Annotated in this window: 47 protein-coding genes, 1 pseudogene and 1 riboswitch (1 of these 49 running past the window's edge); of the genes and pseudogenes, 32 read left to right on the top strand and 16 right to left on the bottom strand. The window is 42.4% G+C overall.

The genetic code is table 11. From position 1 onward, the window contains the following. From GBI16_RS00245 to GBI16_RS00230, 4 genes are all read right to left on the bottom strand, one after another. Nucleotides 1–97 carry the 5' portion of a methylated-DNA--[protein]-cysteine S-methyltransferase gene (locus GBI16_RS00245; RefSeq protein ID WP_151706301.1) on the bottom strand. It extends 764 nt beyond the left edge of the window, so the window shows 97 of its 861 coding nt (coding positions 1–97); it begins with the start codon at nt 95–97; its stop codon lies off the left edge, out of view. A gap of 188 nt (nt 98–285) precedes the next feature. Further along, the gene (locus GBI16_RS00240; RefSeq protein WP_151706300.1) at nt 286–2,532 is read right to left on the bottom strand and encodes a TonB-dependent siderophore receptor; all 2,247 of its coding nucleotides are present in this window, start codon (nt 2,530–2,532) and stop codon (nt 286–288) included. Between the two features lie 198 nt (nt 2,533–2,730). Then, nucleotides 2,731–2,928: a DUF3565 domain-containing protein gene (locus GBI16_RS00235; RefSeq protein WP_110974618.1), complete on the bottom strand. Its 198-nt coding sequence runs from the start codon at nt 2,926–2,928 to the stop codon at nt 2,731–2,733. Then, entirely contained in the window at nt 2,928–3,380 is a 453-nt protein-coding gene (locus GBI16_RS00230) for a MarR family winged helix-turn-helix transcriptional regulator (protein ID WP_086210270.1), read from the bottom strand. The genes GBI16_RS00235 and GBI16_RS00230 overlap by 1 nt, the downstream gene beginning before the upstream one ends. A gap of 176 nt (nt 3,381–3,556) precedes the next feature. Between GBI16_RS00230 and GBI16_RS00225 the strand changes: the two genes are divergently transcribed. The 9 genes from GBI16_RS00225 to lpxC all read left to right on the top strand — a co-directional run bounded on the left by GBI16_RS00225 (nt 3,557) and on the right by lpxC (nt 13,796). Next, nucleotides 3,557–4,039 (top strand): glutathione peroxidase, encoded by a 483-nt coding sequence (locus GBI16_RS00225; protein ID WP_151706299.1) that lies wholly within the window; start codon nt 3,557–3,559, stop codon nt 4,037–4,039. A 216-nt stretch (nt 4,040–4,255) separates the two neighbouring features. Beyond that, nucleotides 4,256–5,200, top strand: a complete 945-nt coding sequence (gshB, locus tag GBI16_RS00220) for a glutathione synthase (protein WP_086210268.1) — start codon at nt 4,256–4,258, stop codon at nt 5,198–5,200. A 481-nt stretch (nt 5,201–5,681) separates the two neighbouring features. Continuing rightward, nucleotides 5,682–6,779, top strand: a complete 1,098-nt coding sequence (gene murG / locus GBI16_RS00215; RefSeq protein WP_086210267.1) for an undecaprenyldiphospho-muramoylpentapeptide beta-N-acetylglucosaminyltransferase — start codon at nt 5,682–5,684, stop codon at nt 6,777–6,779. Nucleotides 6,780–6,791: 12 nt separating this feature from the next. Next, the gene (gene murC, locus GBI16_RS00210; RefSeq protein WP_086210266.1) at nt 6,792–8,240 is read left to right on the top strand and encodes a UDP-N-acetylmuramate--L-alanine ligase; all 1,449 of its coding nucleotides are present in this window, start codon (nt 6,792–6,794) and stop codon (nt 8,238–8,240) included. A gap of 56 nt (nt 8,241–8,296) precedes the next feature. Then, nucleotides 8,297–9,226 (top strand): D-alanine--D-alanine ligase, encoded by a 930-nt coding sequence (locus tag GBI16_RS00205; protein WP_086210265.1) that lies wholly within the window; start codon nt 8,297–8,299, stop codon nt 9,224–9,226. After that, nucleotides 9,227–10,081, top strand: a complete 855-nt coding sequence (locus GBI16_RS00200; RefSeq protein WP_151706298.1) for a cell division protein FtsQ/DivIB — start codon at nt 9,227–9,229, stop codon at nt 10,079–10,081. It begins immediately after the preceding gene. Between the two features lie 66 nt (nt 10,082–10,147). After that, a complete protein-coding gene (gene ftsA, locus GBI16_RS00195) occupies nt 10,148–11,410 on the top strand; it encodes a cell division protein FtsA (RefSeq protein WP_086210263.1) in 1,263 nt (420 codons plus the stop codon). A gap of 163 nt (nt 11,411–11,573) precedes the next feature. Continuing rightward, nucleotides 11,574–12,770, top strand: a complete 1,197-nt coding sequence (ftsZ, locus tag GBI16_RS00190; RefSeq protein WP_086210262.1) for a cell division protein FtsZ — start codon at nt 11,574–11,576, stop codon at nt 12,768–12,770. A gap of 123 nt (nt 12,771–12,893) precedes the next feature. Next, nucleotides 12,894–13,796 carry a UDP-3-O-acyl-N-acetylglucosamine deacetylase gene (gene lpxC, locus GBI16_RS00185; protein ID WP_086210261.1) on the top strand — a complete coding sequence of 301 codons (903 nt, stop codon included), beginning with the start codon at nt 12,894–12,896 and terminating at the stop codon, nt 13,794–13,796. Between the two features lie 97 nt (nt 13,797–13,893). Here the strand turns inward: lpxC and GBI16_RS00180 are convergent, their stop codons facing one another. Beyond that, entirely contained in the window at nt 13,894–14,334 is a 441-nt protein-coding gene (locus tag GBI16_RS00180; RefSeq protein ID WP_086210260.1) for a DUF721 domain-containing protein, read from the bottom strand. 109 nt (nt 14,335–14,443) lie between these two features. On the opposite strand from GBI16_RS00180, the gene GBI16_RS00175 reads away from it, so the two are divergent. The 11 genes from GBI16_RS00175 to recJ all read left to right on the top strand — a co-directional run bounded on the left by GBI16_RS00175 (nt 14,444) and on the right by recJ (nt 28,299). Further along, nucleotides 14,444–15,124 (top strand): M23 family metallopeptidase, encoded by a 681-nt coding sequence (locus tag GBI16_RS00175; RefSeq protein WP_086210259.1) that lies wholly within the window; start codon nt 14,444–14,446, stop codon nt 15,122–15,124. Nucleotides 15,125–15,399: 275 nt separating this feature from the next. Continuing rightward, nucleotides 15,400–18,102, top strand: a complete 2,703-nt coding sequence (gene aceE, locus GBI16_RS00170) for a pyruvate dehydrogenase (acetyl-transferring), homodimeric type (RefSeq protein WP_110974621.1) — start codon at nt 15,400–15,402, stop codon at nt 18,100–18,102. Nucleotides 18,103–18,104: 2 nt separating this feature from the next. Continuing rightward, nucleotides 18,105–20,072 (top strand): 2-oxo acid dehydrogenase subunit E2, encoded by a 1,968-nt coding sequence (locus tag GBI16_RS00165; protein WP_151706297.1) that lies wholly within the window; start codon nt 18,105–18,107, stop codon nt 20,070–20,072. A gap of 139 nt (nt 20,073–20,211) precedes the next feature. Further along, nucleotides 20,212–20,499: a hypothetical protein gene (locus GBI16_RS00160; protein ID WP_086210256.1), complete on the top strand. Its 288-nt coding sequence runs from the start codon at nt 20,212–20,214 to the stop codon at nt 20,497–20,499. 34 nt (nt 20,500–20,533) lie between these two features. After that, a riboswitch (yybP-ykoY riboswitch) is annotated at nt 20,534–20,674 on the top strand. Nucleotides 20,675–20,758: 84 nt separating this feature from the next. Beyond that, nucleotides 20,759–21,334 (top strand): TMEM165/GDT1 family protein, encoded by a 576-nt coding sequence (locus GBI16_RS00150; RefSeq protein ID WP_086210255.1) that lies wholly within the window; start codon nt 20,759–20,761, stop codon nt 21,332–21,334. Between the two features lie 182 nt (nt 21,335–21,516). Then, the gene (locus tag GBI16_RS00145; protein WP_110974623.1) at nt 21,517–22,314 is read left to right on the top strand and encodes an MBL fold metallo-hydrolase; all 798 of its coding nucleotides are present in this window, start codon (nt 21,517–21,519) and stop codon (nt 22,312–22,314) included. A gap of 94 nt (nt 22,315–22,408) precedes the next feature. Next, complete coding sequence (locus GBI16_RS00140; protein ID WP_086210253.1) at nt 22,409–22,774, top strand: YkgJ family cysteine cluster protein; 366 nt, start codon at nt 22,409–22,411, stop codon at nt 22,772–22,774. A 225-nt stretch (nt 22,775–22,999) separates the two neighbouring features. Next, a complete protein-coding gene (gene guaB / locus GBI16_RS00135) occupies nt 23,000–24,466 on the top strand; it encodes an IMP dehydrogenase (RefSeq protein ID WP_151706296.1) in 1,467 nt (488 codons plus the stop codon). Nucleotides 24,467–24,589: 123 nt separating this feature from the next. Beyond that, complete coding sequence (gene glmM / locus GBI16_RS00130; RefSeq protein ID WP_086210252.1) at nt 24,590–25,921, top strand: phosphoglucosamine mutase; 1,332 nt, start codon at nt 24,590–24,592, stop codon at nt 25,919–25,921. Between the two features lie 14 nt (nt 25,922–25,935). Beyond that, complete coding sequence (gene pdxH / locus GBI16_RS00125; protein WP_119063302.1) at nt 25,936–26,592, top strand: pyridoxamine 5'-phosphate oxidase; 657 nt, start codon at nt 25,936–25,938, stop codon at nt 26,590–26,592. Beyond that, the gene (recJ, locus tag GBI16_RS00120) at nt 26,593–28,299 is read left to right on the top strand and encodes a single-stranded-DNA-specific exonuclease RecJ (protein ID WP_151706295.1); all 1,707 of its coding nucleotides are present in this window, start codon (nt 26,593–26,595) and stop codon (nt 28,297–28,299) included. It abuts the gene before it with no gap. Nucleotides 28,300–28,344: 45 nt separating this feature from the next. Here the strand turns inward: recJ and GBI16_RS00115 are convergent, their stop codons facing one another. Beyond that, complete coding sequence (locus GBI16_RS00115; RefSeq protein WP_086210249.1) at nt 28,345–29,100, bottom strand: putative porin; 756 nt, start codon at nt 29,098–29,100, stop codon at nt 28,345–28,347. Between the two features lie 169 nt (nt 29,101–29,269). Next, nucleotides 29,270–30,046, bottom strand: coding sequence for a putative porin (locus tag GBI16_RS00110; protein WP_086209161.1), 777 nt, complete (start codon nt 30,044–30,046; stop codon nt 29,270–29,272). A 478-nt stretch (nt 30,047–30,524) separates the two neighbouring features. Between GBI16_RS00110 and prfB the strand changes: the two genes are divergently transcribed. The 5 genes from prfB to GBI16_RS00085 all read left to right on the top strand — a co-directional run bounded on the left by prfB (nt 30,525) and on the right by GBI16_RS00085 (nt 35,473). Beyond that, a protein-coding gene (prfB, locus tag GBI16_RS00105; RefSeq protein WP_110974628.1) for a peptide chain release factor 2 occupies nt 30,525–31,620 on the top strand; the annotation gives its coding sequence in 2 pieces (ribosomal slippage) (nt 30,525–30,596 and nt 30,598–31,620; 1,095 coding nt in all). A 141-nt stretch (nt 31,621–31,761) separates the two neighbouring features. Beyond that, nucleotides 31,762–32,061, top strand: coding sequence for a helix-turn-helix transcriptional regulator (locus GBI16_RS00100; RefSeq protein ID WP_086209159.1), 300 nt, complete (start codon nt 31,762–31,764; stop codon nt 32,059–32,061). A gap of 27 nt (nt 32,062–32,088) precedes the next feature. Further along, a complete protein-coding gene (locus GBI16_RS00095) occupies nt 32,089–33,168 on the top strand; it encodes an alkene reductase (protein WP_151706294.1) in 1,080 nt (359 codons plus the stop codon). Nucleotides 33,169–33,267: 99 nt separating this feature from the next. Continuing rightward, a complete protein-coding gene (locus GBI16_RS00090) occupies nt 33,268–34,548 on the top strand; it encodes a 3-deoxy-D-manno-octulosonic acid transferase (RefSeq protein WP_119063298.1) in 1,281 nt (426 codons plus the stop codon). Between the two features lie 214 nt (nt 34,549–34,762). Continuing rightward, nucleotides 34,763–35,473 (top strand): 16S rRNA (uracil(1498)-N(3))-methyltransferase, encoded by a 711-nt coding sequence (locus tag GBI16_RS00085; RefSeq protein WP_151706293.1) that lies wholly within the window; start codon nt 34,763–34,765, stop codon nt 35,471–35,473. Here GBI16_RS00085 and GBI16_RS00080 read toward each other — a convergent pair. Further along, a complete protein-coding gene (locus tag GBI16_RS00080; protein WP_086209156.1) occupies nt 35,459–36,430 on the bottom strand; it encodes a mechanosensitive ion channel family protein in 972 nt (323 codons plus the stop codon). The genes GBI16_RS00085 and GBI16_RS00080 overlap by 15 nt on opposite strands. Before the next feature lie 446 nt (nt 36,431–36,876). On the opposite strand from GBI16_RS00080, the gene acs reads away from it, so the two are divergent. Beyond that, complete coding sequence (gene acs, locus GBI16_RS00075) at nt 36,877–38,820, top strand: acetate--CoA ligase (RefSeq protein ID WP_151706292.1); 1,944 nt, start codon at nt 36,877–36,879, stop codon at nt 38,818–38,820. A 123-nt stretch (nt 38,821–38,943) separates the two neighbouring features. Here the strand turns inward: acs and GBI16_RS00070 are convergent, their stop codons facing one another. From GBI16_RS00070 to msuE, 5 genes and pseudogenes are all read right to left on the bottom strand, one after another. Further along, a complete protein-coding gene (locus GBI16_RS00070) occupies nt 38,944–39,558 on the bottom strand; it encodes a riboflavin synthase subunit alpha (RefSeq protein ID WP_151706291.1) in 615 nt (204 codons plus the stop codon). 61 nt (nt 39,559–39,619) lie between these two features. Continuing rightward, nucleotides 39,620–40,453, bottom strand: coding sequence for an SDR family oxidoreductase (locus tag GBI16_RS00065; RefSeq protein ID WP_151706290.1), 834 nt, complete (start codon nt 40,451–40,453; stop codon nt 39,620–39,622). Beyond that, nucleotides 40,450–40,859, bottom strand: a pseudogene (locus tag GBI16_RS00060) (DoxX-like family protein). Before GBI16_RS00060 ends, GBI16_RS00065 begins: the two are co-directional and overlap by 4 nt. A 128-nt stretch (nt 40,860–40,987) precedes the next feature. Beyond that, nucleotides 40,988–42,094: a dimethylsulfone monooxygenase SfnG gene (gene sfnG, locus GBI16_RS00055; RefSeq protein WP_151706289.1), complete on the bottom strand. Its 1,107-nt coding sequence runs from the start codon at nt 42,092–42,094 to the stop codon at nt 40,988–40,990. Between the two features lie 27 nt (nt 42,095–42,121). Then, the gene (gene msuE, locus GBI16_RS00050) at nt 42,122–42,850 is read right to left on the bottom strand and encodes an FMN reductase (RefSeq protein ID WP_086209150.1); all 729 of its coding nucleotides are present in this window, start codon (nt 42,848–42,850) and stop codon (nt 42,122–42,124) included. 377 nt (nt 42,851–43,227) lie between these two features. Between msuE and GBI16_RS00045 the strand changes: the two genes are divergently transcribed. After that, nucleotides 43,228–43,878 (top strand): response regulator transcription factor, encoded by a 651-nt coding sequence (locus GBI16_RS00045; protein WP_086209149.1) that lies wholly within the window; start codon nt 43,228–43,230, stop codon nt 43,876–43,878. Nucleotides 43,879–43,933: 55 nt separating this feature from the next. Here the strand turns inward: GBI16_RS00045 and GBI16_RS00040 are convergent, their stop codons facing one another. Beyond that, nucleotides 43,934–44,701 carry a hypothetical protein gene (locus GBI16_RS00040; protein ID WP_086209148.1) on the bottom strand — a complete coding sequence of 256 codons (768 nt, stop codon included), beginning with the start codon at nt 44,699–44,701 and terminating at the stop codon, nt 43,934–43,936. Between the two features lie 410 nt (nt 44,702–45,111). Beyond that, nucleotides 45,112–48,609, bottom strand: coding sequence for a PAS domain-containing hybrid sensor histidine kinase/response regulator (locus tag GBI16_RS00035; RefSeq protein ID WP_151706288.1), 3,498 nt, complete (start codon nt 48,607–48,609; stop codon nt 45,112–45,114). A gap of 185 nt (nt 48,610–48,794) precedes the next feature. On the opposite strand from GBI16_RS00035, the gene GBI16_RS00030 reads away from it, so the two are divergent. From GBI16_RS00030 to betT, 4 genes are all read left to right on the top strand, one after another. Next, nucleotides 48,795–49,127, top strand: a complete 333-nt coding sequence (locus GBI16_RS00030; protein WP_086209146.1) for a DUF485 domain-containing protein — start codon at nt 48,795–48,797, stop codon at nt 49,125–49,127. Then, nucleotides 49,127–50,842, top strand: a complete 1,716-nt coding sequence (locus tag GBI16_RS00025) for a cation acetate symporter (protein WP_086209145.1) — start codon at nt 49,127–49,129, stop codon at nt 50,840–50,842. Before GBI16_RS00030 ends, GBI16_RS00025 begins: the two co-directional genes overlap by 1 nt. 255 nt (nt 50,843–51,097) lie before the next feature. Then, the gene (locus tag GBI16_RS00020; protein WP_086209144.1) at nt 51,098–51,787 is read left to right on the top strand and encodes an ion channel; all 690 of its coding nucleotides are present in this window, start codon (nt 51,098–51,100) and stop codon (nt 51,785–51,787) included. A 157-nt stretch (nt 51,788–51,944) separates the two neighbouring features. Continuing rightward, nucleotides 51,945–53,912, top strand: coding sequence for a choline BCCT transporter BetT (gene betT, locus GBI16_RS00015; protein WP_151706287.1), 1,968 nt, complete (start codon nt 51,945–51,947; stop codon nt 53,910–53,912). A 49-nt stretch (nt 53,913–53,961) separates the two neighbouring features. On the opposite strand, the gene omp33-36 is transcribed toward betT, so the two are convergent. Further along, a complete protein-coding gene (omp33-36, locus tag GBI16_RS00010) occupies nt 53,962–54,846 on the bottom strand; it encodes a porin Omp33-36 (RefSeq protein ID WP_265733399.1) in 885 nt (294 codons plus the stop codon). A gap of 1,090 nt (nt 54,847–55,936) precedes the next feature. Here omp33-36 and GBI16_RS00005 point away from each other — a divergent pair. Next, nucleotides 55,937–57,646, top strand: a complete 1,710-nt coding sequence (locus tag GBI16_RS00005) for a GGDEF domain-containing protein (RefSeq protein ID WP_151706286.1) — start codon at nt 55,937–55,939, stop codon at nt 57,644–57,646. Nucleotides 57,647–57,671: the final 25 nt, after the last annotated feature.

Here is a 57,671-nt window from a genome sequence, read left to right as displayed (position 1 = left end):
GTTCTGCAATTTCGGTCAAACTGGGTTGCTGTTTGAAGTTTTGTTCAATGTATTCAATCGCCCTTGCCACACGTTTGTAGTTGGTATGTTCTGTCATGATTACTCACGGAAATCATTTAACTTAAGAAAACAGTAACAAATCGAGTGAGGCCTGAAAATCCGTTTCTTGCGCTTTATAACAAAAGGCTCAAAGTGTGTATGGATTGGCTCAGTCGTCCTTCGGCAAGCATAAAAAAACGGAACAGTGACCTGTTCCGCTTGAGTTAAAACTTTATTGAAGGCAGTTTAGAACTGGTAGTTTAAACGCATCAAGAAGCTACGTGGTGTACCTGGCATAGAGTCTGAACGCCAGTATTCTTTATTGGTCAGGTTGCTGACAGCTAAGGTTAGGTTCCATGGATCAGCACTATAACCAATCGCGGCATCGACACGATTGAAACCATCCATCTTGGTCAAGTTATTGATGTTCGGATAGTAAGAGCCAACATACGTTACACCAACTTCACCATAGAGCTTTTCGGTAGGTAAGTAGCGCACAAACAGGTTGCCTGTATTTTTAGAGGTATTAGAAAGAGTATTTCCTACATTTTCAGGCTTTTCTTTGTCCTTTTTGACTTGAGCATCGGTGTAACCATAACCACCACGGACAAAAAGATTATCCAATACGCGACCAATAAAGCTAAATTCTAAGCCTTTGGATTGATGTTCGCCACCCACAGCCCATACGTCTGGAACATCTGGGTCTGGACGGTAACGGATATTCTTTTTACGAATGTCATAAACAGAGAACTGGGTATTGAGGCGTTCATCGAACCAATCACTTTTGACTCCCATTTCGTATTGTTCGTTATATTGTGGCTCAGCATTAAAGATGTTCATATCTTGGCTTGCTGATGAAATTGGATTGACACCCATAGAGCCGCCAAAGGGCGCAAAACTTTTGCTGTATGATGCATACAGACTTTGATGTTCATTCGGTTGCCAGACTACGCCGACATTTGGGCTAAATGAATCATCATTAATAGATCGTTTACGTTTATCTGCAGCGACATTTGGTAGTTTATTGGTGGTAGAAAAATCATAGCTGTCGTAGCGCATACCAAGCATGATTTTGACTTGTTCATTCAAGCTGATTAGGTCTTGGGCAAAGAAGCCTAAACTTGTGCCTTGATTATAATTGTGTTGACTGATTTTAAGTGGGCCTGTACCACGACTAGATTGGCGCTCACCTGTGATTGGGTCTACATAACCATAAATTGCAGAACCGTTTTGGTTGGTATTGGCTAAGCGTGGTTCTCGTTGTTCATAGCTCCAGTCACTGCCGAATACAAGATTGTGTTTAATTGATCCTGTATTGAATTCACCTTTAATATCAAAGGTGTTGCTGGTAGTTTTATTGTCTGTTTGTTGCCAATAATAAATTTGAGAGATGTCACCTACATGACCTTGGCATGTACCTGCATTACGGATTACAGTAGTCGCTGTTGCACAGTATCCACCTAAATAAAAATGATCAAAATTTTGTTCTGCTTGTCTATAGCTTGCAGCCCAATGGAAAATCCAATTTGGCGCAAATTCATAGCTTAAATCTGAGCGAATGACTTGTAATACATCGTCGACATAATCGCCATTTTGTGCAAAGCCGGTTTTAATGGATGTTCCACTAGGCAAGATACTATAACTTGGACCACGGTCAGGTACTCGCGCTAATTTGTCATAGGTATATTGTGTGGTCCACGTGAGGGTTTCTTCATCATTTTTATACGTGAAACTTGGCGAGATCATCTCAATTTTACTGTCGATGCCTGAACGGAAACTATCTGCTTCACCGTATTCACCTGTTAAACGGACAGCCCAATTGTCATTTAATACTTGGTTAATATCTGCTGTTGCGCCATAAGTGTCATATGAACCGACATAGGTACCGACTGAGCTTTTCGAGTCAAAATTGGCGTATTTACTGACCATGTTGACTACACCACCGCCCGCGCTACGACCATATAACACCGAGGCAGGGCCTTTTAAAATTTCGATCCGTTCAATATTGGCTGTGCTACGGCGGACTTGACCACTTTCACGAATCCCATCACGGTAAATATCACCCGAGTCGGCAGAGAAACCTCGAAGGGTAATGCCATCACCGCGCATATCATAGCTGGTGGATACCCCTGGTGTGCCTTGTAGCATCACACTGAGGTCATTAGAGCCGTAGATTTTATATTTCTGTACATCAATGGTGTCAATGGTTTGAGGGATGTCTTTTTTCTTTAGACCATTACGGGTGACATTGGCCTGATCATAATCGACATAGCTTTTAATTGGATCAAGTTCACTCATTGCCTCAATTTTTAAGGTGGGTAGAACTGCTGCTGTGCCCGATTTGTTTGTCATCGCTTGAGAGGGTGGGTTCTCATTATTTTGTAGTGTTGCTTCATCTGCATAGGCTGCATGTGCACTTAAAATCATAAAGCTGAGTAAGCTATATTTGAATAGAGCGGAGCCACGGAGTGGGTAGGCTTGAAGTTTGGTCATGGGGAAGGCTCAGAGAGATTAAATGGGTAATAAAAGTGAGAATTATAATCATTTACTAAAAATGAACAAGACTTCGTGGAAAATTCATTTTTCCTACATAATTGGATTGGGTTTAAAAGAATGGCTAAAGGTGCTGTTTAATTATTTTAATTAGTTGATAAGTAATAAATTTAAAATCAGAAGGACATTGGAAAAGCGTTATTGAACAGGGTTTTCCAGACATTTCTTACAGTTTAAAAGAACGCCGATTTTTTCTTGGCGTCCGTGCTCAGTTAGTACCCACGGGCGGTTTTGCCATGGTGGCGTATGGCGGACATGCTGTGTGTGACCGCAGGCAAGCTCAGCTACCCAATGATGTTCTTCATCGAGATGAAAACCAATAATCGCTTGTTGCATTAAGCATCTCGACCAGCGTGTTGGGTCTGTTCCAAACCATTTAAAAAACGCTGACACAGTTGATGGATAGTCGCCAAATCATGAGGATCTAGACCTAAAGAACATGCCAGTTCAAATGGAATCGCCATAATTTTGTCTTTAGCTAGGAGTGCTTTTTCCAGAAGCACGACTTTTTTCATACGTTCATCTTCCTTGACTGCGACACGCTTTAAAAATTGTTTTTCTTCTAGCTTCTTAATAATGGGGGTTAAGGTGCCTGAGTCAAAAAAAGTTTTTTGTCCAATTTCAGTCAACGTCACATTGTCCTGCTCATATAGAGCCAATAAAACAATAAACTGCGGATAGGTCAGATCATAGGCTTGTAGGCGTGGGCGGTATTGACGGACCATGGCATTGGTTGCGGAATACATGGCAAAACACACGCGGTTTTCTAAAAGTGGGGTGTCAGCCATGTTGCATGTCCTTGAGGATTAGTAGTTAGAAAACAGTATAAATGAAATGGAAGTGGAAGTATATTGCGTGTAATAAACTTGCACACAAGTTAATTGTGTGCAATATTGTTTGCCGCTATAGGTCAACCCTTGAAGCGACTTTAACGAATGATATTTTGATGAATGGAAGAGATGTAATGATGACAATTTATGATTTTCAGGCCGAGCTGTTGGAAGGCGAGCAAAAAAATCTAGCCGACTATCAGGGCAAAGTTTTATTGGTGGTGAATACCGCGAGCCAATGTGGTTTAACCCCACAATTTGAAGGTTTGGAACAGTTATATCAGGACTACCAACAACAAGGTCTTTTAGTTTTAGGTTTTCCATGTAACCAATTTGCGCAGCAAGACCCTGCGAGTAATGAAGAGATCGGCAGTTTTTGTCAGCGTAATTATGGGGTTTCTTTCCCGATGTTTGCTAAGGTTGATGTGAATGGTCCTACTGCGCATCCGCTGTATCAGTATTTAACGTCTGAGGCGAAAGGCATTTTAGGCAGCCAAAGGATCAAATGGAATTTCACCAAGTTTCTGATTAATCAAAAAGGGCAGGTGGTGAAACGTTATGCGCCGATCGTTAAACCTGAAAAAATTGCTCAGGATATTCAACGCCTTTTGGCTTAAGTTGAAGCCATTTGCGAGGAAGGTGGAAATAGCAGTAGATTTACTGTTTCTTTCCACCAAGTAAGCACTTTGAATTTATTTAATAATGCTAATGTATTGTAGCTAATTGAATAAAATAGATTTTTTAATATTTAATTAATACACAACTTGTTGTGCCCAAAGCTGAAAACTTCGCTATACTTTTTGCCAAGTTTTAAAAATATGAGCGTGAGACTTATGCGTGTACTGGTAGTGATGGACCCGATTGAAACGGTGAATCTGAAAAAAGATTCTACGATGGCAATGTTATGGGCAGCAAGCCGTCGCGGGCACGAGCTGGGTTATGCATTACAACACGATTTATATATCGACCAAGGCAAAGCCTTTGGTCTGATTTCTCCCTTAAAAGTGTTTGAAGATTACGATCATTATTATGATTTGGGCGAACCACAAAAAGAGTCCTTGGCGGATTACGATGTGATCTTGATGCGTAAAGATCCACCGTTCGACATGAACTTTGTGTATACCACTTATATTTTGGAACAAGCGGAACGTGAAGGCGCGTGGATTATCAATAAGCCACAGTCTTTACGCGATTGTAATGAAAAATTGTTTGCCACGCAGTTCCCAGAACTCCAAGTCCCTACACTGGTGACTTCACAACAAAGCCTGATCCGTGAATTTATCAAAGAACATGGTGATGTGATTGTGAAGCCCCTCGATGGGATGGGTGGCATGGGAATTTTCCGCTTATATCAAGATGGTGTGAACATCGGCTCAACTCTAGAAATGCTGACTGAAATGGGTACACGTCCGATTATGGCGCAGCGGTATATTCCTGAAATTGTTGAAGGAGATAAACGCATCTTGCTGATCAATGGTGAACCGATTCCCTACTGTTTGGCGCGTATTCCGCAAAACGGTGAAGTGCGTGGGAACTTGGCTGCAGGTGGTTTGGGTCAAGCCCGTCCCTTGACTGAAAATGATAAGGCGATTGCCGCGAAAGTGGGACCCTTCTTACGTGAAAAAGGTTTGGTTTTTGTTGGACTCGATGTGATTGGCAACTATGTGACCGAAATTAATGTGACTAGCCCAACCTGTATTCGTGAGATTGATGCACAATTTGGTACTTCGATTGCCGATACTTTATTTGATGTCTTGGAAGCAGGTAAAGCCAGCTAAATCCACAGAAAGAGGAACCTGAAAAGGTTCCTTTTTTATTTCAATGAATAGGCAAGTTTTGAAATAAGGACATGGCTTACCGCAAAGTGTATAAATTGGGTTGAAGATAAATCACACAGTGCTACATGGCATTACAAATTTTCATTCTGTTCAAATGTTTCAGCTCAGAGGGTATTTCTATTTGCTAAAAATGAGGTTCCCATTCTTTTAGAGTTATATTAAATAATTGATTAAAATCATCTTCAATGTTTTATTTTTAGATATAAAACATGGTGCTGTCGAGCTTAAATGTGTGTGGTAGTTTGAGTAAAAATGTATATCTGATAACAAATCTAGTTTAAACTCGAAAATCAGTAGAAAAAAACAATCAAATGCCTGTTGAAAAAAAGTAAATAATCTTTCGCGGTTATGCGTTTGTGATTACAATTGATCGCTTAAAATTGAATTTTGTTTCCATATTTTAGAATTGAAGAATTAGACTGTGACCGAAGCAACACAAACAAAGCCGAAACATGTAATGATGATGGCTGCCGGAACGGGTGGGCATGTTTTTCCAGCACTTGCTGTGGCTAAGGAATTACAGCAACAAGGCTGCCAAGTCTCATGGCTTGCTACGCCTACAGGTATGGAAAATCGCCTACTTAAAAATCACGATATCCCGATTTATCAAATTGACATTCAAGGTGTGCGTGGCAATGGCTTAGTCCGCAAAGTATTGGCACCCTTTAAAATTTTAAAAGCCACGCTAAGCGCAATGCGCTATATGAAGCAGCTCAAAGTCGATGCGGTTGCAGGCTTTGGGGGCTATGTTGCTGGACCGGGTGGATTGGCTGCGCGTGCACTGGGTATTCCAGTGATTATTCATGAGCAAAATGCGATTGCGGGTTTTACCAATACGCAGCTATCACGTATTGCAAAAACAGTATGTCAAGCTTTTCCAAATACCTTTGCTGTACAAGATAAAATTGTGACCACGGGTAATCCAGTCCGCAAAGAAATTACGGAAATTTTAAATCCGTCTTGGCGCTATCAAGAGCGTCAAAAAGCTGGCGTGCCACTGCGTATCTTAATTGTTGGCGGTTCGTTGGGCGCACAAGCATTAAATGAACGCATTCCTGAAGCCTTGAAGCAACTCAATGTGCCTTTAAGCGTTTATCATCAGTGTGGTCAAAACCATGCAGAGGCGACACAAGCGCGCTATGCCGATGCACCTGAACAGCTTCAAGTTGAGGTTCAACCTTTTATTGAAGATATGGCTCAAGCCTATAGCGATGCTGACTTAATTATTTGCCGTGCTGGGGCGTTAACCGTGACTGAGATTGCCACTGCTGGTGTGGCTGCAGTGTTTGTTCCGCTGCCGAGTGCAGTGGATGATCACCAAACGGCCAATGCAAAGTTTTTAGCCAATATCGGTGCAGCCAAAATTTGCCCACAAGCAAGTATGACGTCCGAAAGTTTAAAAGAATTATTATTACCCTTGATGAACCGTCAGTTATTGTCTGAAATGGCAGTTAAAGCACGTCAGCAAGCACAACCCGATGCAACCCAACAAGTGGTTCGTTTAATTCAAGCATTGTAAACCGAGTATTTTATGTCACCATCTACACCTGCTGATCAAGCAAAAAAACTTATTAAAGTGCCAGAAATGCGTCGTATTAAGCACATCCATTTTATTGGAATTGGTGGTGCGGGCATGTGTGGTATTGCAGAAGTGCTCAAGAACCAAGGCTATAAAGTCTCAGGTTCGGATATCAAGGCGTCAAAGACAACAGCACAGCTTGAAGAAAATGGCATCAAAGTTTATATCGGTCATACGGCTGAAAATATTCAAGGTGCCAACGTGATTGTGGTGTCAACTGCGATTGATGCTGAAAACCCTGAAATCAAAGCAGCACTTGAAACCCGTACACCAGTGGTCCGCCGTGCAGAAATGCTGGGTGAGCTGATGCGTTACCGTCATGGGATTGCTGTTGCGGGAACGCATGGTAAAACCACGACCACAAGCCTAGTCACTTGTATGTTGGCAGAAGAAAACCTTGATCCAACCTATGTGATTGGTGGTTTATTGAACCGTACTGGTGTGAATGCTGCGCTCGGTGCGAGTCGTTTTATCGTGGCTGAAGCGGATGAATCAGATGCTTCATTCCTGCATTTGCAACCGATGGCCACCATCGTGACCAACATTGATGCAGACCACATGGACACTTACGGCGGTAGCTTCGATGTTTTAAAAGATACTTTTGTACAGTTCTTACAAAAACTTCCATTTTACGGCTTGGCTGTGGTGTGTGGCGATGATGCCAACATTCGTGAAATCATGCCACGTATTGGTCGTCCATTGATCACCTATGGTTTTAATGAAGACAATGACATTCGTGCCGTTGATATTGAACAAGAAGGTATGCAGTCGCACTTTACCGTCTTGCGTAAAGATCGTGAGCCTTTGCGTTTAACCATCAATTTGCCAGGTTTGCATAATATTTTAAATGCACTAGCAGCGATTGGGATTGCGACCGATGAAGGTGTATCTGATGCTGCGATTGCTCGTGCGTTGGAAAGTTTCAGCGGTGTGGGTCGTCGTTTCCAAGTACAGGGCGAATTTGACATTGAAGGTGGCAATGTGAAATTGGTGGATGACTATGGTCACCATCCAAAAGAAGTCGAAGCGACCATTAAAGCTGCACGTGCAAGCCATCCAGACCGTCGTTTAGTGATGATGTTCCAACCGCACCGTTTTAGCCGTACTCGTGACTGTTTCGATGACTTTGTGGATGTACTGTCACATGTCGATCAGTTGTTGCTGCTTGAGGTCTATCCTGCGGGTGAAAAACCGATTGTCGGCGCAGATAGTCGTTCACTGGCACGTAGTATTCGGTTACGTGGCGATGTAGAGCCGATCTTGATTGATCCCGTTGAAGGTAATCTGCAACATGCCTTGAAAAAAGTGTTACAAGCAGATGACTTGTTATTGACGCAAGGCGCAGGTAATGTGGGTGCTATCTCGATTGAGCTGGCAAACAATCATTTGTATTTAAAATAATCACGCTTTGTGATTACTCAATCAATAAAACAGTTATAAAGTTTAAGGATATCAACGTGTCAAATGCTTCAAAATTCGGCAAAGTTGCTGTGTTGCTTGGTGGTAAATCTGCTGAGCGTGAGGTTTCTCTAGATAGTGGTACTGCTGTACTTGACGCATTGGTTCGTTCGGGCGTGAATGCTGAAGCTTTTGACCCGCAAGAACGTAGTGTGACCGAATTGGTGGGGTATGATCGTGCGTTTATTGTGTTGCATGGTCGCGGTGGAGAAGATGGTCAAATTCAAGGCGTCTTGGAGTGGTTGAATATTCCATATACGGGAACTGGTGTGCAAGGTTCTGCAATCGGAATGGACAAAGTGAAAACCAAGCAAGTTTGGCAGGGTTCAGACTTACCTACAGCACCTTATCGCATTATTAGCCAAGAGTCAGATTTGGCTGAAGTGGTGGCGAGCTTGGGGCTTCCGTTGATTATCAAGCCAGTACATGAAGGCTCAAGTGTTGGCATGAGTAAGGTTGAAAAAGCAGAAGATTTGGCGGCTGCAATTGCCAAAGCGACGCAACACGATGCTGTGGTGATGGCTGAAAAATGGATTACGGGACGTGAGTTCACCATTTCATTCTTAAACGGTCAACCGTTGCCTGTGATTCGCCTGCAACCGCCTGCGGATGTGGCGTTTTATGACTATGAAGCAAAATATCAACGTAATGATGTGGAATACGGAATTCCGTGCGGTTTAAGCATTGAAGAAGAGCAAAAGTTGCAAGCGCTTTGCCTTCGTGCATTCCAAGCGGTAGGTGCAAGTGGTTGGGGCCGTATTGATGCGATGCAAGATGAGCAAGGCAACTTTTGGCTCCTTGAAGTGAACACGGTACCGGGTATGACCAGTCACTCTTTGGTACCGAAAGCGGCAAATGCAGTGGGTTACAGCTTCGATGCGCTTTGTGTGCAAATTTTAGAGCAAACACTGACAGGTGCGACTCACTAAATGGCGCAATTACCAGCTTCTATGCGCCGCAAACGCGCAGCGATTACGTCGATACACGATAAACCACCAACGCGTAAGGAAAAGCTTGCGAATTTTGGTGGTTGGGTGATGTTGGTCGTTGCAATAGCGGTCTTGTTGGTTGGTATTTATGGCTTATATCAAGTCATGACAGATGCACGTGTGGCTGAACTCGATGTGGTTGGTGTGCGTTCTGATGCGGAAAAGAGTCAGGTTATGGGGCATGTGTCACCGACCATCACCCATAACTATTTCACCTCAGATTTAGAAGACATTCGCGATCGAACTTTAGAGTTGGCTTGGATTGATCGTGTAGTGGTTTCGCGTGCGTGGCCGAATGCGATTCGCGTTCGTGTCATGCCAAAGCATGCTATTGCACGTTGGGGGACAGGGCGTCTCTTAAGTGATAGTGGTGATGTGTTTAGCGAAGTGACACTGAAAAATAATCAAAATTTACCGTTATTGCACGGCCCAATCAGTCAATCAAAAATGATGATGCGCCGTTATAATGAAATTAATCAGTTATTCCAACCAGTCAACCTCCGTTTAAAAGAATTATATTTAACGGAGCGGATGACTTGGTTTATGCAGTTCGATTCGGGTTTACGTGTTATCGTAGATCAGGATCAAACCATGAGTAAACTGCAACGCTTGAGTTATTTGGCTCAAAGTGATTTGAAGCCAGTTTGGGACAAAGTATCCGCTATTGATTTGCGTTATCGGAATGGCTTAGCCATTCAATGGAAGAATACTGCTGCACCAAAGATAGCAAATGGTCATTTTGTTGTAACGATTGATGACACAAGCATTGCAGGTGGAGTGGCAGCAAAGCCATAATACTTGGCTTTAAAACAGAGGCATAAAGCCATAAATTAAACAAACATGTGATGGTAGTAGTAAATAATGAATGAAGCGGTTCCCTCAGTTGTTGCGATTGACATTGGGACGCACAAAGTTTCAGTTTTGATTGGTAAGGTACATGCGCCAGATAATATCCAAGTGATAGGAATGGCAACTGCTCGTAACCGAGGCATGAATAAAGGAAAAATTGTAAGTCTTGATAAAGTCATTACAGCAATAAAAAATGCCGTGCAAGAAGCAGAAGATATGGCCGAATGCCGTGTCCATTCCGCATGGGTATCTATTCCCAGTGCAGAGTTAAAGAGCTTTTATGCGTCGGGACGAACACCAGTTGAAAATACTGACCATACAATTACAACAAGTGAAGTGGTTCGTGCATTAGAGTTGGCCAAAGCTAGCCACATGACCTCGGATCATTATCTGGTCAGTGCGGTTCCGTTGGGCTTTGAGCTAGATGACTCACCAGAATGGGTACAGAACCCAATACGTATGTCTGCACATAGTATGATTGGTCATTATCAACTGATGATGTTACCAATTAGTACTATGCAAAACCTTGATCGCGCACTTAAAGGTGCCAATATCGGGGTGGAAAAGTTGGTCGTATCTTGTTTGGCAACGGCAGAAGCAAGTCTGCTCAAAGATGAAAAAGAGTATGGCGTCTGTTTAGTGGATATTGGTGCAGGTACCACCAACATTGCGGTGTATTTAGATGGGCGTTTAGCACTGACGCATACTTTACAGCGTGGTGGTGAGCATGTCACCCGAGATATTGCTGCTGTGTTACAAACAACCACTGAAGAAGCGGAACGAATTAAACTACTCTATGGTTGTGTTGATATTAAATCGGTTAAACCAGACCATATGATTCAGATTCAAGGGATTGATGGTCCGCAAACGATTAGCCGTATTGAGTTGACTGAGATTGTGGTTGCACGTTATGAGGAAATCTTAGGTCAAGTACGCCAAGAACTTGAGCGGAATGGTGCAATCCATGGTTTGTATCATGGTGTGGTCCTAACCGGTGATGCCAACCAAATTGAAGGCATGGTGACGTTGGCACGTCGTATGTTGGGCGTATCAGCACATTTGGGTAATCCGCCTGTGCATGTGACAGCAGACGAGCAAAATATTGCAGCATTACGTCGTTCGCAGTATGCCACAGCAGCGGGTTTGTTGATGTTTAGTCAAAGTGAAACACAAGAAACGATTGTTGAGCCTGAAGATACAGAAAAACTATCGCTATTCAAACGCGTTGGGCGTGCTTGGTCTGGACTCAATGACAAGCTGAAATCTGTTTTTTAAGTTGAATTTTTTTGGAATATTGTTAAGAAGTTGTACAACGCATCGCTTAAACTTGACAAGCTATGGCTTGCACAGCATGCTTAAAAGCAATTTTGTTTATTAAGATCAAGGCAGTATACGGGCTTAAGTGACTGCCAATAACGAATTAGGAAATCTATAGGTCATGGCCTCATTTGAATTTTTAGAAGATGATCAAACCGATAGCAACGGTCAAGCCCGTTTTACTGTGTTTGGTGTTGGTGGTGCAGGTGGTAATGCCGTACAACACATGCTTGAGTCAGACATTCAAGGTGTAAAATTTGTATGTGCCAATACGGACAAGCAAGCGCTAGACCGTATGAATGCACAATTCAAAATCCAGTTGGGTGAACAAAGTACTCGTGGCTTAGGTGCTGGTGCCAATCCGAATGTGGGTCAAGCAGCGGCTGAAGAAAGCCGTGACTTGATTCGTCAGCACCTTGAAGGCACTGATATGGTGTTTGTGACTGCGGGTATGGGCGGTGGTACAGGTACAGGTGCAGCACCAGTGGTTGCTGAAATTGCCAAAGAAATGGGTATCTTAACCGTAGGCGTGGTAACGACACCATTTAACTTTGAAGGTAAGCGTCGCCTTCAATCTGCTGAGCAAGGGATTGAAGCATTAGAAGCGCATGTAGATTCTTTAATCATCATTCCAAACCAACGCTTGTTGAAAGTTTTCCGTGACATCTCAATGAAAGATGCCTACAAAAAAGCCGATGATGTTCTTCTTAATGCGGTACGTAGTATTTTTGATTTGGTGGTACGCCCAGGTCATATTAACCTTGACTTCGCTGACTTAAAAACTGCAATGAGCACACGTGGTTATGCCATGATGGGTGCTGGTTTAGGTCGTGGTGAGAACCGCGCACGTCAAGCGGCTGAACAAGCGATCCGTAGCCCATTGCTAGATAATGTGACCATCATGAATGCCAAAGGTATTCTGATCAATGTAACGGGTGGCGATGATGTCACCTTTGGTGAAATCGAAGAAATTACTGATGTTGTGAACCAAATTGTCGATCTAGACGAAGGCCAAGTGTTCTACGGCACAGTATTTGATCCAGATGCGCGTGATGAAATCAGTGTCACTGTGATTGCAACTGGCTTGACTCGAAATTCAGCAGATTCTGCTGAGCCCGTGAAACGTCCAAATGCACATGTGCAAGTAGCACAACATGGGCATACAACGCAAGCGGTAGTTGAAGATGATGATGTGCCAGCAATCCAGCGTCAGAACCAAGATGCGGCTGCGACAGCAAATTCTGCATCTGCTGTGAGTGCGGCGCGCCCAACACCAATGAGTATTCAAGATTATTTGAAAAATCAACAACGTAAGTAGTGCTTGCCCGTGTGGTAATTCCGCATTATTTGAAGAAAAGGTAGTCTCTGACTACCTTTTTGTTTTTTATCAATGGCTAAATATGCTAACGTATAGCGGTTTAGTGGTGAGATGATATGAAACATGTTGAAACAAAGAACTTTACAACGTGTCGTAAAAGCAAGCGGTATTGGTCTGCATAGTGGGCAAAAAGTTTTAATTAACTTTGTGCCACATCATGCGGACGGTGGAATTGTATTTCGTCGTATTGATCTTAACCCACCTGTAGACATTCTTGCCAATGCAATGCTAATTCAAGAAGCATTTATGTGTTCTAACTTGGTTCAAGAGGATACCAAGGTCGGTACCATTGAACATGTCATGAGTGCGATAGCTGGTCTGGGCATTGATAATCTGATTATTGAAGTGTCTGCATCTGAAGTGCCAATTATGGATGGTAGTGCTGGCCCTTTCATTTACTTGCTCATGCAAGGCGGCCTAAAAGAACTAGATGCCCCTAAAAAATTTATAAAAATTCTAAAGCCTGTTGAAGCACTCATTGACGACAAACGCGCCATTTTCAGCCCACATAAAGGGTTTCAACTGAATTTTACTATTGATTTTGATCATCCCGCCTTTAAGAAAGAATATCAGTCAGCCACTATTGATTTTTCAACTGAAACCTTCGTTTATGAAGTCAGTGAAGCCCGTACTTTTGGTTTTATGAAGGATTTGGATTATCTCAAGGCCAATAATTTGGCTTTGGGGGCCAGTTTAGATAATGCAATTGGGGTTGATGAAACAGGCGTAGTGAATGAGGAAGGTTTACGCTTTTCGGATGAATTTGTTCGTCACAAAATATTAGATGCCGTCGGTGATCTTTATCTGCTTGGTCACCAAATTATTGCTAAATTTGATGGATATAAGTCAGGCCATGCTTTGAATAATCAGTTATTACGCAATGTTAAAAGTGACCCAAGTAGCTATGAAATTGTAACATTTGATGACGAAGATCAGTGTCCAATTCCATACGTGAGTGTGACTTAAGTCATTGTCTTTGCTATGTGATGTTATATTGTAACTTTTTATATTGTGATGTATTTCACATTTAAGTAATTGGGTTTAGACCGTATTTAAAGCTGGGTTACTTTTTTTTGCTTGCCAAACGGCGCATTGCTTGGCTAAGCTTAGGGTCGCTCACAAAGTCAGCAGCACCTCGAATTAGATCTTGAGTTTCGGTGCTGAGCGATCTTGAAATAGATTGTATTTTTGCGGGTGTTTGGGATGGGATTCTCAAACGAACTTGGAGTTTTTGTAAGTCCTTAAACTCGTCAAGTTGCGACAGTTGTGCAATATATTGTTTTTGAAGGTAACCAAGTTGACTAATCATCGCTTGATTTTCGCCGGTAATCGTCAAAATACCATATTGATAACAAACAACCTGCCACTGCTCTGGTTGCGGTAGGATAGGTTGGATCAGTTTAGTGAGTTTCTGCCATGCAGCAACTTGCTTTGAGAGAAACGTTAAGTTTCCTGTTTTTATGTGTTTTCTTGTTTGTTGAAAGAGATTCACTGGTTCGGACATACATATTTCCTTCATGTTGATGTCTTAATCTTATGCGTTCTTTTCAGTAGATATCAAGGACGAGATCACGCAAGAAATGTTTGTAAGAACAGTTTGAAGAGGTTTTTTTATGCATATGCGACGTATTTTGTTGGCTTTTTCTTTTGCGGCATCGGCTGCGTCTGTGGCCTTCGCCGATTTAGTTGAGCTCAATACAAATAACGCATCTTCGGATCGAATTGAGCAACTGACACGCACTTTGTCAGAAGGTGCTTATACTGCAGATGATATTGATCTTCCTGCTGAAACGAAAATGTCAGTGCAGCTCCGTGAGAAAACAGTTGAGCTTAACAATGCTTCCCTGGCTAAAAAATACGGCTCAGAATCTTCTTCAAAAGGTTTTTCAAACAACCCTCATTCATGGCTAATTGCACATCCATTACCAAGCGCACGGGTCAGTTCAAACTATGGCGGTCGTACGATGAATGGTCGTGCAGAACGTCATTCAGGCCTTGATCTTGCTGCACCAAGTGGTACTCCAATTTACGCAACAGGCCCAGGGATTGTGACCAAGTCAGGTTGGGGTACAGGTTATGGGCAATATGTTGAAATTAACCATGGTAACGGGTATATCACACGTTATGCACATGCTTCACGTTTAATCGCTCGTGTTGGTGACCGTGTAGACGCTGGTGAGCATATTGCGAATGTGGGCTGTACAGGTCGTTGTACTGGCCCACACTTACACTATGAAGTAGTTAAAGATGGTCAACGTAAAAACCCATCGACTTATCTCGCAATGTTGCCTTAATCCGTTTTGAACGATGATCCGAATTTACCGTTGGTCTGATGTTTGAAAAGGAATGCAGGTCTGACGTAACCTAAATTAGCATCAAAAAATCGCATTAAATGTATAAAAAACCGCCCAAATTGGCGGTTTTTTGTTAACTTGGGTAACGAATGGTCAATGACTATTTAGTTGCTAAATAGTAGGGGTGGGCCATATTCAGCTGTAGCGATACTCTTATAGGACGAAAGTATGATACATATTAGCTCATAAGATTAGGATATCGAAATAGGTGAATTATGGCGTTTTATGGTGATACTGACGCGCAAGAAACGCAAGAATGGCAAGATGCGTTTGACTCCGTTTTACAACACATGGGGACTGAGCGTGCAGCTTTTCTACTGGAAAAACTGTATCAACAAGCAATCGCTAAACATGTCCCTATTCAGCGTTTAAACACGCCTTATTTAAATACAATTTCAGTGGCTGAAGAACCTGCAATGCCAGGCGATCAAGACATGGAGCGTCGTATCCGTGCGTTGATTCGTTGGAATGCTTTGGCAATGGTACTTCGTGCCAACAAAACGGGTGATGACTTAGGTGGTCACTTGGCCAGCTTTGCATCTTCAGCAACTTTATATGATGTCGGTTTTAACCACTTTTTCCGTGCCAATAATGACAGCTTTGGCGGAGACATGATTTATTATCAAGGTCACTGTGCACCGGGTATTTATGCACGTTCATTCCTTGAAGGTCGTTTAACCGAAGAGCATTTGAATAATTTCCGTCGTGAAGTTGGTGGGATTGGTTTACCTTCGTATCCGCACCCATACCTCATGCCTGATTATTGGCAGTTCCCAACGGTATCTATGGGTCTAGGGCCAATCATGTCGATCTATCAAGCACATATTCAAAAGTACTTGATGAACCGTGGTTTAATTAAAGAAGAAGATCGTAAAGTCTGGGCATATCTAGGCGATGGCGAGATGGATGAGCCTGAAAGTACAGGTGCAATTTCATTGGCTGGTCGTGAAAAGTTAGATAACTTGATCTGGGTGGTGAACTGTAACTTACAACGTCTGGATGGCCCAGTACGTGGTAATGGTAAAATCATTCAAGAACTAGAATCTTTATTCCGTGGTGCGGGCTGGCGTGTCATTAAGGTGGTATGGGGTCGTCATTGGGATCCGTTACTTGCTAAAGACAGCACAGGCGCTTTAAAAGCGGTAATGGAAGAAGCGGTGGATGGTGATTACCAACGCTACCAAGTCAAAGGTGGTGCATACACCCGTGAGAAATTCTTTGGTAAGTATCCTGAAGCAAAAGAATTAATCAAAGACCTGAGTGATGAGGATATTGATAACCTCAACCGTGGTGGTCATGATCCGTACAAGGTATTTGCTGCTTATGCAGAAGCGATGAAAGCCAAAGGTCAGCCGACGGTCATCCTTGCGAAAACGGTGAAAGGCTATGGTTTGTCTGAAGAAATTGAAGCAGTCAACAAGACGCACCAAATCAAAAAGATGCAGATTGACTCTTTGAAATATGTACGTGACCGTTTTAACTTGCCATTTACCAATGAGCAGCTAGAAGAAGTTCCATTCTATCGTCCAAGCGAAAACTCTCCTGAATTGAAATACATGAAAGCACGTCGTGAAGCTTTGGGGGGATATTTACCTGCACGTCGTAAAGAAAGTGAACAGCTCGCGATTCCTGCATTGTCCGTATTTGATGCGGTGTTAAAAGGTTCAGCAGGTAAAGAACAGTCAACCACTATGGTAATGGTGCGCTTGATTTCTTCACTCTTGAAAGAAAAAGCGATTAAAGACCGTGTTGTGCCAATCGTTCCTGATGAAGCGCGTACCTTTGGTTTAGAAGGTATGTTCCGTCAGTTGGGTATTTATGCCGCACACGGCCAAAAATACACACCTGAAGACCAAGAACAATTGATGCATTACCGTGAAGCCAAAGACGGTCACATGTTACAAGAAGGGATCAACGAAGCGGGCGCGATGAGTGCGTGGGCGGCGTTGGCAACCAGTTATTCAACCAATAACTTGCCAATGATTCCAATGTACATGTATTACTCAATGTTTGGTTTCCAGCGTATTGGTGACATTGCATGGGCAGCAGGTGATGCACAAGCGCAAGGTTTCTTATTGGGTGCAACAGCGGGCCGTACCACGCTAAACGGTGAAGGTTTACAACACCAAGATGGTCACTCACACATTTTAGCCAACACCATTCCAAACTGTGTGTCGTATGACCCATGTTTCGGTTATGAGTTAGCGGTCATTGTGCATGATGGTTTACAACGTATGTATGTCAACCAAGAGCGTGTGTTCTACTACTTAACAGTCATGAACGAAAACTACGAGCATCCTGAAATGCCAGTAGGCGCTGAGGAAGGCATCAAACGTGGTATGTACTTGTTCCAAGAAGATGAAAAAGCTACGGTTCAGCTCATGGGTTCAGGCGTAATTCTGCGTGAAGTCATCAAGGCTGCGAAAATCTTACGTGATGAATACCAAATTCACTCAAATGTGTGGAGTGTGACCAGCTTCAACGAATTAGCACGTGATGGTATGGCATGTGAAGAATACAACCGCCTACACCCTGTGACTGAAGATGTGAAAGAGTCTTGGGTATCTCAGCAGTTGCGTGGGAAAGAGGGTATTGTAGTCTCTGCAACCGATCATATGCGTGCTTATAGCGAACAGATCCGTGCGTATTTACCAGATGGTCGTCCATTTGTAGCATTGGGTACAGACGGTTACGGTCGTTCTGATACACGTGCGAACTTACGCAGCTACTTCGGTGTAGATGCGGCGCACATTGTGGTTGCTACCTTGAAGAAATTGGCTGATGAAGGTGAAGTAGATGCACGTTTAGTCAAAGATGCGATTTCTAATTTTGAATTAGATACGGATCGTCCTGTGGCGTGGGCACCGCAAGCAACACCTGAGATTCACGCTGTTGCAGACTACAAAGAGGAGAAATAATCATGCAAATTACGACTCCTGATATTGGTGTAGATAAGGCGACCGTCGCTGAAATCTTAGTGAAAGTCGGCGATCGCATTAGTGTCGATGACAGCATTATTTTACTGGAATCCGACAAAGCCTCTGTTGAAGTGCCGAGCACTTCAGCAGGTGTGGTGAAAAGTATTTTGGTGAACTTAGGTGACTCGGTTGCCGAAGGTGCAGCACTGATTGAGCTAGAAGCCGAGGGACAAACTGAAGCGCCAACGGCACAAGCACAGGCTGAAGTTGTACAAGCTGAAGAAAAGCCTGTCCCTGCTGTTGCTGAAACGGTTGCACCAGCTGCGACTACAGCATCACAAGTGATTGATGTGCAAGTGCCAGACATCGGTGTAGAAAAAGCAACTGTTGGTGAAATTTTGGTGTCGGTTGGCGATGAGATTGCTGTCGATCAAAGCATCCTTGTGGTTGAATCAGACAAAGCCACCGTTGAAGTCCCGAGTACGGTTTCAGGTACAGTGCAATCAATTAGCATTCAAGTGGGTGACAGTGTTAAAGAGGGTGTGGTGATTCTGACTGTAAAAACAGCAGTTTCAATTACACAAGCGACTGCTGAGCCTACGCAAGTTGCAACGCCTCAAGCCACTGAAGCTCAGCCTGCTGAAGCGGCACCACAAGTTGCTGCTGCGCCTGTAGGTGCAGTTGAAATTGCAGTGCCTGACTTGGGTGTAGACAAAGCGACTGTTGCTGAAATTTTGGTGTCAGTCGGTGATACGGTTGAAAAAGACCAGAGTATCATCGTGGTTGAGTCAGACAAAGCAACGGTTGAAGTACCAAGTACGACAGCAGGTGTGATTAAAGCGATTCATGTTGCATTGGGTCAAAATGTCTCAGAAGGCGTGGCTTTGGTGACTATTGAAGCTGAGGGGCAAGCCTCTGCACCAGTAGCTCAAGCTGTTGCTCAGACACCAGTGAAACCTACAATTGCTCAAGTTACAACTGCGCCAGTAGAGACGCCTGTTGTACAGACTGCACCACTAGTTCAAGGCGCAGATAAGCTGACCAAAGAGCAAAATGCAGCCAATGCTAAAGTCTATGCGGGTCCTGCGGTACGTAAATTGGCGCGTGAGTTGGGGGTAGTACTGGCAGAAGTCAAAGCCTCTGGTCCACATGCACGTTTAATGAAAGATGACATTTTTGCTTATGTGAAAGGTCGCTTGACAGCACCGCAAACAGCACCTGTTGCGGCGGTTGCTGCCACTGCGGGCTTACCGAAACTGCCGGACTTTAGTGCGTTTGGTGGTGTAGAAGAGAAAGTGCTGACACGTCTGCAACAAGTCTCTATTCCTCAGTTGTCTTTAAACAACTATATTCCACAAGTCACTCAGTTTGATTTGGCGGATATTACTGAGCTTGAAGCTTGGCGTAATGATCTTAAAGGTAACTTTAAGAAAGATGGCATTAGCTTGACCATCATGGCTTTCATTATTAAAGCTGTTGCGCACCTGTTGAAAGAAGAGCGTGATTTTGCAGGTCACTTGGCTGATGATGGCAAGTCTGTACTGTTGCGTAATGAAATTCATATGGGCATTGCTGTAGCAACACCAGATGGTTTGACTGTTCCTGTACTGCGTAATCCAGACCAAAAGTCTATCAAAGAAATTGCGGTGGAGCTCGGTGTACTGGGTCAAAAAGCCCGTGATAAGAAGCTTTCGCCGAAAGATCTTCAAGGCGCAAACTTCACCATTTCAAGTCTCGGTGCAATCGGTGGCACAGCATTTACGCCATTAGTGAACTGGCCGCAAGTTGCAATCTTGGGTATTTCACCTGCAACGATGCAACCAGTATGGAATGGGCAAGGTTTTGATCCTAAGCTGATGTTACCATTGTCCTTGTCTTATGATCACCGTGTGATCAATGGGGCAGATGCAGCACGCTTTACCAATAAACTCACCAAGTTACTAAAAGACATCCGTAGCTTATTGATCTGATATGATTTAAATTTAGAAAACCTCGCCTAGGCGGGGTTTTTATGTTTTGGGATAATAATAAGTGTGATTTTATTGATTCAGGCTTTCTTTTAAAATAATTTTAGACTGATAACGATTCTATTTGAGATGAGGTGCAAGGATGCTGGTGATCTATCGAATTGTATTGCCTATATTATTGATTGTTTTTGTATTAATGGGTTTGTGGGTAAGTTTCTTAGATTTTTCATCAGACTGGGTGATGTATATCGTCATGGGGTTGGAGGTGCTTGCGGCGACTATGGTTTTGGCCATGGAGTATCAAGCTCAAAGTGTTGGTGGTGCAAGTGGCTGGGGTATTTTTGGTTTTTTTTGTTTAAGTGTAAATTTAGCTTTTATATTGGGTATTGCTCGTGTGTTGATGTGGACTTACCAAAAAATTTGGATATAGAGATTCAAAAAGTTCTGATTGTTTGGTAAAATGCTATCACTTCATTGGGGAGTAGCCGCTCTTTACGCAAAGTAAAGGGGTGATGATCAACATAATTGTTCAACAGAACATGGTCATCATAGCAAAGAACCAAAAACGACTTTTCAGTCGTGCTTTTGTTGGCAAGACCTTTGATTTACCACTCTGCATCAATCTATTTGATTTTGGCTAGCAGGAGGGGTAGGTCATCGGTATATTTTGCTAGCCAGAGCATTCAACTATGTATGAATTCCTCATCTCCACTTCAATTGTTGCCCTTGCTGAAATGGGTGATAAGACCCAATTGCTTGCGCTTTTACTTGCAGCGCGTTTCCGTAAACCCATCCCGATCTTAATTGCAATTTTACTTGCGACGACGATCAATCATGGTATCTCTGCGGTGTTGGGCCAATGGATTACGACAGTACTCAGCCCCGAAATTCTATTGTGGATACTTGCACTTGGCTTTATTGGGATGGCGATCTGGATGTTGATCCCCGATGAATTGGGGGACGAAACTGAAAGCATTAATAAATGGCAAAAGTTTGGGGTATTTGGCGCAACCTTTATCTTATTTTTCTTAGCGGAAATTGGCGATAAGACTCAAATTGCGACAGTAGCTTTGGCTGCACGTTTTGACAGTATTTTTTGGGTCATGTTGGGTACGACTTTCGGTATGATGTTGGCCAATGCACCCGCTGTGTTTATTGGCGATAAATTGGCAGATAAATTACCGATTTCGTTGATTCATAAAATTGGTGCAGCGATTTTTTTAGTTGTGGGTATTTCTACACTAGTACAGCATTATTTCTTCTAATTCACTATAAAAATCACCAATCCCGACTTAAAAAATCGGGATTTTTTATTGTTAAATCATCCTCAATTTATTGATATATCAAATGATATTGGTCGCAAATGCATTGTAAGTTTGTGTAAATCCATATATGTTGTAGGCATTAAAAAGTCGTTTAAGAAAAACAGTATTTTGAGGGGATTGGTATGGCATTTGACCGTACAACGTCACAGGTTTTATATGATGATGGCACACATAAATGTATTAGCTTTACCAGCTTGGTCAAAGGTGAAGGCGTTCAGGCGAACCAGTTTTTAATTATTGACCATGAACGTGCTGCAGTGTTAGATCCGGGTGGGGATTTAACCTATGTACCACTCACGATGGAGTTGAATAAATATACTCGTTTGACCAATCTTGATTATGTCATGGCTTCACATCAAGATCCGGACATTATCACCTCAATGCCACGTTGGTTAGTGTATACCGAGGCAAAAGTTGTGGCTTCTAAACTGTGGGCACGTTTTTTACCGCATTTGAACTCTGCATTTATGAGTGAGCGGATGAAAGGCAACTGGTTAGATCGGTTGGTGGAATTGCCTGATCATGGTCAAGTCATCACTTTGGGTCAATCTTCCATTATTGCTGTACCTGCCCATTTTCTACATTCGGTAGGCAATTTTCAGTTTTATGACCCGATTGCCAAGATTTTATTTTCAGGTGATATGGGGGCATCAATGGTGGATGATGCATCTAAACCTTTGGAAAATTTTGCTGCACATATTCCTAAAATGAAAGGCTTCCATCAGCGTTATATGTGTAATAACAAAGTGATCCGTTTATGGGTCAACATGGTCCGCACGATGGATATCGAAATGATCGTACCACAACATGGGACTCCTTTTATTGGTCAAGAGCAGATCCATCAGTTCTTAGACTGGATTGAAGGTTTGGAATGTGGCACAGATTTGATGGACGAGAGTGTATTTACCTGTCCCACTTAAGTGACAAAATAGTCGTAAATTTTGCTTGTTTGGCGACCACAATTTTTTTAATATTTTCTTCCAAAAAAGTTTTTTGAAAACGAGAATATAAAGGATGTTGTCTCAAGTTCCGACGGAAGATGCCTGTTTAAGCTGTGGGGCATGTTGTGCCTTTTTTAGAGTCTCATTTTATTGGGCCGAAGGTATTCCCATGCCTGAGCACTATGTCGAGCCTGTGACGGCTGTGTACTCATGTATGGTGGGAACGAATCAAGCAAACCCGCGTTGTATTGCACTAGATGGAACCATTGGTGAGCAGGTGAGTTGTGGTATGTATGAGCAACGGAGTTCATCATGTAAAGAAGTTCAGATTGCTGACGATCAATGCAACAAAGCACGACGTGCACACAATATGATTCCTTTTGTGCAACTAGACGCAGGCTTATCGGTCAATGATGAAGGGTTTAATCAGGTATGCTAATTGCAAAAAGTGGAGCTAAGGCTCTACTTTTTCATTTTTAAATATGACCTAAATCCTTTGCAAAATAAGAAATAAAAAAAATAAGCGTGAAAATGATAGCTCAAAAATAAAATACGTGTTTTATCATATTCTTTTCTAAGACAAAAAAATAATTTTTGCAATTGCAATGAAATTTAAGGCTATTTTTGTTTATAATAGCGCACGGAAATTACCAGTGAGACTGTTATGTTGACCATCGTTCAAGACGCGTTAACTTTTGATGATGTCCTATTACTCCCTGCCTACTCTACTGTTCTCCCAAAAGATGTCTCTTTAAAGACACGATTCACGCGCGGCATTAATTTAAATATCCCACTTGTGTCAGCAGCAATGGATACGGTGACTGAATCGCGTATGGCGATTGCGATGGCGCAAAACGGTGGTATTGGTATTTTACACAAGAACATGGATATTGCTGCACAAGCTGCAGAAGTCCGTCGTGTGAAAAAATTTGAAGCAGGAATGGTGAAAGATCCAATCACTGTAACACCTGAAACCACAGTGCGTGAATTGATCTCGATTACTCAAGCCAACAATATCAGCGGTGTACCTGTTGTGAAGGATGGCAAAGTAGTTGGTATCGTGACTGGTCGTGATACACGCTTTGAAACGAACCTTGAGCAACCTGTAAGCAATATCATGACAGGCCAAGATCGTTTGGTGACAGTGCGTGAAGGTGAATCGAAAGAAAATATTCAAGCATTATTGCAAAAGCATCGTATTGAAAAAGTTTTGGTTGTGGGTGAACACAACGAACTTAAAGGCTTAATTACGGTCACTGATTTCCGTAAAGCGGAAAGCTATCCAAACAGCTGTAAAGATGACCTCGGCCGTTTACGTGTGGGTGCTGCAGTTGGTACAGGTGCAGAAACACCAAGCCGTGTTGAAGCACTGGTTGAGGCGGGTGTGGATGCGATTGTCGTGGATACTGCACATGGTCATTCTGCGGGTGTAATCGAGCGTGTACGTTGGGTAAAAGCGAATTACCCACAAGTCCAAGTGATTGGCGGTAACATTGCCACTGGCGATGCCGCTTTGGCTTTATTGGATGCAGGTGCTGACGCAGTTAAAGTCGGTATTGGCCCAGGTTCAATCTGTACCACTCGTATTGTGGCTGGTATTGGTATGCCGCAGATTTCTGCGATTGATAGCGTTGCCAATGCATTGAAAGACCAAATTCCATTGATTGCAGATGGTGGTATCCGCTTCTCTGGCGATATGGCAAAAGCGATTGGCGCTGGTGCGAGCACGATTATGGTCGGCTCACTCCTTGCAGGAACTGAAGAAGCGCCAGGTGAAGTTGAATTCTTCCAAGGTCGTTACTATAAATCCTATCGTGGTATGGGTTCATTGGGCGCGATGGCAGGGGCAACAGGTTCTGCGGATCGCTATTTCCAAGACTCTAAAGCAGGTGCGGAAAAGTTAGTTCCAGAAGGGATCGAAGGTCGTGTGCCATACAAAGGCCCGATGGGTAACATCGTACACCAAATGATGGGCGGTTTACGTTCTTCTATGGGCTATACGGGTTCATCTGTGATTGAAGATCTTCGTCAAAATGCGAAGTTTGTGAAAATTACATCTGCGGGCATGTCTGAGTCACATGTCCATGATGTGACAATTACCAAAGAAGCACCGAACTACCGCGTTGGCTAATTCAGCTATACCAATTGTTTAATGTAAAAGCCGTCATAAAAATGACGGCTTTTTCGTTTTGGTGTAAAGTATTTCACAATGAAAAAGGATGATGCAAATCACCCATTAAGAAGTGAGACATACATGAGTTATTTTGGTACTGACGGTATTCGTGGAAAATTTGGCGTTCTCCCTATTACTCCTGAATTTGCGCTGAAGTTAGGATTTGCCGCAGGTAAAGTGATTAAGCGTCATAGTAAAAAAGCTAAACCGGTGGTGGTCATGGGAAAAGACCCGCGTTTATCTGGTTATATTTTGGAATCTGCACTTCAATCGGGTCTTAATGCTGCGGGTGTGTATGTACATTTATTGGGGCCTCTACCAACCCCTGCTATTGCTCATTTGACTCGTGCCCTACATGCAAATTTAGGGATTGTCATTTCTGCTTCGCATAATCCATATTTTGATAATGGGATTAAGTTTTTTTCAAGTGAAGGGAAGAAACTCCCAGATACGCTACAAGAAGAAATCAACCTTGAATTAGAAAATGATATTTTCATTGAAGATACTGAAAACCTAGGTAAAAGTGTTCGCGTTGATGATGCACAAGGTCGTTATATTGAATTTTGTAAATCGTCCTTTCCATACCACTACGATTTAAATGACTTAACGATTGTGGTGGATTGTGCCAATGGGGCTGCCTATCATGTAGGGCCAGCAGTTTTTCGTGAATTGGGTGCGAAAGTCATTGCTATTCACAATGAACCAAATGGTTTAAATATCAATAAGGGTTGTGGTTCGACCCATCCAGAAAGCTTACAAAAAGCTGTCGTTGAGCATAAAGCTGATTTGGGTATTGCATTTGATGGTGATGCAGATCGGGTTATTTTGGTGGATAAAACAGGCAAGTTGATTGATGGAGATCATGTCCTCTATATCCTCGCAACGCAAACGCAGAAAAAGCCAGCAGGAATTGTGGGTACTCTGATGTCGAATATGGCCTTAGAGCTTGCCTTAGAAAAAGCAGGTGTTGAATTATTACGTGCCAAAGTGGGAGATCGTTATGTCCTACAAGGTCTAGAGGAAAAAGGTTGGGTTATTGGTGGTGAGCCATCTGGACATATTTTAACACTAGATAAAAGTACGACAGGCGATGCCATCATTGCCGCGTTGCAAGTGTTGACGGTGATGGTTGAGCAGAAGAAAGCCCTGCATGAACTGGTTGCTGAATTTAAACTTCTACCGAATGTGTTGGTGAATGTCCGTTTAGAGGCGATGTTTGATCCTTATGCAGTGCCTGCTTTGGTGGCTGAATTTGATAAAGCAGAGCAACAACTCAAAGGTCGTGGTCGTTTGTTGATCCGCAAGTCAGGGACTGAACCTGTGATTCGTGTCATGGTGGAAGGGGATGATTTGGATGAAGTTAGTACTTTAGCTCATACATTGGCTGATGCCGTACGTGCGAATGCAGCTTAGTAAGGAGTTGAAAAATGACTGATTTAATTAAAGATCTCAGCGAACTTCGTTTAAGTTACCAAAAAGGTGAGTTGTACGAAGCACGAGTAGAAACCCATCCACATGCCCAGTTTTTACTTTGGTTCAACCATGCACTAGAAGCACAATTGCATGAGCCTTATGCGATGTCGCTGGCAACAGCGAGTGGGCAGGGTCGTCCACATGTGCGGACTGTTCTCTTACGAGGTGCAACCGAAGCTGGATATGATTTTTATACCAATTATGATAGCCAAAAAGGCAATGATTTGGCTGAAAATCCGTATGCAGAGTTACTGTTCTATTGGCAGGAGCAGGAGCGTCAAATTCGCATTGGGGGTAAAGTGGTCAAAATTTCTGAAGCGGAATCGACAGACTACTATCATAAGCGTCCACGAGATAGCCAAATTGCGGCACATATCAGTACACCCCAAAGTGGCGTAATTGAAAGTCGTGAGGTATTGCAACAACGTTTTGAGCAATTGCAAAGCCAAGTTGAAGGTAAATCGGAACTGAATAAACCACTATTTTGGGGTGGCTACCGTCTTGAGCCAGACTACTATGAATTTTGGCAGGGGCGCCCGAACCGTTTGCATGACCGCTTAAGTTATGAAAAACAGCACGATGTTTGGGTGTTGAAGCGTTTGATGCCATAAATGTCATCCATTCAAATTAAGCAAAGACCCTTCATTAGCCGTCCTGAATTATTTCAGGATGTTCCTGCGTTTATTGCAGAAATTTTAGCTCGTCGTGGTGTAGCGTCAGCACAAGAACTGGAATTAAAGCTTAAGCATCTACTAGCACCTAATATGAAAGGCTTAAACGAAGCTATTCAGTTGATAGATGCTGCAATGGATCAGCATCATAAAATCGTCATTGTCGGCGATTATGATGCAGATGGTGCAACCAGTACGGCTTTGATGGTCTTGGCTTTGCGTGAGATGGGGGCACAGGTAGAGTATCTGGTTCCAGACCGCTTTAAATATGGTTATGGCTTAACCCCAGCGATTGCAGATTTGGCATTTACCACCTTTACACCTGATTTATTGATTACGGTTGATAATGGTATTTCCAGCCATGACGGTGTGAAACAAGCGCAAGATCATGGTATGCAAGTGATTATTACCGATCATCACTTGACCACTAAACCCACACCGAATGCTGAAGCGGTAGTCAATCCAAACCAGTTGGGCTGTGGTTTTCCAAGTAAAGCTTTGGCTGGTGTGGGGGTTGCCTTTTATGTTTTAGCCAACTTATCGAGCTATCGTAAAAAACTCAATAAGTCTTCGGCCGTCATGAGTCAATATCTGGATTTGGTGGCCTTGGGAACTTATGCCGATGTTGCCAGTCTTGATTACAATAATCGTATTTTGGTCGATGTCGGGCTGAAGAGAATTCAGCAGCATTTATGTCGTCCCGGCATCAGTGCATTACTCGAGATTGCAGGGCGAGAGGCTACAACTTTAAAAGCGCAAGATTTGGGATTTGTACTGGGACCACGTATTAATGCGGCAGGTCGTATGGAAACCATGGATATCGGGATTGAATGTCTATTGGCACAGGACTTTGCTACTGCTTATCCATTGGCGGAGCAACTGAATCAGTTGAATGTGGAGCGTCGTCAGGTTGAAGCGACGATGAAGCAGGAGGCTTTAACAGCCTTAGATCAGATTCAACTGGATGATACGGCTTTACCTGCGGCCTTACTGATGTTCGAGCCACATTGGCATCAGGGGGTGATAGGCATTGTTGCGGGGCGCTTAAAAGAACAGTTTCACCGTCCAAGTATTGTGTTTGCAGCAGATGAAGACGGGATACATATCAAAGGTTCAGCGCGCTCGATAGAAGGGATTCATATTCGAGATGCCATTGAGTGTGTTGCTGAGCAATATCCATATTTGGTCAGCCACTTTGGTGGTCATGCAGCAGCAGCAGGATTAACCATTCAAAAAAGCCATTTTGAAGAGTTTAAACAGGCTTTTGAAGCACTGATGGCAGCTCAGGATGAACGTTTATTTACAGCCATTTTATGGACTGATGGTGAGCTCCCTGCGCAAAATATTCAGGTTGAGACGGTCAATATTTTGCAACAACTCAGCCCATGGGGGCAAAAGTTTCCAGCCCCGATTTTTGAAGGAAATTTTCAGATTTTAGATTTCCGTTGGTTGAAAGAAGTGCATTTAAAATTACGCCTTGCTTTAGATAATGGTCAGGTGGTTGATGCTATTGCTTTTAATGCAGCGGACAAGTACCAGTTTAATGAGATGAATCATCAAGTTCGTTTGGTCTATGAGTTGGATAAAAATGAATTTCGTGGCAATGTCAGTGTACAACTTCGCATTTTGCATTTAGAACAACATTAAAAAACCGCTCTATAGAGCGGTTTTTTAAATACATTTTTGTTTCAATTAGAAGCGGTAAGCACCACGTAAACCGAATATATTGCCTTCATCAGCAAAGTCAACTGAACCTTCTAGGCTAACCTGTTGTGTGAAGAATTTTTTCGCACGAATGGTAAATACGTCAGCATCTTCTTCGTCTGTATCAGAAAAACCGAGACCAACGCTCAAGGTTTTATCTAAATATAAGTCAGCAGCTAAGTTATAAGCATCAATATCGCCAAAAGATGCACCACCTTCAAAATTCATGTCGTAGGTGCCGACTTGGGTGACATATTTTGCACGTAAGGTTGGGTCTACATCGTCGCCATAATCATTATCATATCCGAATAAACCGACTGCAACCAATAGGCCTGGAACGGGAAGGTAGCCAAGCTCAGCAGAATAAATTGTTGTATCTAGATCTTCAACATCATCCATTTCATGTTTGGTTTGTCCAATATTCCCGTTGATATAAAAATCTGAGTTTGGCACAAAATATTCGAGTCCAACATTAAAAGCAGTGACTTCATAGATATCATAGTCAATATAAGAAACTGCGCCATTGAGATTACTGGAGCGGTTTAAAAAAGCAGCTTCATTCAGCGGATTGTTTTTGACTTGAACAGGGTTGAAGTAGTAGATGCCATCTACACCAAAACCTGTTGCAGTATCCCCATGATCAGGATCAACGACAGCAATGGTGCCACCAATTTCACCTTGGTAAGCATGTGCAGTCCCGAAGCTCGCAATCAGTGCTGTAGTAAGCGCAAGTTTTTTAAGCATTTTAGAGATTCTCTCTTTGTTATAAGAATAATGACTGTTCTATGACAGTTGTAACGCAGTGTACAAAAAAGTAGCAGAGAGTCAATCTTTATTTATAACAATGCTTTATAGAAATGAAAAAAGCCCATTCGAGAATGGGCTTTTGTTTTCAAACCTTAATTGAGTGGTTTTAGAAGCGGTATTTCGCAGCTACACCGAATTTGTTGTAGTCGTTGTTGCCGACTTCACCAAAACCAACACGGCCTTCAAGGCTGACTTGTGGAGTGAAGAATTTACGAGCATTGATACCGAATTCATTGGTATCAGTGAGATCATTGCTGTAATAGTCAGCCCCTAAGCTTAAAGTTTTGTCGATGAAATAATCGCCTTTAAGGTTATATTCATCAAGGTCTCCGAAAGCGGCACCTGCTTCTAAGTTTATGTCTTTACCATTACTGAGTGTTGTGACATATTTGGCACGTAAAGTTGGGTCTACGCCATCGTCATAATCGTTATCATAACCCTTTAGACCCGCAGCGATTAATAAACCTGGAGCAGGTAAATAACCGACTTCAGCACTATAAACTGTAGTATCAAAGTCACCGCCATTATCAAAAGAATAATCATCACGTCCAACTTTACCACCGAGGTAGAAGTCTGAGTTCGGAATGAAGAATTCTGCACCAATGCCATATTGCTGACGTTCATCATCACCAACTTCATCGTATTGGTATTTGGCATTTACATTACTGGCACGATCTAAGAATGCTGCTTCTGCAAGTGGCGCATTACGAGTTTGTACGGGGTTAAAGTAGTATGTACCATCCACACCAAAAGAGCCGCTTGAACTACCATTGTCTGGATCAATTAGGCCAGCAGAAGCACCGACTTCTGCTTGGTAGGCATGCGCAGTACCTGTGATTGCCAAAGCTGAAAGAAGTGCTGAAGCAATTGCTAATTTTTTCATGGAATGTACCCCTCGAAAGTGGACCGATATTTAAATTTTTTGTTACAACTTTAGTCTAGGTCAAAATAAAAAAGCGTCAACCAATGGAAAGTTAATGCTCTGTATCCATGGTTACATCATGTAATTTTTCATATTTAAATAATTGATAATAAATTATATTTTTATAATGTTTTGTTTTATTAAAATTGTGTAGATTCTGTGGATCTCATAATTTTTGTCCATATTTTATACAATTTTAGGTCAAAATGTTTAGCCCATTTGTCTGCTGAGAAATGCTCTCAGATTTGTTTTATGTGGTTGCTGAAGCATATAGAGATTTGCTTGCTCATTGAAGTAATCACTTTCTTGACTGAAGGTTAACTTTCCATCTTATGAAGATGAGCCAGTTGTGTCGGGTTTGAGATGAATAATCACAGCCACTGAGTGTGCTATAATCAGCGACTATTTTTTCGCTTTATATTGATTGAGAGTAATTCACGTGGAAATTAATCCGTATCTAAACCAATTAAAAGACTTAAACGACCGTGGTCTCACATTACGGGGGTATCTTTGACTACGATCTGAAAAAAGAGCGTTTAGAAGAGGTTCTCCGTGAATTAGAAGATCCAGCGATTTGGAATGATCAAAGCCGTGCGCAAGCGATGGCCAAAGAAAAAGGCGAACTTGAAAACGTCTTAAACGTGTTAGATGGTTTGGCAACACAGCTTGAAGACGCAGAAGCGATGCTCGATTTGGCAGTCGAGGCCGATGATGAGAGTCTGCTGGCTGATGTTCAGGCTGAATTGAATTCTGCAGAAGAAGAATTAGCGAAGCTTGAATTCCGCCGTATGTTCAGCAACCCAATGGACCCGAACCCATGTTATGTGGAAATTCAAGCAGGTTCAGGGGGTACAGAAGCGCAAGACTGGGCTTCAATGTTACTGCGTATGTACATGCGTTGGATTGAACGTCATGGTTTTAAAGCTGAATTGATGGAAGAGTCAGACGGTGATGTCGCCGGGATTAAGTCAGCAACGATTCGTGTGGAAGGTGAATATGCTTATGGTTGGTTGCGTACTGAATCGGGCGTGCATCGTTTAGTTCGAAAATCGCCATTTGACTCAGGTAACCGCCGTCATACCTCATTCTCTGCTGTCTTTGTGTCGCCAGAAGTTGATGACAATATTGAAATTGATATCAACCCATCTGACGTGCGTACAGATACTTACCGCGCTTCAGGTGCTGGTGGTCAGCACATTAACAAAACAGACTCTGCGGTACGTTTAACCCACGCACCGACAGGGATTGTGGTGGCATGTCAGAACCAACGTTCACAACATGCCAACCGTGATCATGCATGGAAACAGTTACGTGCGAAGTTGTATGAGTTGGAAATGAGCAAACGTAACGAAGCGGCTCAAGCACTTGAAGACTCGAAGTCAGATATCGGTTGGGGCAGTCAGATTCGTTCTTATGTTTTGGATGACTCACGTATTAAAGACTTACGTACTGGTGTTGAAAATTCCAATACAGGTGCAGTACTAGATGGTGACCTTGATAAGTTTATTGAAGCCAGCTTAAAACAAGGTTTGTAATTTAAATAATGAATGAAAGCAAAGCGTTAAAATTTATTTTACAATATATCTAAAAAATTCGATATTAAAATCGAAAAAATACGATATATTAGATAAAAGAAACTGAATCACGCTTTGCTGCCCATTAAACGTGTCTTGAGTATGGATATAGATTTAATTTTTAAAGCCTTGGCTAATCCGACGCGTCGTCAAATTTTGGAATGGTTAAAAAAGCCTGAACAATTTTTATCGAGCGACGAATGTGGTGACTTTAAACGGGGCGTATGTGCAGGTCATATCGAGCGGTTGGGCAATGTGTCGCAATCGACGATGTCGAACCATTTATCTGTGTTACAGCAGGCCGGTTTAATTCAAGTCGAGAAAAATGGACAGTGGTCATATTTTTCGCGCAATGAAGCGTTGATTCAGCAATATATCGAACATTTGCAACGTTCACTTTAATTGAGAAAAGTGGCGATCGAGGCGACTATGGCTGAACTGAATACTCCTTTAACTTTGGGTGATTTACACTTAAAAAACCGCGTCATTATGGCTCCATTAACGCGTAGTCGTGCAACAGCAGACCGTGTGCCCACAGCCATGATGGCAGAGTATTATGCACAGCGTGCAAGTGCAGGTTTGATTATTTCTGAAGCGACCGTGATTTCGGAAGAAGCCAATGGCTATTTGAATACACCGGGGCTATTTAATGAAGCGCAAGTTGAAGGCTGGAAACAGGTGACTCAAGCGGTACATGACAAAGCGGGCTTAATTGTTGCGCAGTTGTGGCATGTCGGTCGTGTATCGCACCCTGATTTATTGGATGGCGAAACCCCAGTTTCTGCAAGTAGCGTACAACAAAAGGGCTATGTCAGTTTATTACGTCCAAAACGTGAATATGTGGTTCCTCGTGCATTAGAGATTGCTGAAATTCAAAGCATTGTTGAGCAGTACAAGCAAGCAGCGGTTTATGCTAAAGCGGCGGGCTTTGATGGTGTGGAACTGCATGCGGCCAATGGTTATTTGATTGATCAGTTTTTACAAAGCTCAACCAATCTACGTAAAGATCAATATGGTGGCAGTGTAGAAAATCGTGCGCGTTTGTTGCTTGAAGTGGTGGATGCATTGATTGAAGTCTGGGGTGCAGGTCGTGTTGGGGTGCATCTAGCCCCACGTGGTGATGAACATGACATGGGCGATGATGATCCACGTGAAACCTTTGGTTATGCACTGGAGCAACTGGGTCAACGTCAGATTGCGTTCTTCTTTACCCGTGAATATTTGGCTGATGACAGTATCAGTACGTACCTGAAACAACGTTCGGGTGGTGTGCCATTGATTGCCAATATGCGTTTAACCCGTGAAGATGCGGTTGATCTGTTGGCATCGGGTCAAGCGGATGCAGTGTCTTGGGGTAAAGACTATATTGCCAATCCAGACCTGTATGAGCGTCTACTGCAAGATGCGCCACTGAATGAACTGAAACTGGAAAATATGATTGGAACTGATGTCGCGGCAGGCTATGTGGACTATCCGACTTTAGCTGAAATGGAAACTGCTGCGGTTTAAATTGCTTTTCCGTTAAATTCGCGACAAGATAACAGCGCAATTCATTTCATGGCATGAGTTGCGCTGTTTTATTTTTGCATTGATTTTTGGAGCACGTATTTGGCTACTCCTTTTTGGTATAACGCAGCACTTGCGCTGATCAAACCGCTGTATAAGTCTAAAATAAAAAAACGTGCAGAGAGTACAGAACAGTTTCAACAAGAATGTCTCGAACGTTTCGGGCCATTTCAACCCGTTAAAAATCGCCAAGCGATTTGGTTCCATGTGGTATCTGTGGGGGAAACCAACGCAGCGCAACCTCTCATCGAACATTACTTAAAAGCGGGTCATCCAGTCTTGGTGACCAATACCACCAAAACGGGTCAGGCACGGGCTAAATCACTCTTTTTAAAAGCACCTTATTTAGACCTGTTCCAAGCGGTATATTTACCTGCAGATCAAAAGCCCTTAGTTCGTCAGTTCTTTGCATTGTATCAGCCTAAACTCTTGGCTTTGGTGGAGACGGAACTGTGGCCAAATTTAATTGCTCAAGCGGGGCAGAGTCAGGTGCCATGTATTTTGATGAATGCTCGTCTTTCTGAAAAATCAGCCAAAGGCTATGCCAAAGTATCTAGCCTGACGCAACCAATGTTACACGGACTAGATCAGCTCTTGGCACAAGATCGTGCAACTGCGGAGCGCTTTATCCGGCTCGGTGCAGTTCAGTCAAAGACGCAGGTGGTGGGGAGTATTAAGTTTGATATTCATGCGCCTGAATCATTTGTTAAACAGGCGGCTCAGCTCAGGCAAGAATGGTCATTGGCTGGACGTAAGATCATCACTATGGCCAGTACTCATGCACCTGAAGAACAAAAATTGTTAAGTGCGTTTAAGCCATATTTGGATGCACAGCCTGAACTGTTGTGTATTGTGGTACCGCGTCATCCAGAGCGTTTTGATGAGGTCTTTAATGTCACGCAAAGTTTAAATTTAAACACCACTCGCAGAAGTACGGGACAAAGAATAGAAGCAAAAACTCAAGTCTATTTAGCCGATTCAATGGGAGAGATGTGGTTATGGTATGCCTTATCGAATACCTGTTTTGTCGGTGGCTCGCTGAATGAACCAGGGGGTGGGCATAATATTTTAGAGCCGATTGCGTTAAATGTGCCAACAGTTTTGGGCAAAAACTATTTTAATTTCCAAAGTATTGTTGATGAGTTTGTACAAGCCGATGCAGTGAAAGTTGTTGATGATGCTGAACAGGCTGCCGCAGTGTTGATGACACTGTTAGAGGATATTGAGCAAGCGAATACACTGAATCAATCTGCACAAAAGATTATGCAGTTGAATACGGGTTCTTTGAAAAAGCATATTCAAGTGATTGATGCTTATTTATAAAATTTGAGTGAGTTTGTCATTACTATAAATACTGTAGATTTTATGGATGGCTTTGCGTAAGTGGCTCCTACTTTTCAAAGATGAAAAGTAGCAAAAATCTTTTGCTGTGCTGAAGGTACATCCTGTACCTCAGCACAGCGGGCGACATCCTTGTCGCCGTTCACGATGGCATGTGCTGATTAGGCCTTCACTGTTTGGATTCTTTCTATTTATTATGAATATCGTTCTCTTAGACCCGCGCCAAACTGAATCTGAACTCTGGCCCATTAGTGCCAAGCGTCAGCTTGAACATTTACATCGTCATTTACAGCTTAAAGTCGGTGATACTTTAAAAGTGGGAATACAAAACGGAAAGCGTTATCTTACGCAAGTGGTTGATGTTTCCGAAACAGCTGTACGTATAAAACCCTTACATGAAGAGTCTGTACCTGCCAAACTACCGGTCACGTTAATTGTGGCGATGCCACGTCCTAAAGTTCTACGTCGTTTGATTATGGATGCGGTGACTTTAGGGGTTGAGAAAATCATTTTATTGCACAGTTATCGGGTCGATAAAAGTTATTGGCAAACCCCATTTTTACAACAGTTGGATCAATATGTGACTTTGGGGTTAGAGCAGGCCGGTGATACGGTTGCGCCGAAAATTGAAATTTATAAACGCTTTAAGCCTTTTGTTGAAGATCAATTGCCAAGTCTGATTTCGGCCGATTGTCCTGCCTATGTTGCACATCCCTACAGCGAGGCCAAAATGCCGAGTGCAATTCAACATCCTTGTACAATTGTGATTGGGCCTGAAGGTGGATTTATACCTTACGAAGTTGAATTACTGGTAAAAAACGGCTGCCAAGCGATGAGCTTAGGCAACCGTATTATTCGGACTGAAACCGTGATCCCTTATGTCTTAGGGCGTTTATTTGGCGGTTGAAGCATCCATTGGATAGCTGTCATTCTTCGCTACGCGAACTTCTTGAACAGGGTATGGGATAGAAATATCATGTTCAGCAAAAGCTTCCACCACATATTCTTGTACAGCACTGATTGAGCCAGATACCGTGGTTTCTGTGGTGTTAACCCACCATTGAACTTTGAGATTCACCGAAAAATCTGCAAGTGCAGCGACGTTCACACTAAAACCCGGCTGACTTAAAATAGTCGTATCTCGGTCTAAAATGCCTAAAATAATATCTTTGGCTTTTTTGATATCATCTTCATAACCAATACCGACCAAGAACTCACAGCGACGACGTGGATAGGCAGTGTTGACCGTAACAGCGCTGGTATACACAGTTGCATTTGGGATCACAATACGACGACCATCTGGGGCGCGTAAGTAAGTGGCACGAATTTGAATATCCTCAACATTGCCTTCCATACCCGAGACGATGATGTCATCACCTATTTTAAAGGGTTCACTCAATAAAATGAGAATTCCCGAAAGCAAATTTTGGAAGATATCTTTAAAAGCAAAACCAATGGCAACTGAGCCAATCCCTAAAGCACTCATCAGCTGACCGGGTGTGAAACCAGGAATTGCAATCACCATGGCAATCAGAAAACCAATAAAGATGATGGCTGAACTGCCGACACGGTTTAGGACTAGAACAAGATTCTGCTTGGTATAGGAGCGATCAGACAGTGCTTTACGAACAAACAGTTTGAACAGCTTAGAGAGTAGATAAAAAATGATAAACGTAATCAGCGCAATACAAAAATAAGGCATACGTTCCCAAAAACTATCGACAAATTTGTCAATCGTCGAATAGGCATCATTATATTTTGCAGTATGTGCGATTACGCTTTGCGTGGTTTTCGCTGTCGCGTCATGTAGCATCTCTGACGTACCTTGAGCAACCTCGCTCAAAGTATTGGTTTGTTCTGACACTGGTCTTCCAATCACTGAAAATTTGGCATATTTTGCCTGAAAATTGTGTGTATTTAATAGAGAAAAACGTATGAGATTGGCGCATTGGCTGATGACAATGCTAAATCAACCATTCTCTTCATTTTTAGCTCGGTTAAATTTTGGATTAAGGTGTGCTTAGTGCTGCTATATCGGCCATAGAACGCTTAAATGTAACAATATACTAAAAAAAGATCAGATCGCATCTATTTACAGCCTCTTGGGCTGTTCATGTTACGGATTTGACACAGGAACTCATTGAAAGATCACTATAAAATGTGTTTTAAATTGTAGAAATAATATACGACCAAAGCCGTGTTGATCTGTTTAAAAAACAATCGTCATACTGTGGTTATGCAGTCCAATAAAAAACCAATAACTGTGGCATAAGCTCTCGCGATGAGAGCCAGAATATAAGGAAGTATGATATGAAAGAAGTCTATCCTGTACCTGCTGAATTTGAAAAAACTGCACGCACCAATGAGCAAGAATATTTTGAGCGTTATCAAAAATCACTAGAACAACCTGATGAATATTGGGCTGAACAAGCTTTGAAGCTGGATTGGATCAAGCCGTTTAGTCAAGTTAAAAACACCAGTTATGATAAAGACAATTTTAAAATTGAATGGTTTGCAGATGGTCAACTGAACTTAAGCGCCAACTGTCTTGATCGACATTTAAAAGAGCATCCGTATAAACCTGCGATTATTTGGGAAGGTGACCATCCTTCACGCCATAAGATTATTTCCTATACTGAACTGTATGATGAAGTATGTCGTTTCGCCAATGTCCTGAAAAAGCATGGTGTGGTAAAAGGCGATCGTGTGGTGCTGTATATGCCGATGATTTCAGAAGCAGCCATTTCGATGTTGGCCTGTGCCCGAATCGGTGCCGTGCATTGTGTGGTGTTTGGTGGCTTTTCGCCTGACTCATTGGCGAGCCGAATTGATGACAGCCAAGCTAAAATTGTGATTACCGCAGACTCTGGAATGCGCGGGGGTAAACCGATTCCGCTGAAAGAAAATGTAGATGCGGCATTGAATCTACCCGGTACAGACTCGGTACAAAACGTGATTGTGGTACATCGGACAGGTAATCCGATCATGCTGAAAGAAGGACGTGATTTGTGGTATCACATGGAAATCATGACCGTCAACGAGATCTGTCCACCTGAACCGATGAATGCAGAAGATCCACTGTTTATTTTATATACCTCAGGTTCAACGGGTAAACCGAAAGGCGTACTGCATACCACAGGGGGTTATTTAACCTATGTGAATAGCACCTTCCGTGAAGTATTCGACTTAAAACAAGATGATGTGTTTTGGTGTACCGCCGATGTGGGCTGGATTACGGGGCACTCTTATGTGCTGTATGGACCCTTGTCGAATGGAACGACAACGGTGATGTTTGAAGGAATTCCACAATACCCAACGTGGGCACGTACAGGGCATATTGTGGATAAGCACAATGTGACAATTTTATACACGGCACCGACAGCGATCCGTGCCATGATGCGTGAAGGGGATGCCTTTGTCCGTGAGAGTGATCGTAGCAGTTTACGTTTAATTGGTTCTGTTGGAGAGCCGATCAACCCAGAAGCATGGAATTGGTATTACACCGTGGTAGGGGAAAGTCGTTGCCCAGTGGTGGATACTTGGTGGCAAACCGAAACAGGCGGGATTTTGATTTCTCCACTTCCGGGTGCGACCCCACTCAAACCCGGGTCTGCAACGCGTCCTTTGTTTGGGATTCAACCTGCTTTGGTCGATGCTGAAGGTAACGAGTTAGAAGGAGAGGCTGAAGGCAATCTGGTGATTAAGGATTCATGGCCGGGACAAATGCGAACCATTTGGGGGGACCCTGAGCGGTTTATCGAAGCGTATTTTGCAACCTATCCAGGCACATATTTCACGGGTGATGGCGCACGCCGTGATAAAGATGGTTACTACTGGATCACAGGACGGGTGGATGATGTGCTGAATGTGTCAGGGCATCGCTTGGGTACGGCTGAAGTGGAAAGTGCTTTAGTGGCACATGAGGCGGTGGCTGAGGCCGCGGTGGTAGGAATGCCGCATGATATCAAAGGGCAAGGAATTTGTTCCTTTGTCACTTTACAAGCGGGCACAGCACAAACGGAAGAACTCCGTGCAGAGCTGATTCAATGGGTGAGAAAGGTACTCGGTCCTGTGGCGACCCCTGATGCCTTACATTGGGCACCGTCTTTACCGAAAACGCGTTCAGGCAAAATTATGCGACGTATTTTAAGAAAAATTGCAGCGAACGAGTTAGATAGTTTGGGCGATACATCGACGCTGGCTGAACCACAAGTGGTCGATGTGTTGATTAAAGAAGTATATCCAAACGGCTAAAATCGGCCTAAAAATACCGTCTTAAGCAGACGGTATTTTTTATTTAAGCATAAGCAACAACAGGTCTGGATTGCGCTATAAACATGTATATAGGATGCAGTCGAATTAGATAGAAGAGCGATCTTAACGCTGATGGATATTCTCTAAAGTATCGACCATCGTCCGTGTCATTTGATCAATTTCATAATTGACCGCATCGCCGACTTGTACCGATGCCCACGTGGTTAAACGTAAGGTTTCAGGAATCAAATCAACTGAAATTTCATGGCTGTTACGATCAACACGGTTGATGGTGAGGCTACAACCATTCAGACCAATAAAGCCTTTTAAGAAAAAGTATTTGATATTGCCTTCTGGAATGTGGAGATCCACATGTAAGGTCTCGCCGTGACGGCTCAGTTGCTTGACTGTGGCTGTTCCTTCGATATGTCCATACAAGTTGTGCCCCCCATTTTCCATCCCAACTTTGGCTGAACGTTCGATATTGACCTCATTTCCTGCCTGTAAAGTCCCTAAAGTGGTCAGGCGTCGAGTCAAATCCGAGACATCAAAATGGACTTGATTGGCGGCAAGATCAATATGCGTCGCAGTTAAGCAGGTGCCGTTAATGGCTACACTTGCACCGATGAAGACATCGTGAAAAAAGTTGTGGGTATTTGAAACCACAAGGGTGCTAAAGCCATCACCTTGACGGACATCTAAGATTTTCTCTAAGCCTTGTACGATACCTGTGTACATCAGAAGTCTTCCTAATTCGGGGTTTATGTTTAATGTAAATGATCTATCACTTGATGTGGCATTATTTTGAGTGGAGGTGCGCTAGAGCTGTATCTTTGATGGGATTCCGACGCCAATAATAGGGTCGTAAAAATCGGAGCAACAGACGTAATGGCGTCATCCATACGATGCGACTATGGCGACGCTTATTCTCTAAAATGCGTTGAGCCAAATAGCGACAGACCACTTCAGGTGGATCAATAATAAAAAAGAATAGCCTTTTCATTTTGTTCCAGTGCTGCACATTGCCATTTTGCCATGAGGACACCAGTAGGTCGGTTGCTACCATTCCGGGACTGAGCGTTCCGACTTGAATATGGGTCTGTTTGGTTTCTTTAAACAGGGCTTGACTAAAGTAACCTACGGCACGTTTGGTGGTGGCATAGATCGTCATGCCTGCACTCCATTCGCCGCGAGTACCCCAACCTTCCATATTGAAAATTTGACCATAGCCTTGTGCCAGCATGCCGTTTAAGGCCACTTGTGAGCCGAACATACTGCCGAGAATATTGGTTTGAACCACTGTCTGTATGTCTGCTGCTGTGAGATCTTTAAAGTCCAGAGTCGCCGTACAACTGCCTGCATTATTAATCCAAATCTGAACAGTGCCAAATTGTTGAACAGCTTCATCCCAAAGCGTTTGTACTTCATGGATCTGCGTGACATCACACGTGACGGCATGAATCTGCGCAGTGGGAAAGCGATATCGCAACTGTTGCAAGACGCTGTGCAAATCTGTGCTATTTCGACTAGATATTACCACGGCTTGTTGTTGTTCTAAGAAGGCTTGAGCTAAACCCAAGCCGATACCTTTAGAACTGCCTGTAATGACGATGCAACCTGATTTTGAAGTCATATTGATCCTTTATTTTGTGTACTAAAGGAAGCCGTTTCCTGATTGCGAAGCATACAATAACAAATGGATAGACTGATCATGGCAAGGTTCATGACCACAGGATTAAAAGCACGAACAAGACTGTCTGGTATCAGAAAAGTGACCAATGCGAATAAAAACACTAAGCTGAAGATACTGAGGTAATGCAGATATTTACTTGAATTAAATAGGAACAATAAAGCAAAAACACACTCAAGCACACCTGAGAGCTGACTGCCAGTTGAGCCTGCGCGTAGGAAAATCCAAAAGTTTGCCAAATGGCAATTTCATCGGGATTGATAAAAAGAATTTTAGGAATTAGACCTTGATAGCCCCATAAAAAGGACAAAGAGAGATTGATGAATTTCAAGAGTGGGTTGTTGTTCATATCAAGGGGTTATTTTTTACTTTGTACGGATTATACACCAATAAAAAAACCCTCAAGCCGAGCCTTGAGGGAAGAATAGAGTCACCTATCATTATTATTTTTTTAGTTCGTGTCTGCTGCTTACCGAGCTAAGCAGATTTGGCAGTATCAACGGATTGCTGTTGAGCTTCCAACTCACGAACCAATGGCAACACTTTGGCACCGAAGTATTCAACCTCTTCGATAAAATGTAAAAAACCTGAAAGGATTAAATCCACCCCAACGGCTTTTAATTCCACAATACGTTCCGCAATTTGGCCTGGTGTACCAATCAAATTGGTTTTAAAGCCATCATTGTATTGAACTAAATCTTCAAAGGTCGATTTGGCCCAATTGCCTTCACCTTCAAGTGTTGCAGCACCCGCTTCACGGGTGGCATCGCCAAAGGCATGAACCGCTTGAATATTGGCTTTATCAATAATTTCTTGCAGAACACTTTTCGCTTCTTCCTCTGTATCTCGGGCAATGATAAAAGCATTCACCCCAATTTTGACCTGATGGCCATTCTGTTGGGCTTTTGCACGAATATCATCAATCTGCTTTTTAAGCTCATCAGGGGTATTGCCATTGGTGAAATACCAGTCTGAAACCCGCGATGCCATATCCCGTGCAGCACGAGAACTGCCGCCTTGGAAAATTTCAATGTGTGGCTTCTGCACAGGTTTGGGTGACAAGGTGTAGTCTTTGAACTGGTAGTATTTTCCATTGAAACTATAGTTGTCTTGGGTCCAAACACCTTTTAATGCACGAATAAATTCTTCCGAGCGGGCATAGCGTTGGTCATGTTCAGGCCATGCTTCACCAATGGCATCAAATTCGCCGCGGAACCAACCACTGACCACATTAATCGCAATACGTCCTTGAGTTAAATGGTCGATGGTTGCAAGCTGTTTTGCGGCAAGCACGGGTTTCCACGGGCCAGGTAAAATGGCTGCAATCACTTTGAGTTTGCTGGTTTTGGCTAAAATACCGTGACTAAAACTGACCGATTCATGTTGGTTTTCTGCGTTATAACCCGCAGTAAAACGAATCTGAGTTAGAGCATAGTCAAAGCCATTCTTTTCCGCAGTCTGCGCTAAACGGACGTTATAGTCATAGCTCCAATCTGTGCGTTGCTCAATATTACTCACCACTAAGCCACCGCTGACATTGGGAACCCAATAAGCAAACGTGATATTTTTATTCTGTTGTGACATGTGAAAACCCTCTCCATGCTTTTTGCGTTAAGCGACTTGTGGTTTGGCTTTTTTCTGATGCAAGCGAGACTCGGCTGCATCTAAATTTGGGACCGCAGCTGAAGGCAGTACATCGTCTTGTTCAATTTGCGTGTTGATACCCAAGTTCTGATTGGCTAGTTGGGTCTTTTCTTTCACCACTTCTGCACGCTGACCTTTCGCAGGTGCCCATTCTAGGATGGGTAAAGCACGAGCTACCGCAAGAGTAATCCGATCTCGTAATAATTCACTTTGGATGGTATACGCTGGGGTAAAGTCTTTGTCTGTGGCATAGACCCCAATCGGTAAAGTTTGCGCTTGGAAGAAACTGAAGAGTGGGCGAAGTTGGTGTTCAAGTACCAGTGCATGGCGTTCACTGCCACCCGATGCGGCAAGTAGTACTGGTACATCGACCAGTGCTGTTTGTTCAACAAAGTCGAAAAAATGTTTAAACAAGCCCGTAAAAGAGGCGCGGTAAACTGGTGTTCCAACAATCAATGCATCAGCAGCTTCGACCGCGGCTAAGTCATCTTGCACACGTTGTGGCAGTTGGTTGCGGTAAATTGCGCCACCAAGTAAATGTCCAATTTCACTAAACTTAATAAAATGTACATGGATTGGGGTTGCTTCACCTAGTTCATTTAAAATTTCTTGCACTAGCGCTTCAGTTTTAGACGGGGTATTTAAACCACCTGACACAGCGACAATATTGAGTGGTTTTTGCAGTAAAGTTGACATAAGAAAAGCCCTAAAATGTTGTATCTCGGAATGGGCTTATTTATCTAATATCTCGGCTTAGACTGTAAAATAAAGAAATAGCGTTAAGTTATCTGATTTTAAGATATATCTTTTTTGTGTTTCAAATGGACTCCAATTTTTTTTCAAACATTTGAAATCAAAATATATATTTAGTTTAAATAAGGTTTTTCATTATGAGTATAAAATTTATATCAAAATGTGATTAGTTATTTATATTGTGGGATTGAACTGAATTTGCTGCCGTTTTAGTGCATAAAGCGTGATAAAGTGAAAAAAAGTTATACTTTGCATATCCTTATCGGCACTTGTATGGTTAGAATAGTCAAGACTAGTGCACTCGAAATCTCTCGTTGCTTATGAATATATTAATCGTTGATGACCATCCGCTGTTTCGCCATGCGTTGATCCAAGCTGTTCGTTATAGCTTACCGCAAGCTCAGATTCATGAGACAGCTGCAGTAAACGAATTCTATGAACGCCTTGAAAAAGGTCCTGAACCTGACTTGGTGTTATTGGATTTAAACTTACCTGGTGCTTCAGGCTTTTCAGCATTGGTACATGTCCGTGCTCAGTATCCATCATTGCCGATTATTGTGGTTTCTGCACATGAAGAAACTTCGATTATTCAACGTTCAATTGCACATGGTGCAATGGGCTATATTCCAAAATCAGCACACCCAAGTCATATTGGCGAAGCCATTCGTGAAGTCTTAGATGGCGAAATTTGGTTACCACCAAATTTACCTGCGAACATGAACTTTGACCCACGTGCAGCGGATGAAACAGCTTTGGCTGAGCGTATTCAGTCTTTGACCCCACAGCAGTTCCGTGTATTGATGATGGTGGCAGAAGGCTTGTTGAATAAGCAAATTGCCTATGAACTTGATGTTTCAGAAGCGACAATTAAAGCACATGTGACTGCTATTTTCCGTAAGCTTGGAGTACAAAACCGAACTCAAGCTGTGCTGGCGATCAATGCTTTAAATATTGAAGAAAAGAAAATATAAAATCATTGAGATAAAAAAAGCGCTGAAACATCAGCGCTTTTTTTATGTTTTGGACTTAAGCCAAGCAATTTTGTTTACTGGTAACATCTGTACAGAACAGAGGATTTAAAGCACATTGCAGGTCATCAATTTGCTCTTCAGAGACATAGCCCAATTGTTTTAAATAGGCTGCGACACGATCATCCCTTAGACTTAAAAAGGCTGCATCATATACCCCAAGATCGACAAAAAGTGCAGCAGTTTCGAGGCTGTTGAAACGGTCTAAATAAACTTCGTTGTCATACATCAGGAAAATATGATCTTGAGTACCTTGAGCATTAATAGCTAAGCGTTCCGCTAAAACTTGTGGTGGGGTCTTGATAAAGAGTAGATCCGAAAGTTGGTCAAACTGGGTAGTGTCGAGTTCATCCTGATCGGTTTTGACTTTACCAAGCCATGCTTTAAACACCAGCACTGCACCGCCACGGAGCAACATACTCCATATCTGATGACGCACATCTTCATTTAAACCGCTACTTTCTGCCTCTAAGGCGAGCAGTAATTGCTGTTCTTGTTGTTGCAGCTTTTCAAACAGACCTAAGCCTTGTGGCTGGTAGGCTACTGGTTGGAACACATCAAAATCGAGTTGTTCAAACACTTGCAATGCGAGTGGGACAGCACTGTGATACAAGGTGTCTAAGGCTTGAACATGGGTTTCACTGAGCTTGCTTTGTTTAAACAGTTCACGCCAGTCAATTGTTGGTAAAAATGCATTGGCACTATATTGACGTAAGAATTGTTGTGACTGATCTGAACCGTGTGGCATGGCTTTAGAAATGTTCATCGTAAAACTCCAATATGAGATATGGATGATCAGTTTCTTGAGCTAAAGAAAGAAGGCACACATTTAGACAAAACTGATCTTTTCTTAGTCCTAGTTATCTGCCAATGCCTTATGGATATGAATACGACTAAAGTCGTATTTTTGATTTTTCAATATATTTAATTAATATAAAACAATGGTTTAAAAAATTGTAACTAAGTATACAAGTGTTCACTAATGTAACTGGTGTATTTTGCCATAGTAAAAGTAAATGTGTAATTTTTAGCCAGTTTAAATGGGCTCAAATATACTCAAAATGATCACTTTGGTTAGTGGGGGTGAAACTTTAGTCATTTGGCTTAAGATTTTGAGGTTCAAAGTGACAAACCTCAAATAGGATCACTTGAGGTTTGTGAATACATGTAGCGAATTTATTCAGTGTTTGAAATTTTTAAACCCGAGAGCCATGCGCGTAATGAGGCGGGTTTTAATGGTTTCTTCAACAATACAATATTCATGTCTTTGACCCGTTGAGGCAGTTCAGGATCTGAATCTGCTGTGATCAAGGCAACAGGCACGTTTTCTTGACGGTTGGCTAAAATAAAGTCCAACCCGATTTTGTCATGATTCAAGTGCTGATCGACCAACCAGACCTGAATGTTTTCTTGCTGAATCATTTCAAACGCTTGTTCAGGTTCAGTCGCTTTAAACACTTGATAGCCCCATTTAGTGAGTAACGTCGACATCCCTTCTAAAATCGTTTCGTCATTGTCCAAACACAGAATTTTATAGGCTTTGGTTTTGAGTGGAACGGCCTGTACAGGTGCAGCAACCACTTTTGGTGGGTCTATGATCGGGACTTCAATCATAAAGCAGGAACCTTTGCCATATTCTGAATAGACATGTACAGGGTAGTCGAGCAGACTGGTCATTCGTTGCACGATGGCTAAGCCCAGACCTAAACCTTGTTCACCCCATGGCGACGTATGACCACAGCGCTCGAATTCTTGAAACAGTTTGATTCGTTGTTCTTCTGCAATACCGGGGCCTGTATCCCAAACCCCAATTCGAATATGACGTGGTTGATCACTGGAACGAAGTACACCCACCACCACTTTGCCTTTGGCAGTATAGCGCAGGGCATTACTGACAAAGTTTTGAATAATACGACGAATCCACTGTGGGTCGGTATCTATCCAGAATTGCGCATCATGTACGCTGAAACGAATACCTCGTTGTGCGGCAATAGATTTAAACTGCAATTCAAGGTCACTGAGTAAATCATGTAGCGGATAAGCCTGACGGTTGGGTTGAATAGTGCCACCTTCAAGACGGGCAATATCTAATAATGCAGACAACATACTTTCCGCCCCATGTAAGGCACGATCAAGCTGTTGTAAAGTTTTGCGGTCTTCTTCACTTTGTACACTTTGTTCTAAAGCGGTACTGAACAGACGTGCAGCATGCATCGGTTGCAATAAGTCATGACTGGCAGCGGCAATAAAGCGACTTTTTGACATATTGGCTTTATCGGCTTGTTCACGTGCCAGTTGTTGTTCAGACAATGCATCTGCCAACTGTTGAGTTCGATCTTGAACCCGTGCCTCCAGCATGGCTTCATTTTCACGGAAGGCGGTAATGTCGGCAAAGGTGGTGACAAATCCACCCCCTTCAATCGGGTTACCGCGCATTTGAATGACACGACCATCTTTACGGATCCGTTCAAACTCATGTGCGCTACCAACTTGCATCCAGTGCATCCGTTTCCGTACATGTTCCTCGACCGAACCTGGGCCACATTCGCCACGTTCTGCGTTATATCGAATCAAATCAGAAATTGGACAACCGACATAAACAATGTCTTTAGGATAATCAAACAGTTTTAAATATTGGTTATTCCATGCCACCAAACACATGTTTTCATCGACCACACTCACCCCTTGGGTCATGTGGTCAATCATGGTCATGATCAGGTTTTGATTAAAACGTTGCCATTGTGAGGCTTGGTCTAAAATGTTTGCCACTTGGCCAAGTGCGAGACCATTGTTGACCATGGCGGTGGTGAGCAGGGTACGTGCCGATGCAGCGCCGATGGTGCCTGCCAGATATTGTTCAGTGAAACGCCACCACATACCGTTGGCATTGCTGTTTTCATTCAGCACCACATTGTTTTGTGCGCAGAACTGTTGAAATGCGCGCATGGTTGCGCCATCGCCTGTAATCCGTTTGGCTAAGGTGATCAAATCACCGACTTTCAAACGTGCAACATCATGATGAATGTAGCTGATGTCCGTTGACGTGCTTTGTGTTGGCAGTGGCTTGGTTTCATAATAGAAAAAGCTTTCAGCCTGAATTTGTTCAGCCACGCTTGGACGAAATACACGGGAAATCCAAATGTATAAAATAATATTCAGACCGAGTGCCCATACTACCCCATGGGTAAGCGCGGCAAAGGATTCAAAACCGAGCAGGGCTTCAGGACGTAACCAGTTAATACCCATTGGTCCGAAATTGAGGAAGCTTTCGGTGAAGTGTGCATATTCAGCCGGCAAACTGCGTAATACAGTGGGTAACAGCAGGGTGTAGGCCCACATGCCAAAACCTGCCAATAGACCTGCATAGACCCCTTGTTTACTACCACCACGCCAGTAAAGACCACCAATGAGAGCAGGTGAGAATTGAGCCACAGCACTAAAGGCCAATAAGCCAAAGACTGATAATTGGTCAATGTCATTGAAGAAATGGAAGAACAAAAAGCCCAGAAGCATGACGGCTAAAATACAGACCCGACGGGTGAATTTCAGTACCAAAGGTAGACGCTTGTCATGACGTGATAGCACATTTGTGCGCCATAAAGCTGGCATGATCAGGTCGTTACTCAGCATGATAGATAAGGCGACGGATGATACCAATAACATACCCGTAGAGGCCGAAAATCCCCCTAAAAATGCCAAAAGAGTTAGCCAGTCTTGTCCATAACTCAAAGGTAAAGACAAGACTGCGACATCCGGGATCGCTAAATAACCAGGCGTTGCATGCAGCGCCCAACTGGCAATCGGGATAATCGCAATGATGGTTAAAACTAAATAGACAGCAAACCAGCGCCGTGCCCCGCGAATGTGCTTTTCATCGCGGAGTTCAACCACAGCGACGTGGAACTGACGCGGTAAACAAATGATCGCTAACCCTGCTAATAAGGTTTGAATCCAGAAGGTATCGGGCACACCGATTAGCTGTACTTGATGGAACGTCTCTGCGACGTCTTTAGAGATTTGATGGACATTTTCAGGTGCAGCAAACACGAAAAAGAGGGCCACACAGAGTAAAGCAAATAGTTTGACAAAAGACTCAAAGGCAACTGCTAACATCAGACCGCCATGTTGTTCGGTATTGGCAATCTGTCTGGTTCCAAAAATCATGGCCAAAATGGCCAAAATGCCAGTGAGGAACAGGACACCGTTGGTGGTTGAGGCAATGCTACCTGCTGTTGGTTCTAAAATTACCGCAGCACTGAGGGCAATGGCCCGCAGCTGAAGGGCAAGGTAAGGAATAATGGCAATGACGGCGAGGATAGTCACCATTGAGGCTAAAGGTCCGCTTTTACCATAGCGTGCTGCGACAAAGTCTGCGATGGATGAAATCGCATGGTGCTGGCGGACACGCCCTAAACGACGCCAAATGTCATAGCCCAGTGCAACGAAGAGTAGTGGACCAAGGTAAATGGGCAGAAAGATAATGCCTTCACGAACTGCGGCACCTGTAGCACCATAAAAAGTCCATGATGAGCAGTAGACGCCTAAAGTTAAACTAAACAATAGCATGCGCCCACGCGTACTCAGGCGACTGGCATGTTTTTCACCAAAAAAGGCACAGATAAAGAGTAATGCAATGTAGAGGGCCAAGACCCCTATGATGAGCCAGCTGTTCATTTTACCTAAAGTTTTTCCACCATGGTTGCATCATAACGCATCTCGGAGAGAGCCTGCTGTGCTTGTTTAAAATTTAGAGACCAAAGTCTAAATTACAACCAATACAGAAGCTTGCTAATTTAGCAAATGTAATAATTCGAATTAAAAAATTGTATCTACGGTTGGATACAGACAGGAGTGTGGTTATGGACGAGAGACAAGTAGAACAGATTCTACAAAATCCCAAATTCAAGGAAATGGTTAGTCGTAAAAGTAAACTCAGTTGGACATTAACGGGCATTATGTTGGTTGTGTACGTTGGTTTCATGTTGTTAGTTGGTTACAACAAAGAGTTTCTAATGACCTCAGTCAGTGGTGGGGTGACCACGATTGGCATGCCATTAGGGCTAAGCATTATTGTATTGTCTTTTGTTTTATGTGGTGTGTATTCGTATATTTCGAATAACAAACTAGATGCATTAAATGAAGAAGCAATGCGTGAAGTTGAAGCCATTGCGCAAGAGAAAGGACAGCACTAATGAAATGGAATTCATTGAAAGCGCTTACAGTCGCTACGATAACACTGTTGGCTTCAAGCCTAGCAATCGCAAGCCCTGATTTAGGTGAGGCTCAACAGCAGGCGACAAACTGGCATGCCATTATCATGTTCGCAATTTTTGTGGGCTTTACATTGCTGATCACTAAATGGGCAGCAAAACAAACCACCAATACTGCTGACTTTTATACAGCGGGTGGCGGTATTTCGGGCTTCCAAAATGGTTTAGCAATTGCGGGTGACTATATGTCCGCAGCGTCATTCTTGGGTATTTCCGCAATGGTTTTCAGCTCAGGCTTTGATGGTTTGCTTTACTCACTTGGCTTCATGGTGGGCTGGCCAATCGTATTGTTCTTGGTTGCTGAGCGTCTACGTAACTTAGGTAAGTTCAACTTATCTGACGTGGTGTCATTCCGTTTAGCGGAGAAACCAGTACGTACACTTGCAGCAGTAAGCTCACTGGTTGTTGTTGCATTCTATCTGATCGCTCAGATGGTGGGTGCAGGTCAGCTGATCAAACTGTTATTTGGTTTGAACTATAACATTGCTGTAGTAATTGTCGGTCTTCTGATGATGGCTTACGTGATCTTCGGTGGGATGTTGGCAACGACTTGGGTGCAGATTATTAAAGCTGTAATGCTTTTGTCTGGCGCAACATTCATGGCTTTCATGGTGATGAAAGGCGTGGGCTTCAGCTTCTCTGAAATGTTCTCTCAATCAATTCAAGTTTTCTCTAAAGTACATGATATTTCTTTAGCAGAAGCGGGCAATATTATGGGCCCTGGTAAACTTGCAGCGAACCCAATTGATGCGATTTCTTTAGGTCTTGCATTAATGTTCGGTACAGCAGGTCTTCCACACATCTTGATGCGTTTCTTTACTGTTAAAGATGCTAAAGAAGCACGTAAATCAGTGGTTGTTGCAACAGGTTTCATTGGTTACTTCTACCTATTAACTTTCATCATTGGCTTTGGTGCGATCCTTTATGTATCGAATAACCCTCAGTTCCTTGATGTTGCGAAAATGGCAGTAACTGGCAAGCTTGAGCTTGTAGGTGGTAACAACATGGCTGCGGTGCACTTGTCTGACGCTCTTGGCGGTGACTTGTTCATGGGCTTCATTTCAGCGGTAGCATTCGCAACAATTCTTGCCGTAGTAGCTGGTTTGACATTGTCTGGTGCTTCAGCAATTTCACATGACTTGTATGCAAACGTATTCAAGAAAGGTCAAACAACCCCTGAATCTGAACTTCGTATGTCTAAAATCGCGACTTTAGGTCTTGCTATTTTTGCGATGATTTTAGGAATTCTGTTCGAGAAGCAAAACGTAGCCTTCATGGTGGGTCTAGCATTCTCTGTAGCAGCATGTGCAAACTTCCCAGTACTTGTACTTTCAATGTTCTGGAAAGGTTTAACCACACGTGGTGCGGTGATTGGTGGCGTGGTTGGTCTAGCAACTGCAGTAACATTGATTATCTTATCTAAAGCGGTTTGGGTAGATACCTTGGCTATCTCTGAAACCCCAGTGAACCCATTCAATGGTCCAGCAATCTTTGCTATGCCATTGGCGTTCTTCTGCTGCTGGTTGTTCTCTGTGACTGATAATTCAGCACAAGCTCAAGCAGAACGTAAAGCATTTGATGCGCAGTATGTACGTTCACAAACAGGTATTGGTATCTCAGGTGCTTCAGATCACTAATCTGAACCTGATAAAAAAAGCCCCAACTGATGGGGGCTTTTTTTTTGTGGGTAGCTCTGAACTTTTGACCGCAAACTGTCTTTTATCTAGACATTGTTAGATGGAGGTATTAGCGGAAAAGTAAGTAAGATGAAAAGGAACGTGATGACATCTACAAAAACCATGAGCTTCCTATTTTATTCATGTTAAATTAACCACGTAGAACAAAAATGAACCACACTGGGCTTTAAAAAATAATAACTTGGATGGCTAGATATGCAGGTATTGGTCGACTTTTGGAAAGGTTTCCGCTTACTCCCTTCAGCATGGCTGCTGTTACTGCAATTTATGATGCTGATCTTGGCGATGCTGAGCGGACATAGTTTGTCTTTGCGCGTCTTGGTTTGGGGTTTAGGTGTATTGGTGTTATTGATGATTGCCAAAGTCATACGCCAAACCCCAGTATTTACCATTCTAGGGCTGAGTTTTGTCGGTGGAGCCCTGTTCTTTTCCTTATTGATTTTGTTGGGTGCCACGCATCCGATGCTCTTGGTGATTAGTCATGCCTTTGAAGCAATGGCGTATTTTATTGCGGCCTATGGCTTGTTGCGCTATATGTTCGCAGACCGTTATCTGACCAAAGATGAGCTTTTTGCAGCAGGTGCAGTGTTTACCCTTATCGCATGGGGCTTTGCTTTTCTATATAGCATTTGTCAGATTTTGGAGCCCAATAGCTTTTTAAATCCCAATGTGGTGGGCGCACAGTCATGGCTAGATTTATTATTTTTAAGTTTTAGTTTGCAGTCGGCAACGGGCTTGTCTGATTTAATGCCACTAACACCACTGGCCCGTATGATTGCCATGTTACAGATGTTTTGTGGCGTCATGTATTTTGCGCTAATTGTCTCTCGTTTAATCGCATTGCAATATATTCAGCATCGACCCAATGATCATAAAGAAAATTAAACTGTTACAGGATTCGCACTGCCTTATTTTTAAACATAAATTATGATGGTTCTGAATCGTTAAACTTTAAACAATTCACTTTTCAGTCTGAATTAGACTCGTCTCATTAACCATCTTGGTTATATCTTTGTATTAAAAATAATTTTCTGGGGGAATTATGCCTTCCATAAAACCATCACTGTTTGCGAACGTCAAACAGAATGTATTTCTTAGCACGGTCGTGATTCTAGTGCTTTTTCTAGCCTTAATTCTTTTTGACCCAAGCGGGTTTGAGGCTTTGACCAAACATTTAAATCAATGGATTATTGATTCATTTAGCTGGTTTTATGTCTTAGCCGTTGCATTATTTCTCATCATACTGGTATTTATTGCACTCTCCGACATGGGGAAAATCAAACTTGGTCCAGACCATAGTTTACCTGAATATAGCAGTGGTTCTTGGTTCGCCATGCTATTTACCGCGGGTATGGGGATTGGTCTCATGTTCTTTGGTGTGGCTGAACCCGTGATGCACTATGTCAATCCGCCCACGGGCGATGGACAAACTGTAGATGCTGCACAACAAGCGATGCGCATTACCTTTTTCCATTGGGGATTACATGCATGGGCCATTTATGCGCTTGTAGGCTTGTCACTGGCTTATTTCTCTTTCCGACATAATTTGCCTTTAAAAGTTCGCTCCGCTTTATATCCTTTGGTCGGTAAAAAAATTTATGGTGCAACGGGAGATGCGGTTGATACTTTTGCAACCTTAGGCACTATTTTTGGGATCGCTACTACACTTGGATTTGGGGTAACTCAAATTAACTCGGGACTGAATTATTTATTTGGTATCCAGCAAAGTATCGGGATTCAGGTCGGACTGATTATCTTTGTCACTTTTTTGGCTTCACTCTCGGTTGGTTTTGGTTTGGATAAAGGTATTAAACGTTTGTCTGAACTGAACTTGGTACTCGCATTGGTGTTATTACTGTTTGTCTTTTTTGCCAGTTCTTCTATTTATATCCTACAAACCAGCATTCAAAATGCAGGGCAATATGTTTCCAACTTATTTGCCATGACCTTCAACCTATATGCCTATCAACCGAATGGTTGGATTGGTGGTTGGACGATTATGTATTGGGCTTGGTGGATTTCGTGGTCGCCTTTTGTGGGGATGTTTATTGCCCGAGTGTCTAAAGGTCGAACCATTCGCGAGTTTATTGTTGGGGTACTGTTCATTCCTACAGGTTTTACGCTGATTTGGATGGGCTTTATGGGAAATGCGGCACTGTTCAGTATTATTCAAGAAGGCCACACTTCTTTAATTACTGCGGTACAACAAGATTCATCGGTTGCACTATTTGAATTTTTAACTCATTTGCCTTTCGTTCAAATATCAAGTCTGATTGCGACCGCTTTGGTGGTGTTATTCTTTGTCACTTCTGCTGACTCAGGTTCATTGGTGATTGATTACTTAACTGCAGAAACAGAAAATTCACCTTTATGGCAACGGTTGTTTTGGACCATTCTGATTGCTTTACTGTCGATTATCCTACTGATGGCAGGTGGGCTGTCCGCCTTACAATCGGCCACAATTATGAGTGCTTTACCGTTTACTTTGATTATGCTGTTGGTCTGCTGGGGCTTATTGAAAGCACTACGTTTAGATGTCACCAAAATGCGTGCACTGCAAGATGCGCGAATTACCCCTCGTGCGATTCAAAATCCACGCAGTTGGCAACAGCGTCTAGGTCTGATTATGCATTATCCGCATACTCAGCTTGAGGTGGAGCAGTTTATTGAACAGCGGGTGCAAGCTGCTTTTTCGGCGGTACAAAAGGAATTCCAGCGTCGTCAATTAGACGTGACCATTCAACAGATTGAGCATGGCTTGCAGTTACGCGTAGATCACCATAATGAAATTAACTTCATCTATCAGGTGGTTGCCCGTGAAACCCAGCCACCCAGTTTTATGGCGGATAGACTGGAGGAACAGCAGTTTTATCAGGCTGAGGTTTTCTTAAGAGAAGGCGGGCAGAATTATGATGTGATGGATTGGACTTTAGAAGATCTACTGCAAGATATTATTGACCAGTACGAACGTCATTTACATTTCTTAAATTTAGTCAGAACCACAAACTAAAAAAAGGACGCTTCAAGCGTCCTTTTTTTTATTCAGTTTCTAAATTGAATTAGAAGCGGAATTTAGCATTTACGCCAACAGTTTGTGTATCGAGATTTTCGATTTCTTTAGCGTTAGCATTTACATAGCTTGCGCCTACAGCAACTGCTGGAGTGATGAAGTAGTTAACGTTTGCACCCCAAGCTGAGTCAGGAGTACCTGCAAAGCTTGATTCAGCATAAGATGCGCCTACGCTCAATTTAGGCGTTAAGTACAAATCAGTTTTTAATTGGTAAGCGGTGTCGTCGCCATAAACAAGACCAGCTTCTAAACCAAGTGCCATGTTTGTACCGTCGATGTTACCTACATATTTAGTACGTGCAGTGATTGCGTCTTGGTCTTCACCAATTGTTGCGGTTTCACCAACAGCTTTAACAACACCATTGCTCATTACATTGAACGCATCAAGAGCAAATTGGTCGGCAACACTAGTATAACCTACAGCAACCAAGAAGTTCGGAGCAGCTAAAGCACCCACTTCAAGTGCATAACGGTCACCATTGTCATCAGGCGTTTCGCTGTTTTTACCATCTAAAATAGTGTGGCTGTAAGATGCACTTGCATATACAGGAACAACTTTAGTTGGGATATACGCTTCAGCTTTTGCGCCGTAGTTGTGAGCGATGAAATCAGTACCTTCAGAGCCTAATTCAGCATAGTTATATGCCAAAGAAACATTTGAAGCTTGGTTTAAAAAAGCAGCTTCAGCTAAAGGACCTTTAGATGAATCAACATCTTTAAAGTAGAAAGTACCTTGTAAACCGCCAGTAAAATCTTTGTCATTTGCATCAGATGCATCGATGTATTCAGATTGACCCTGTACTTCGAATTGGTATGCTTGAGCACCGGTCATGGCTAATAATAAAGCAGTGGCTAAACCGAGTTTTTTCATGATATTTACCAGTTTGTTAACATTGGATTAAACAATGAACATTCTATTGTAACAATTTATTAAGTCAATGAACTCTAATGACATTATAATATTGAGTAAATACTCTAATTATGATATTGAGTAAAAAATGCTCAAATAAACAGATCCATGTCAACCAAAAAAAACTTATGTCAGAACAATAGGGTATATCTATTTATAAAACAGAGAATGTGCAATATTGAATTATCCTGAACTGATTCTTTAATTGATAAATTAGATTGAATTAATAATAACAAACGGTAAAAAAACTAATAAAGTCCCCTTTAAACACTTCAATTTTGTGACATAAATCATGTAAATGCTTAAATTTAGTGCATTAAAACGGCTTTTTGCTTGCATAATGTACATATCTGCAAGTCATTTGTGAGAATTCTCACAATTTTTGTGCAATTATATCAATTCATAGTGCTTTACTTGGCTTTACAATCGAGCAGATTTATTTCATAATTATTTTAGCGAATCATTTAACAATATTGTTGTTTTCTGAGAAGCTAATTCTCCTCAAACAGTTTTTGTTTATATGCCCAACTTTCCCCAAGGTTGGGCTTTTTTTTATTTAAAATTCAGAGACTTTTATTTTATAAGCAGGCAAGGGGTTAAAATATTTTTTGAACTAAAATAGTGCATTATTTTATTCGATACATTCATTCATATTTTAACATGGCATAAAAAAAACCCAATCTTTTGAGGAGATTGGGTTTTCTTGCCAAAACTTGTGGGAAAATTAGAATATTTGCTGAGAGTATATTCTAATTCGCCCCAATGTTGTGCATTATGCACCATAATGTTGCGTATGTAAATATGACATCTTCAAATGTAAGCGTCTAAAAAAATATTGAAAGAAATTCATCTTTAACATGAAAGTTATTAATGATTGATTTCCTTAGCTTTCATTTGTATTTGAGTATGAGCCTCAAGGAATTTTGCATGAATGAATACTAAAAACTAGGCAAAACAAAGAATTAATGACTTAAATAAGAGATATATTGTTTGTATAATGAGCATTATTGATTATATTTTTTTCTTTTTTCAGAATAGGGGGCGTAGTTTAAGTATGCGAGAAGTACGCTCTGAACATCTGAGTAAAAAGTTATATGTCGCAATGAGCATTATTATTTTGTCATTGTGTAGTCTTTCTATTCCCTTGATGGTCAAAAGTTATAATGATTATCTAAAAGCTAACCAAGCACTTATTGAGATACAAGCTTTGCAAGCAGTAGCCGACCTTGCCAATAAAATTTCGCGAGAGCGTGCACCAGCGAATAAAGTGATGTCGAGTAATCAACAAGACTTTGCTAAACATGTCTTGGAGCTAAAAGCATATCGGGCTAATGTCGATGAACAAATGCGTAGTACCCAGAAAATTCTTAAAAAATCGGGATTTTCTAATTTAAATTTAGACTTATTTTCTCAGCTCGAACAAGCATTAGCACAGGGAAGACAGCAAGTAGATCAATATGCAGCTTTGCCACGTGAGCAACGTAATGCAGAAAAAATGGATCAAGCTATTTTAAAAATGTTTACGGCTTGGGAGCGTAGCCATGATGTTTTAAAAGATGTGATTGCCGTTTCAGAAGGAAAGGACACGGCCATTTCAAATTTTTATACGCAAATTTTGTTATTGGCAGATTTAAGGGATCAAGCTGGGCGGGCAGCATCAAATGTCATGGCGCATGTAACCTTTGAACAACCGATTCCTGAAACCAACTTGGCGCGTTCCTTACAAACACGTAAGCAAGTCATGTACTTGTGGGAGCTGATTGATACCCTCCAACCTGAACGTGATAAAACCTCTGAATTCAAGGCATTACATCAAGCTGTTTATAATGAGTTCTTAGCCAAAGGATTGTTGATTGTTGAGCGACTGATGAATGAAAGTATTTATCATCGGCCATATTATTTAACGGGAACACAACTTACCGAGGTGATTGTTGATAAATTCACTACGGTTGTGGATTTGCAGAATTATTTACTCAAATATAGTGTGGAAAAGGCCACACTTGAAAAGCGTAAGGCTAAAAATGTCTTGCTCACGACTGTAAGTATTTCATTAGTCTCGATTATTGCTGCGTTATTCACTATGATTTACGCACAAAAAAGAGTTTTTGCTCCATTAATTCAGGCGCGGGAAATCCTCCTCGATTTGTCTAATTCGAGTATGCGTTCTAACGATTTAGAGTCTAAAGATCAATCCGCCAATGTACATTCATTGTTTACAGCGATACAGCAGCTTAAACACACGCTTCAGCAACGGGATGCATTGGAATTTCGGTTGAAAAATATTGCACATTTGGATTCTTTAACAGGCGTCGCAAACCGTTATGCGCTTAACGAGTACATTAAGCTTTTGGAAAATCAGCCGACGCAGTTTTCTGAAACTTGTTTAATGATGATGGATATTGATTATTTTAAACAAGTGAATGATGTTCATGGGCATTTGGTGGGTGACCAAGTCATTCAGTTTGTGGCTGAGAAATTAAAAGATAATATTCGGACTTCTGATTTGTTGGTGCGTTATGGCGGCGATGAATTTATTGTACTCATTGAAAACATTAGCATGGAACGTGCTTTAAAAATTGCTGAGAAGATTCGCTGTGAAATTTATGAAGCAGCATCAATGGATTCAACACGTAGTCCAGATTTGAGTGTGACCATAAGTATTGGTGTTGCGATTGGAGCTGCGAGTTGGACTGAACTTTTGGAGAAAGCCGATCGTGCCTTGTTTCAAGCTAAAGAGCAGGGGAAAAATAAGGTGGCGAGTTAATGTATCGGAGATATTTATATCCACA

The sequence above is a fragment of the Acinetobacter sp. TUM15064 genome (assembly GCF_008980265.1).
GTDB lineage: Bacteria > Pseudomonadota > Gammaproteobacteria > Pseudomonadales > Moraxellaceae > Acinetobacter.
Note: the sequence above shows the minus strand (reverse complement) of the source record. Positions and strands in the feature narration are given on the sequence as shown.

Coding starts and splice junctions, on each gene's coding strand:
- GBI16_RS00240 (WP_151706300.1), bottom strand. CDS start 2,532: ATGACCAAACTTCAAGCCTACCCACTCCGTGGCTCCGCTCTATTCAAA.
- GBI16_RS00235 (WP_110974618.1), bottom strand. CDS start 2,928: ATGCAACAAGCGATTATTGGTTTTCATCTCGATGAAGAACATCATTGG.
- GBI16_RS00230 (WP_086210270.1), bottom strand. CDS start 3,380: ATGGCTGACACCCCACTTTTAGAAAACCGCGTGTGTTTTGCCATGTAT.
- GBI16_RS00225 (WP_151706299.1), top strand. CDS start 3,557: ATGATGACAATTTATGATTTTCAGGCCGAGCTGTTGGAAGGCGAGCAA.
- gshB (WP_086210268.1), top strand. CDS start 4,256: ATGCGTGTACTGGTAGTGATGGACCCGATTGAAACGGTGAATCTGAAA.
- murC (WP_086210266.1), top strand. CDS start 6,792: ATGTCACCATCTACACCTGCTGATCAAGCAAAAAAACTTATTAAAGTG.
- GBI16_RS00200 (WP_151706298.1), top strand. CDS start 9,227: ATGGCGCAATTACCAGCTTCTATGCGCCGCAAACGCGCAGCGATTACG.
- ftsA (WP_086210263.1), top strand. CDS start 10,148: ATGAATGAAGCGGTTCCCTCAGTTGTTGCGATTGACATTGGGACGCAC.
- ftsZ (WP_086210262.1), top strand. CDS start 11,574: ATGGCCTCATTTGAATTTTTAGAAGATGATCAAACCGATAGCAACGGT.
- lpxC (WP_086210261.1), top strand. CDS start 12,894: ATGTTGAAACAAAGAACTTTACAACGTGTCGTAAAAGCAAGCGGTATT.
- GBI16_RS00180 (WP_086210260.1), bottom strand. CDS start 14,334: ATGTCCGAACCAGTGAATCTCTTTCAACAAACAAGAAAACACATAAAA.
- GBI16_RS00175 (WP_086210259.1), top strand. CDS start 14,444: ATGCATATGCGACGTATTTTGTTGGCTTTTTCTTTTGCGGCATCGGCT.
- aceE (WP_110974621.1), top strand. CDS start 15,400: ATGGCGTTTTATGGTGATACTGACGCGCAAGAAACGCAAGAATGGCAA.
- GBI16_RS00165 (WP_151706297.1), top strand. CDS start 18,105: ATGCAAATTACGACTCCTGATATTGGTGTAGATAAGGCGACCGTCGCT.
- GBI16_RS00160 (WP_086210256.1), top strand. CDS start 20,212: ATGCTGGTGATCTATCGAATTGTATTGCCTATATTATTGATTGTTTTT.
- GBI16_RS00150 (WP_086210255.1), top strand. CDS start 20,759: ATGTATGAATTCCTCATCTCCACTTCAATTGTTGCCCTTGCTGAAATG.
- GBI16_RS00145 (WP_110974623.1), top strand. CDS start 21,517: ATGGCATTTGACCGTACAACGTCACAGGTTTTATATGATGATGGCACA.
- GBI16_RS00140 (WP_086210253.1), top strand. CDS start 22,409: ATGTTGTCTCAAGTTCCGACGGAAGATGCCTGTTTAAGCTGTGGGGCA.
- guaB (WP_151706296.1), top strand. CDS start 23,000: ATGTTGACCATCGTTCAAGACGCGTTAACTTTTGATGATGTCCTATTA.
- glmM (WP_086210252.1), top strand. CDS start 24,590: ATGAGTTATTTTGGTACTGACGGTATTCGTGGAAAATTTGGCGTTCTC.
- pdxH (WP_119063302.1), top strand. CDS start 25,936: ATGACTGATTTAATTAAAGATCTCAGCGAACTTCGTTTAAGTTACCAA.
- recJ (WP_151706295.1), top strand. CDS start 26,593: ATGTCATCCATTCAAATTAAGCAAAGACCCTTCATTAGCCGTCCTGAA.
- GBI16_RS00115 (WP_086210249.1), bottom strand. CDS start 29,100: ATGCTTAAAAAACTTGCGCTTACTACAGCACTGATTGCGAGCTTCGGG.
- GBI16_RS00110 (WP_086209161.1), bottom strand. CDS start 30,046: ATGAAAAAATTAGCAATTGCTTCAGCACTTCTTTCAGCTTTGGCAATC.
- GBI16_RS00100 (WP_086209159.1), top strand. CDS start 31,762: ATGGATATAGATTTAATTTTTAAAGCCTTGGCTAATCCGACGCGTCGT.
- GBI16_RS00095 (WP_151706294.1), top strand. CDS start 32,089: ATGGCTGAACTGAATACTCCTTTAACTTTGGGTGATTTACACTTAAAA.
- GBI16_RS00085 (WP_151706293.1), top strand. CDS start 34,763: ATGAATATCGTTCTCTTAGACCCGCGCCAAACTGAATCTGAACTCTGG.
- acs (WP_151706292.1), top strand. CDS start 36,877: ATGAAAGAAGTCTATCCTGTACCTGCTGAATTTGAAAAAACTGCACGC.
- GBI16_RS00070 (WP_151706291.1), bottom strand. CDS start 39,558: ATGTACACAGGTATCGTACAAGGCTTAGAGAAAATCTTAGATGTCCGT.
- GBI16_RS00065 (WP_151706290.1), bottom strand. CDS start 40,453: ATGACTTCAAAATCAGGTTGCATCGTCATTACAGGCAGTTCTAAAGGT.
- sfnG (WP_151706289.1), bottom strand. CDS start 42,094: ATGTCACAACAGAATAAAAATATCACGTTTGCTTATTGGGTTCCCAAT.
- msuE (WP_086209150.1), bottom strand. CDS start 42,850: ATGTCAACTTTACTGCAAAAACCACTCAATATTGTCGCTGTGTCAGGT.
- GBI16_RS00045 (WP_086209149.1), top strand. CDS start 43,228: ATGAATATATTAATCGTTGATGACCATCCGCTGTTTCGCCATGCGTTG.
- GBI16_RS00040 (WP_086209148.1), bottom strand. CDS start 44,701: ATGAACATTTCTAAAGCCATGCCACACGGTTCAGATCAGTCACAACAA.
- GBI16_RS00035 (WP_151706288.1), bottom strand. CDS start 48,609: ATGAACAGCTGGCTCATCATAGGGGTCTTGGCCCTCTACATTGCATTA.
- GBI16_RS00030 (WP_086209146.1), top strand. CDS start 48,795: ATGGACGAGAGACAAGTAGAACAGATTCTACAAAATCCCAAATTCAAG.
- GBI16_RS00025 (WP_086209145.1), top strand. CDS start 49,127: ATGAAATGGAATTCATTGAAAGCGCTTACAGTCGCTACGATAACACTG.
- GBI16_RS00020 (WP_086209144.1), top strand. CDS start 51,098: ATGCAGGTATTGGTCGACTTTTGGAAAGGTTTCCGCTTACTCCCTTCA.
- betT (WP_151706287.1), top strand. CDS start 51,945: ATGCCTTCCATAAAACCATCACTGTTTGCGAACGTCAAACAGAATGTA.
- GBI16_RS00005 (WP_151706286.1), top strand. CDS start 55,937: ATGCGAGAAGTACGCTCTGAACATCTGAGTAAAAAGTTATATGTCGCA.